53 protein-coding genes, 10 tRNA genes, 1 other RNA gene and 1 pseudogene (2 of these 65 cut by a window edge) are annotated in these 55,828 nt (G+C 70.5%); 23 read left to right on the forward strand and 42 right to left on the reverse strand.

Annotated features, from left to right (window positions below; all coding sequences use genetic code 11):
• The 3 genes from ACWV17_RS19425 to ACWV17_RS19435 form a co-directional block, all read right to left on the reverse strand.
• A protein-coding gene (locus tag ACWV17_RS19425; RefSeq protein ID WP_455360735.1) for a PP2C family protein-serine/threonine phosphatase crosses the window boundary here: on the reverse strand, window positions 1-164 show its 5' end (the start). 1,006 nt of this gene lie to the left of the window's left edge; the window shows 164 of its 1,170 coding nt (coding positions 1-164); it begins with the start codon at window positions 162-164; the stop codon falls past the left edge of the window.
• 82 nt (window positions 165-246) lie between these two features.
• Complete coding sequence (locus ACWV17_RS19430; RefSeq protein WP_455353145.1) at window positions 247-996, reverse strand: MerR family transcriptional regulator; 750 nt, start codon at window positions 994-996, stop codon at window positions 247-249.
• A 127-nt stretch (window positions 997-1,123) separates the two neighbouring features.
• Window positions 1,124-1,197: transfer RNA gene (locus ACWV17_RS19435), tRNA-Met, on the reverse strand.
• Between the two features lie 167 nt (window positions 1,198-1,364).
• Between ACWV17_RS19435 and ACWV17_RS19440 the strand changes: the two genes are divergently transcribed.
• The 3 genes from ACWV17_RS19440 to ACWV17_RS19450 all read left to right on the forward strand — a co-directional run bounded on the left by ACWV17_RS19440 (window position 1,365) and on the right by ACWV17_RS19450 (window position 2,362).
• Entirely contained in the window at window positions 1,365-1,580 is a 216-nt protein-coding gene (locus tag ACWV17_RS19440) for an antitoxin (protein ID WP_455360736.1), read from the forward strand.
• 415 nt (window positions 1,581-1,995) lie between these two features.
• Window positions 1,996-2,211, forward strand: a complete 216-nt coding sequence (locus ACWV17_RS19445) for a hypothetical protein (protein ID WP_455360737.1) — start codon at window positions 1,996-1,998, stop codon at window positions 2,209-2,211.
• 22 nt (window positions 2,212-2,233) lie between these two features.
• Window positions 2,234-2,362, forward strand: a complete 129-nt coding sequence (locus tag ACWV17_RS19450) for a hypothetical protein (RefSeq protein ID WP_455360738.1) — start codon at window positions 2,234-2,236, stop codon at window positions 2,360-2,362.
• 148 nt (window positions 2,363-2,510) lie between these two features.
• Here the strand turns inward: ACWV17_RS19450 and ACWV17_RS19455 are convergent.
• From ACWV17_RS19455 to ACWV17_RS19495, 9 genes are all read right to left on the reverse strand, one after another.
• A tRNA-Lys gene (locus ACWV17_RS19455) sits at window positions 2,511-2,583 on the reverse strand.
• A gap of 104 nt (window positions 2,584-2,687) precedes the next feature.
• Window positions 2,688-4,388, reverse strand: coding sequence for an FG-GAP-like repeat-containing protein (locus tag ACWV17_RS19460; RefSeq protein WP_455360739.1), 1,701 nt, complete (start codon window positions 4,386-4,388; stop codon window positions 2,688-2,690).
• Window positions 4,385-5,554 carry a hypothetical protein gene (locus ACWV17_RS19465; protein ID WP_455360740.1) on the reverse strand — a complete coding sequence of 390 codons (1,170 nt, stop codon included), beginning with the start codon at window positions 5,552-5,554 and terminating at the stop codon, window positions 4,385-4,387. Before ACWV17_RS19465 ends, ACWV17_RS19460 begins: the two co-directional genes overlap by 4 nt.
• 27 nt (window positions 5,555-5,581) lie before the next feature.
• Window positions 5,582-7,135 carry an FG-GAP-like repeat-containing protein gene (locus tag ACWV17_RS19470; RefSeq protein ID WP_455353136.1) on the reverse strand — a complete coding sequence of 518 codons (1,554 nt, stop codon included), beginning with the start codon at window positions 7,133-7,135 and terminating at the stop codon, window positions 5,582-5,584.
• Between the two features lie 238 nt (window positions 7,136-7,373).
• Entirely contained in the window at window positions 7,374-9,569 is a 2,196-nt protein-coding gene (locus ACWV17_RS19475; RefSeq protein ID WP_455360741.1) for a DEAD/DEAH box helicase, read from the reverse strand.
• 196 nt (window positions 9,570-9,765) lie between these two features.
• Entirely contained in the window at window positions 9,766-10,305 is a 540-nt protein-coding gene (locus tag ACWV17_RS19480) for a hypothetical protein (protein ID WP_455360742.1), read from the reverse strand.
• A gap of 121 nt (window positions 10,306-10,426) precedes the next feature.
• A complete protein-coding gene (crcB, locus tag ACWV17_RS19485) occupies window positions 10,427-10,789 on the reverse strand; it encodes a fluoride efflux transporter CrcB (RefSeq protein WP_455360743.1) in 363 nt (120 codons plus the stop codon).
• Window positions 10,786-11,280 (reverse strand): fluoride efflux transporter CrcB, encoded by a 495-nt coding sequence (gene crcB / locus ACWV17_RS19490; protein WP_455360744.1) that lies wholly within the window; start codon window positions 11,278-11,280, stop codon window positions 10,786-10,788. The genes crcB (ACWV17_RS19485) and crcB (ACWV17_RS19490) overlap by 4 nt, the downstream gene beginning before the upstream one ends.
• Window positions 11,277-11,627, reverse strand: coding sequence for a metallopeptidase family protein (locus ACWV17_RS19495; RefSeq protein ID WP_455353131.1), 351 nt, complete (start codon window positions 11,625-11,627; stop codon window positions 11,277-11,279). Before ACWV17_RS19495 ends, crcB (ACWV17_RS19490) begins: the two co-directional genes overlap by 4 nt.
• A gap of 74 nt (window positions 11,628-11,701) precedes the next feature.
• On the opposite strand from ACWV17_RS19495, the gene ACWV17_RS19500 reads away from it, so the two are divergent.
• The 7 genes from ACWV17_RS19500 (at window position 11,702) to ACWV17_RS19530 (ending at window position 18,282) form a co-directional block, all read left to right on the forward strand.
• The gene (locus ACWV17_RS19500; RefSeq protein ID WP_455360745.1) at window positions 11,702-13,219 is read left to right on the forward strand and encodes a metallophosphoesterase family protein; all 1,518 of its coding nucleotides are present in this window, start codon (window positions 11,702-11,704) and stop codon (window positions 13,217-13,219) included.
• 96 nt (window positions 13,220-13,315) lie between these two features.
• Window positions 13,316-13,388 (forward strand) — tRNA-Glu (locus ACWV17_RS19505).
• A gap of 39 nt (window positions 13,389-13,427) precedes the next feature.
• Window positions 13,428-13,502 (forward strand) — tRNA-Asp (locus ACWV17_RS19510).
• 22 nt (window positions 13,503-13,524) lie between these two features.
• Window positions 13,525-13,598 (forward strand) — tRNA-Phe (locus tag ACWV17_RS19515).
• Between the two features lie 108 nt (window positions 13,599-13,706).
• Window positions 13,707-17,627: an ATP-dependent RNA helicase HrpA gene (gene hrpA / locus ACWV17_RS19520; protein WP_455360746.1), complete on the forward strand. Its 3,921-nt coding sequence runs from the start codon at window positions 13,707-13,709 to the stop codon at window positions 17,625-17,627.
• Between the two features lie 94 nt (window positions 17,628-17,721).
• Window positions 17,722-17,796, forward strand: a tRNA-Asp gene (locus tag ACWV17_RS19525).
• Window positions 17,797-18,060: 264 nt separating this feature from the next.
• A complete protein-coding gene (locus tag ACWV17_RS19530; protein WP_455353128.1) occupies window positions 18,061-18,282 on the forward strand; it encodes a DUF6274 family protein in 222 nt (73 codons plus the stop codon).
• 324 nt (window positions 18,283-18,606) lie between these two features.
• Here ACWV17_RS19530 and bldC read toward each other — a convergent pair whose 3' ends face one another.
• The gene (gene bldC / locus ACWV17_RS19535) at window positions 18,607-18,813 is read right to left on the reverse strand and encodes a developmental transcriptional regulator BldC (protein WP_003949541.1); all 207 of its coding nucleotides are present in this window, start codon (window positions 18,811-18,813) and stop codon (window positions 18,607-18,609) included.
• 467 nt (window positions 18,814-19,280) lie between these two features.
• Complete coding sequence (locus tag ACWV17_RS19540) at window positions 19,281-20,156, reverse strand: hypothetical protein (RefSeq protein WP_455360747.1); 876 nt, start codon at window positions 20,154-20,156, stop codon at window positions 19,281-19,283.
• A gap of 162 nt (window positions 20,157-20,318) precedes the next feature.
• On the opposite strand from ACWV17_RS19540, the gene ACWV17_RS19545 reads away from it, so the two are divergent.
• A complete protein-coding gene (locus tag ACWV17_RS19545; protein WP_455353126.1) occupies window positions 20,319-21,413 on the forward strand; it encodes a Leu/Phe/Val dehydrogenase in 1,095 nt (364 codons plus the stop codon).
• 297 nt (window positions 21,414-21,710) lie between these two features.
• Complete coding sequence (locus ACWV17_RS19550; RefSeq protein WP_455353125.1) at window positions 21,711-21,962, forward strand: DUF3073 domain-containing protein; 252 nt, start codon at window positions 21,711-21,713, stop codon at window positions 21,960-21,962.
• Window positions 21,963-22,050: 88 nt separating this feature from the next.
• On the opposite strand, the gene purM is transcribed toward ACWV17_RS19550, so the two are convergent.
• From purM to purS, 8 genes are all read right to left on the reverse strand, one after another.
• Window positions 22,051-23,115, reverse strand: coding sequence for a phosphoribosylformylglycinamidine cyclo-ligase (gene purM, locus ACWV17_RS19555; protein ID WP_455353124.1), 1,065 nt, complete (start codon window positions 23,113-23,115; stop codon window positions 22,051-22,053).
• Window positions 23,116-23,154: 39 nt separating this feature from the next.
• Window positions 23,155-24,669 (reverse strand): amidophosphoribosyltransferase, encoded by a 1,515-nt coding sequence (gene purF / locus ACWV17_RS19560; RefSeq protein WP_455360748.1) that lies wholly within the window; start codon window positions 24,667-24,669, stop codon window positions 23,155-23,157.
• Window positions 24,670-24,755: 86 nt separating this feature from the next.
• The gene (locus ACWV17_RS19565) at window positions 24,756-25,601 is read right to left on the reverse strand and encodes an META domain-containing protein (RefSeq protein ID WP_455360749.1); all 846 of its coding nucleotides are present in this window, start codon (window positions 25,599-25,601) and stop codon (window positions 24,756-24,758) included.
• Between the two features lie 60 nt (window positions 25,602-25,661).
• Window positions 25,662-26,444 (reverse strand): sterol carrier family protein, encoded by a 783-nt coding sequence (locus ACWV17_RS19570; RefSeq protein ID WP_455360750.1) that lies wholly within the window; start codon window positions 26,442-26,444, stop codon window positions 25,662-25,664.
• A 17-nt stretch (window positions 26,445-26,461) separates the two neighbouring features.
• Window positions 26,462-27,688 carry a hypothetical protein gene (locus ACWV17_RS19575; RefSeq protein ID WP_455360751.1) on the reverse strand — a complete coding sequence of 409 codons (1,227 nt, stop codon included), beginning with the start codon at window positions 27,686-27,688 and terminating at the stop codon, window positions 26,462-26,464.
• Window positions 27,689-27,770: 82 nt separating this feature from the next.
• Window positions 27,771-30,020, reverse strand: a complete 2,250-nt coding sequence (gene purL / locus ACWV17_RS19580; protein WP_455360752.1) for a phosphoribosylformylglycinamidine synthase subunit PurL — start codon at window positions 30,018-30,020, stop codon at window positions 27,771-27,773.
• The gene (purQ, locus tag ACWV17_RS19585) at window positions 30,017-30,697 is read right to left on the reverse strand and encodes a phosphoribosylformylglycinamidine synthase subunit PurQ (protein ID WP_455353118.1); all 681 of its coding nucleotides are present in this window, start codon (window positions 30,695-30,697) and stop codon (window positions 30,017-30,019) included. The genes purL and purQ overlap by 4 nt, the downstream gene beginning before the upstream one ends.
• Window positions 30,694-30,939 carry a phosphoribosylformylglycinamidine synthase subunit PurS gene (gene purS / locus ACWV17_RS19590; RefSeq protein ID WP_254370817.1) on the reverse strand — a complete coding sequence of 82 codons (246 nt, stop codon included), beginning with the start codon at window positions 30,937-30,939 and terminating at the stop codon, window positions 30,694-30,696. The genes purQ and purS overlap by 4 nt, the downstream gene beginning before the upstream one ends.
• A gap of 271 nt (window positions 30,940-31,210) precedes the next feature.
• On the opposite strand from purS, the gene ACWV17_RS19595 reads away from it, so the two are divergent.
• From ACWV17_RS19595 to ACWV17_RS19630, 8 genes are all read left to right on the forward strand, one after another.
• The gene (locus ACWV17_RS19595; RefSeq protein WP_455353117.1) at window positions 31,211-31,528 is read left to right on the forward strand and encodes a histone-like nucleoid-structuring protein Lsr2; all 318 of its coding nucleotides are present in this window, start codon (window positions 31,211-31,213) and stop codon (window positions 31,526-31,528) included.
• 90 nt (window positions 31,529-31,618) lie between these two features.
• Window positions 31,619-31,690: transfer RNA gene (locus ACWV17_RS19600), tRNA-Gly, on the forward strand.
• Window positions 31,691-31,769: 79 nt separating this feature from the next.
• A tRNA-Gly gene (locus ACWV17_RS19605) sits at window positions 31,770-31,842 on the forward strand.
• Window positions 31,843-32,001: 159 nt separating this feature from the next.
• Window positions 32,002-32,979 (forward strand): ABC transporter ATP-binding protein, encoded by a 978-nt coding sequence (locus ACWV17_RS19610; protein ID WP_455360753.1) that lies wholly within the window; start codon window positions 32,002-32,004, stop codon window positions 32,977-32,979.
• Entirely contained in the window at window positions 32,976-33,791 is an 816-nt protein-coding gene (locus ACWV17_RS19615) for an ABC transporter permease (protein ID WP_455360754.1), read from the forward strand. The genes ACWV17_RS19610 and ACWV17_RS19615 overlap by 4 nt, the downstream gene beginning before the upstream one ends.
• 34 nt (window positions 33,792-33,825) lie before the next feature.
• Window positions 33,826-35,064 carry a sensor histidine kinase gene (locus ACWV17_RS19620; protein ID WP_455360755.1) on the forward strand — a complete coding sequence of 413 codons (1,239 nt, stop codon included), beginning with the start codon at window positions 33,826-33,828 and terminating at the stop codon, window positions 35,062-35,064.
• Window positions 35,061-35,696, forward strand: a complete 636-nt coding sequence (locus ACWV17_RS19625; RefSeq protein WP_455353113.1) for a response regulator — start codon at window positions 35,061-35,063, stop codon at window positions 35,694-35,696. Before ACWV17_RS19620 ends, ACWV17_RS19625 begins: the two co-directional genes overlap by 4 nt.
• Before the next feature lie 22 nt (window positions 35,697-35,718).
• A tRNA-Gly gene (locus ACWV17_RS19630) sits at window positions 35,719-35,791 on the forward strand.
• Between the two features lie 89 nt (window positions 35,792-35,880).
• Here ACWV17_RS19630 and ACWV17_RS19635 read toward each other — a convergent pair.
• From ACWV17_RS19635 to ffs, 6 genes are all read right to left on the reverse strand, one after another.
• Entirely contained in the window at window positions 35,881-36,780 is a 900-nt protein-coding gene (locus tag ACWV17_RS19635) for a phosphoribosylaminoimidazolesuccinocarboxamide synthase (protein ID WP_455360756.1), read from the reverse strand.
• Window positions 36,781-36,893: 113 nt separating this feature from the next.
• Window positions 36,894-38,402, reverse strand: coding sequence for a N,N-dimethylformamidase beta subunit family domain-containing protein (locus ACWV17_RS19640; RefSeq protein ID WP_455360757.1), 1,509 nt, complete (start codon window positions 38,400-38,402; stop codon window positions 36,894-36,896).
• A gap of 184 nt (window positions 38,403-38,586) precedes the next feature.
• Window positions 38,587-40,266: a hypothetical protein gene (locus tag ACWV17_RS19645; protein WP_455360787.1), complete on the reverse strand. Its 1,680-nt coding sequence runs from the start codon at window positions 40,264-40,266 to the stop codon at window positions 38,587-38,589.
• A gap of 221 nt (window positions 40,267-40,487) precedes the next feature.
• Window positions 40,488-41,741: a phosphoribosylamine--glycine ligase gene (gene purD / locus ACWV17_RS19650; RefSeq protein ID WP_455360758.1), complete on the reverse strand. Its 1,254-nt coding sequence runs from the start codon at window positions 41,739-41,741 to the stop codon at window positions 40,488-40,490.
• Window positions 41,742-41,801: 60 nt separating this feature from the next.
• A complete protein-coding gene (locus ACWV17_RS19655) occupies window positions 41,802-44,228 on the reverse strand; it encodes a DNA polymerase III subunit gamma and tau (RefSeq protein ID WP_455360759.1) in 2,427 nt (808 codons plus the stop codon).
• Window positions 44,229-44,285: 57 nt separating this feature from the next.
• Window positions 44,286-44,380, reverse strand: an RNA gene (ffs, locus tag ACWV17_RS19660) — signal recognition particle sRNA small type.
• 74 nt (window positions 44,381-44,454) lie between these two features.
• On the opposite strand from ffs, the gene ACWV17_RS19665 reads away from it, so the two are divergent.
• Window positions 44,455-44,542 (forward strand) — tRNA-Ser (locus ACWV17_RS19665).
• 79 nt (window positions 44,543-44,621) lie between these two features.
• Here ACWV17_RS19665 and ACWV17_RS19670 read toward each other — a convergent pair.
• From ACWV17_RS19670 to ACWV17_RS19730, 13 genes are all read right to left on the reverse strand, one after another.
• Window positions 44,622-45,860, reverse strand: a complete 1,239-nt coding sequence (locus ACWV17_RS19670; RefSeq protein ID WP_455360760.1) for a tyrosine-type recombinase/integrase — start codon at window positions 45,858-45,860, stop codon at window positions 44,622-44,624.
• A 10-nt stretch (window positions 45,861-45,870) separates the two neighbouring features.
• Complete coding sequence (locus ACWV17_RS19675; RefSeq protein ID WP_455360761.1) at window positions 45,871-46,098, reverse strand: excisionase family DNA-binding protein; 228 nt, start codon at window positions 46,096-46,098, stop codon at window positions 45,871-45,873.
• Entirely contained in the window at window positions 46,091-47,413 is a 1,323-nt protein-coding gene (locus ACWV17_RS19680; RefSeq protein ID WP_455360762.1) for a replication initiator, read from the reverse strand. Before ACWV17_RS19680 ends, ACWV17_RS19675 begins: the two co-directional genes overlap by 8 nt.
• Window positions 47,414-47,565: 152 nt before the next feature.
• On the reverse strand, window positions 47,566-47,868 hold the full coding sequence (locus tag ACWV17_RS19685; RefSeq protein WP_455360763.1) for a SpdD protein: 303 nt from the start codon (window positions 47,866-47,868) through the stop codon (window positions 47,566-47,568).
• A gap of 13 nt (window positions 47,869-47,881) precedes the next feature.
• Window positions 47,882-48,076, reverse strand: coding sequence for a hypothetical protein (locus ACWV17_RS19690; protein WP_455360764.1), 195 nt, complete (start codon window positions 48,074-48,076; stop codon window positions 47,882-47,884).
• 9 nt (window positions 48,077-48,085) lie between these two features.
• Window positions 48,086-48,277: a mobile element transfer protein gene (locus ACWV17_RS19695; RefSeq protein ID WP_455360765.1), complete on the reverse strand. Its 192-nt coding sequence runs from the start codon at window positions 48,275-48,277 to the stop codon at window positions 48,086-48,088.
• Window positions 48,277-48,462: a hypothetical protein gene (locus tag ACWV17_RS19700; RefSeq protein ID WP_455360766.1), complete on the reverse strand. Its 186-nt coding sequence runs from the start codon at window positions 48,460-48,462 to the stop codon at window positions 48,277-48,279. Before ACWV17_RS19700 ends, ACWV17_RS19695 begins: the two co-directional genes overlap by 1 nt.
• A gap of 17 nt (window positions 48,463-48,479) precedes the next feature.
• A complete protein-coding gene (locus ACWV17_RS19705; RefSeq protein WP_455360767.1) occupies window positions 48,480-49,166 on the reverse strand; it encodes a DUF2637 domain-containing protein in 687 nt (228 codons plus the stop codon).
• Window positions 49,167-49,220: 54 nt separating this feature from the next.
• Window positions 49,221-50,597, reverse strand: a complete 1,377-nt coding sequence (locus ACWV17_RS19710) for an FtsK/SpoIIIE domain-containing protein (protein WP_455360768.1) — start codon at window positions 50,595-50,597, stop codon at window positions 49,221-49,223.
• 3 nt (window positions 50,598-50,600) lie between these two features.
• Window positions 50,601-50,951: an SCO3933 family regulatory protein gene (locus ACWV17_RS19715; protein WP_455360769.1), complete on the reverse strand. Its 351-nt coding sequence runs from the start codon at window positions 50,949-50,951 to the stop codon at window positions 50,601-50,603.
• A gap of 131 nt (window positions 50,952-51,082) precedes the next feature.
• Window positions 51,083-51,811, reverse strand: coding sequence for a GntR family transcriptional regulator (locus ACWV17_RS19720; protein ID WP_455360770.1), 729 nt, complete (start codon window positions 51,809-51,811; stop codon window positions 51,083-51,085).
• Window positions 51,812-51,909: 98 nt separating this feature from the next.
• Complete coding sequence (locus ACWV17_RS19725; protein ID WP_455360771.1) at window positions 51,910-52,353, reverse strand: ATP-binding protein; 444 nt, start codon at window positions 52,351-52,353, stop codon at window positions 51,910-51,912.
• A 284-nt stretch (window positions 52,354-52,637) separates the two neighbouring features.
• Window positions 52,638-53,378, reverse strand: a complete 741-nt coding sequence (locus ACWV17_RS19730; protein WP_455360772.1) for a GntR family transcriptional regulator — start codon at window positions 53,376-53,378, stop codon at window positions 52,638-52,640.
• Window positions 53,379-53,513: 135 nt separating this feature from the next.
• On the opposite strand from ACWV17_RS19730, the gene ACWV17_RS19735 reads away from it, so the two are divergent.
• Together ACWV17_RS19735 and ACWV17_RS19740 are read left to right on the forward strand one after the other, a co-directional pair.
• Window positions 53,514-54,554, forward strand: a complete 1,041-nt coding sequence (locus ACWV17_RS19735) for a DUF1152 domain-containing protein (RefSeq protein ID WP_455360788.1) — start codon at window positions 53,514-53,516, stop codon at window positions 54,552-54,554.
• A 394-nt stretch (window positions 54,555-54,948) separates the two neighbouring features.
• Window positions 54,949-55,101 (forward strand): annotated as a pseudogene (locus ACWV17_RS19740) (GNAT family N-acetyltransferase); the annotation flags it as partial.
• Window positions 55,102-55,195: 94 nt separating this feature from the next.
• Here the strand turns inward: ACWV17_RS19740 and ACWV17_RS19745 are convergent.
• Window positions 55,196-55,828: the 3' portion of a DNA cytosine methyltransferase gene (locus ACWV17_RS19745; protein WP_455360773.1), read on the reverse strand. 570 nt of this gene lie beyond the right edge of the window; only the last 633 of its 1,203 coding nucleotides appear in the window; its start codon lies off the right edge, out of view — the gene reads right to left on this strand; it ends in the stop codon at window positions 55,196-55,198.

A 55,828-nucleotide genomic window follows, 5' to 3' on the forward strand; every position in this document is an offset into this window, starting at 1 on the left:
GAGAAGAAGGGCGACCCCGTGAACCTCGGCGGGGTGGAGAGGTCGAAGACCAGCCCGACGACGATCAGCAGCGCGGGCAGCGCACGGACGAACCGGCGCGCGGCCCTGCTCCCGATGCCTTCGTCCGGGTCCTGGTCCTCGATGTGCCCTCCTTCGTGCCCCACTCACCCAGCCTGTCCGCAGGCCACGGGGGCGGCGACCGGGCAACGGCCAACCGGGCGAGCGGGACGCGGCCGCGGCCCGGAGCTACTCGTCGGACAGGTGCCGCTCGCCGTAGATCCTCATCGCGTCGCGGACGAACGCCGCCGTACCGGCTCCGTGCTGGTCATACGTGGCGGTGAAGCGCGGGTCGGAGACGTACATCTCGCCGAGCCCGATGAAGTACGAGCGGGTCGGGGTGACCGTCCCCGACAGCCACTCGTAGTGCCGCCGCGTGATGGCCTGCACCTCGTCACTGCCGGCGGCCTTCCCCTCCTGGAGCGCCCGCGCGAAGGCCTGGGCGATGGAGACCTGCCGCTCCATGAACTCCCGCTTCTGCTCCGGGGTGAGCGAGCGCCACCAGCGGTCGCCCTCCTCATACGCCTGCCGGCCCCAGCGCTCGGTCACCTCAGGCTCGTACTGCGTGTGATCGAAGCCGTCCAGCATTTCCTCAGCCATGAGCTGTTCCCCTCTCTCGGTCTTGTGGAGAGTGGTCCGCACCGAGGCGATCTGCCGCCCGATGCGCTCGCGCTCCTGCTCCAGCAGGTCCAGGTGCGTCCGCAGGGCCGCCGCGGTGTCCCGCTGCCCCGCGAGCACCTCCGCGATGGCGGGCAGGCCGAGCCCCAGCTCACGCAGCAGCAGGATGCGCTGCAGGCGTACGAGCGCGTCCTGCCCGTAGTAGCGGTAGCCGTTGCTGCCGATACGGCTGGGCTCGAGCAGCCCGAGATCGCCGTAGTGCCGCAGCGTCCGGCTGGTGGTCCCGGCGCGCCGGGCGATTTCCTGGATCGACCACTCCATGCCCTGAACGCTAAATCTTGACGTTGCGTAAAGGTCAAGCGCTGGGGCGGGCGGGCCCGCGAACACGACTAAGCCCGGATATGACAAAGGCCCGGATCCATCAGGATCCGGGCCTCTGCCTCTTCAGTAGCGGGGACAGGATTTGAACCTGCGACCTCTGGGTTATGAGCCCAGCGAGCTACCGAGCTGCTCCACCCCGCGTCGGTAAACACAACCCTACGCCATCCGGGACGGCGCCATGACCAATTAGGCCCCGAGCGGGGATCCGGCCGCCGCCGAGGGCGGTCCGGCGCCGGGACGCGGGAATGCGGGATCGGGCGGGCGCGTCCATCCTGGGAGTCAGTGACCCCCACCAGGGAGGACGAGCCATGTCGATGCTCGACAAGCTCAAAGGCCTGATCAAGGGCCATGAGGACACTGCCAGCCAAGGCGTCGAGAAGGGCGGCGACGCCATCGACGCGAGGACGCAGGGCAGGCACCGCCGCCACGTCGACACCGCCCAGCAGAAGATGAACGACCAGCTGGGCACCACCCGCGAACCCCCCACCCCGGGCGACGACCGCCCGCCGCCGCCCCGCCCCTGACCCCGCCCCCCGCGCGCCCCGACCGGAGACCCCCGGCCGGGGCGCCGGCACGGGGTGGCCCCGGCCGGGGTGCGCGGCAACACCGGCGTACAGGGACGGCCTCCGGCAACCGGGCTGGCGCCGAGACGGCGCGCGACACCTACGCGTACGACTCCGACGGCATCACGGGGCTTCAGCCGGCGACACCGCGAAGGCCCGCGACTACTCGGGGACGGCGTACAACCCGTTCGCCTGACCGCGCGGCCGGCACAGCCAGGTCGAATCCAGGCAGTGCCGACGCGCAAAGGCCCGTGACGACGCAGCGTCAGATCCGCGTCCTTACCCGCGGCCGGGAGAGCCGACTAAGTGACCGCGATGATGCGGGTCACCGCCGGTCGTGTCAGCTCACGATCGTGGGGACTGCCGTCCAGGGTCGGTGCAGGGTCAGCCCCTCGATCAGTGCGTCAAGGACCCTGGTCGGCACGACTCGACGGTCCTGGACCGCACCGTGGACGCGATCCGGGTGGCCGGATACGAGGTGGACACCGCCCTGTGGGCCGGTCCCAATGACGAGCTGGTTGCGGTCGCCGCCTCGTGCTCGCATGCCCCGAACTGCACCATCCGGCCGATGCCGAAGCCGGAGTGGCCCTAGCCTGTGGGCAGGAGGTAAGGCCATGGCGGAATGGATTGACCCGCGCTACGCGGAACTGGTCGCGGCGTGGAATCGGACGCAGACCCCGGACTCGCGCGACCCTGAGCCCAGGCCCGTGAGGGGATTCCTCATCCCCACGCCGAAGGACTGAGCTCCCACCCGAGCCCCGGCCGCCAGCACCACGCGGCCGGGGCTTCTTCGTTCCGTGATCATTTACCCCTCGGGCCAGCAGACGCCCACTTTGTCCTCGAAAACAAGATCAGCCCCAGGCCAGAGTGATCTGACCTGGGGCTGAGCGGTAGGCCGTGTGGGACTCGAACCCACAACCAACGGATTAAAAGTCCGCTGCTCTGCCAATTGAGCTAACGGCCCTCGGCACAACACCCCAGAGCATAGCCGGACAGCTCCCCGCAGCCGATCGGGTATCCGGGGGTGTGCCCCCGGCGAGGTGCTCGCCGGGGGCACACCGGGGCGTATCAGAAGATACTCTTGTAGCTCTGCCAGTTGGTTCCGAGCAGCTTCGAGCCGCCGAACGAACCTGCCCCGTTGCCGTTGTTGCGCCACAGGTTGCCCGCCGTGTCGCGGGACACCAGGTCGGCCTTGCCATCACCGGAAAGGTCTCCGATGCCGATCACGGTGTCGCGGTTGGCGCCCCAGTCGCTGAACACCAGCACCCGGCTCCGGAACGTGCCGTTGTCACGCCCGTCGAGGCGCCAGAGCTCGTTCGAGCCGTCCTGCAGGAGCAGGTCGCCGTTGCCGTCGCCGTTGAGGTCGCCGACGCCGACGACCTTCTTGTACGCGGACCACGCAGAACTGATCTTCACGCCGGACTGCAGCCGCCCGTCAGCCCTGCTCGCGTACAGCCAGATGTCCCCGGTGCTCGCGGCCCGGCCGATCAGGTCCGGCAGCCCGTCGCCGGTGATGTCGCCGGGCGAGGTGATCACGTTGTGCACGTTCCAGCCGGCGCCGAGCGGAATGTAGGCGGAGTCGCTCTGGAGGCTGATCATTTCGCACCCGCCGTCGTAGCGGCGCAGCTCGCCGGCCGTGGTGCGCATCAGGACGTCGTTGCAGCCGTCGTCCGTCGGGTCGCCGAACGCCACGTGGGCGTTGATGCCGTTCCAGCCCCCGGACTGCTCCGCGCTCTGCCGGACCGTGCCGTCGGCCTGTCCCGCGCGCTGGTACAGGAATCCGGCGTCGCTCGTGGCGAACAGGTCGGGAATGCCGTCGGGCCCGAAGTCGTGGCGCTGGGCCGTGCCCGCAGAGACGCCCAGCTCCCCGGTCCCGACGAAGTCCCCGCCGAGGCCGTTCAACGGTACGGCACGCATGGTCCAGGTGTACGTGCCGGACGGGACGGGCCGACCCGAGGCGTTCTTCCCGTCCCAGTGCACTCCGACGCCCCGGAGCGACGCGCCGCCCTTGACCGTGGCGTGCAGCTGCCCCGTCACCTTGTTGCGGAACTCGACGCTCCAGGACGCCACGGGTCCCGCGAACTCCCACCGGGTGTCCCAGCCCTCGTTCTTCCGCGGCCAGACACCGTTCGAGTCGACGGACCGGGCCCGCGCCGTCTCCAGGGCGGTCGCGACACCGGTCGCCACGATGTGCGTGGCCCCCTCCGCGTCCGTGTAAGCGACATGCCCGCGGTACTTGTCCACGGTCCAGTTCACCCGCCGGTCCGTCGCGGCCTTGCCCTGCGGCAGCTCGGCGAGCGTGCGGGTCTGCGCGGCTCCCGAGTGCACCTCGGTCAGCCGCAGTTCGCCGCCCGCGTGGCGGACGGTGAAGCCGTCACCGAGCAGGACGTCGCCGCCCTCCACGGGGACGCTCCTCCTCGCCGTACGGTCGTACACACCGGCCGCGCCGTCCTGGCCGCAGGACCAGTACAGCCAGCGGCCGAGTGCCTGGATCTCCGTCGGCACACAGGGCGCGCCGGTGTTGACGGTCTCCAGCGGCTTGGACTCGCGGAGGTCGTACGCGGCGAGGGTGCCGGCGGTGGCGGCTGCGGTCCACAGCACGTCTTCGGAGAGGGCGGCGGCCCCCGGCGCGAGCGCGCGTCCCGTCTCGACGACGTACTGCTTGCCGTCCGTACCGCTCTTGTAGATCGTGTAGTCGTGCGAGGCGTCGACGATCCGCCCGTCGCGGCCGTTGACGATCTTCCGGGAGGCGCCGGACGTCGCGATCACGTCGTTGCTCTCCCCGGGGACCACCCACTGCGCCGCGGATTCGGAGGTCTCGAAGACAGCTTGCCCCGGCTGAGCGACAGCCCGTACCGCACGGGACGGTTGGTGCCGATCTTGAAGAACTCGGCCGGCGCGGACGCGCCGGGAGCGATGCGGCGCGCGGCCCAGTCGGAGATCCCGGCGCCGCCGACGACCAGGACCCCGCCGTCCGGCGCTCCGAAGAGCGAGGACACCTCGGGCAGGACGGTCCTCGCGTCACCGCCGCCGACCGGCACCGCGTACAGCGGGTCGTCGATCCCGTCCGTCGGCTTGGCACCGAGACGGGCGGCGAGGACGGAGTCGGCGGTGAGCGCGATGCGGTAACTGCCGTCGCTCACAGGCAGGGCCGGGAGAGCGACCGTGTGCCCGGCGGCGGGGTCGGTGCGCGAGACCACCTGGACCGCTCCGCCCTCGTACAGCGCGAAGTACTGGTCGTTGACGGCGGTGGCGGCGGGCCGGGCGGTTGCGCTGGGCCAGGACTTGGACCAGGTGGCCTGGCCCGAGGCGAAGTCGATCCAGGCGTACCGGTAGTCGGCACCGACGTGGAAAGCCAGCAGCCCGCCCTTGGCGTCCGCCGCCTGGAGCATCGGATTGAGCGCACCCGCGGGCAGTCCCTGGACCTCCCGCACGCTCCAGTTGCCGCCGGTACCGGTCAGCAGACCGACACGTCCGTCATACCCGGTCACGGTGAGCAGTCCGTCCGCGGTGCCCACGGCGCGCACGAACCGGTGTCCCTCCGGCAGGGTGTGAGCCGTGGTCCGGCCCGTGCCCGTGTCGAAGACCTGGAGTGTGTCCCGCTGGTTCAAGAGCGTGTGCGCGACCACCTCGCTGCCGTCGGGCAGCACGGCGGCCCTGCCGAGAAGCGGGCTCTGCGGGAGGGGCCACGTGGTCTTCCCGTCGTACGAGCGCCACTCGTACGCCGTGGCGCCCTCGGCCCGGTAAAGGTGACCGGTCGCGCCGGGCAGGCTGAAGACGTCGTCGTACGGCCGCTCCCCGGAGACCGGCTTGATCACCGCTTCCGGCGGCGTGTCGGCGAGCGCGGGGACCGCGCCCAGCGGCGCGAGGCCGAGAGCGAGTCCGAACGTCGTGGCAACGGCGACACCGCTGCGTATCAGGGCACGTCGGCCCACTGGCTTTCTCCTCATGAGTTGTAGGCGTCAGCCGATGCTGACGTAGCCCTTCCACTGGGTGGTGGCGAGCTGCTTGCGGGTCGGGAACCCGCCCTTGTTGTCCGCGTTGTAGAGGTACGCCGCGCCGGCGGGCGTACGCGCGACGAAGTCCTGGCGGCCGTCGGCGTCCATGTCGCCGCTCGCGACGATCACGTTGAAGGCGTTCCAGCCGGAACTGACCTTCGTGCGAGGCGCGAAGCCGCCCTTGCCGTTGCCGCGGTACAGCCACAGCACACCGGCGGCGTCACGGGCGATCAGATCCGAGCGTCCGTCGCCGGACAGATCACCGCGGCCGGTGAGCGCGGTGAACGACCCCCAGCCCGTGCCGGACTTGGTGCGCGCCGCGAGCTTGCCGTCGGCAGTACCGCGGTACAGCCACAGCACGCCCGAACCGTCACGGGCCAGGATGTCGGGGTAGCCGTCACCGGAGATGTCGCGGGCGGGCACGATCCGGTTGTAGATGTTCCAGCCGCTGCCGAGCTGGACCTTTGCGGCGCGGTCCAGACGGCCTTCGTTCTCGGGCTGTACGAAACGGTGGAGCCGGCCGTCCTTGGCACGGCCCAGCAGGTCGCCCTGTCCGTCGCCGCTGGAGTCACCCAGCTGGGACAGGTAGTTGAACTCGTTGTTCCAGTCGTTGAACAGACCGATGCTGTCGGCGCCGCAGTCACGCCGACCGTCGACGTCCGTTCCGCAGACGTCCACGAGCCCGTTGCCTTCCCGGGCGATGACCGTTCCGCTCTGCCCCCATGTGCTGCTCACCTCGACGTCACGGGCTCCCTCGATCACCTGCGGCCGGTAGGTCCGCAGGTTCGTGTAGAGCCGGACGCCCTCCGCGGCACAGCCGTTGACTCGCGTGGCCGAGATCGCGATGAGTTTGCCGCCCGCCACCAGCGCACCGCCGGCGTCGCCCACACAGCGCTCGTCGGCCGGAGCGGGTGCCGTGCCGGCCGCCGGGGACGTGCAGAGCATTCCGGCGGGGAGGGTACGGCCGAGCAGCGCGGCACAGTCGGCGGCGGAGCGCACGACAGCCCGCTCCGCGTGCCTGGCGCGCTCGGAATCGGCAGTGGCACCCGTCCACGAGTAGAACGTCGCCGGGACGCCCGGAGCGTAGAGAGACGCATCGCCCGCTGACGCCAGGCTGGGCCGGGCCGATGCGGGAGTGTTCATCCCGTGCTGGGTCACCGCGATTCCCGCGGCTCCCGTCGCGTAGTCGTACCGCGGGTGTACCCGGTAGCGGGGCCCGCCGACACCGCTGTTCAGGGCGCCCGTCGCAAGGGTGTACTCCCATGCGGTGTCCTCACCGCTGCGCCCGGTGAAGCAGTCGGGCGCGGCGAGTGCCCGCGAGGCACTCAGCACGATGCCGGTGCACGCCCGATGCCGCCCGTCGTCACTGAACGACAGCGGTACCAGCCACGCCGGCACCGTCGCATCCACCGCCTGCGCCGGGGCCGCTCCCCCGGTCAGACCGGCCAGGACCGCGCCGGCCACTGCCGTGGCGGTGGCCAGGCGGCCGAATCTCTGGACACGTCGACGTTGAGCCAACAGGGGTCCCTCCCCAGGGTGCCGGGGCACGGGGACGGCAGGCGCCTGTCAGCAGGCGCGCGAACGTAAGAAATGCCCCCCGGCACTACCCCCATGCGAGTGCTCAGACATTAACAGCAGTCTCAGAGGCAACGGAAGGTTCATTTCGAACGCGTTCAAGCAGTCAAGCAGGCAGGGCCTGTACCCCACCGAGGTGGGGTACAGGCCCTGCCCTGTGTGCTGTCAGACGCGGCGCGTGTCAGCCGTTGCGCTTCCAGCGCGGCTTGTCGTCGCGGCGGCCGAAGGTGCCGGTGTTCGTGCCGGTGCCGGTGCCACCGCGGTGGTCGTCACGACGACCGTACGGGCGGTCGTTGCCACCCGTGCGGTGGCCGCCCGCGGGGCGGTCGTCGCGGCGGTCGCGGTTGAACGGGCGGTCGCTGCCGCGGTGGCCGCCGGAGGGGCGGTCGTCACGACGGTCGAACGAACGGCCACCCGAGGGACGGTCGTCGCGGCGGTCGAAGGAACGGCCACCGGACGGGCGGTCGTCACGACGGTCGAACGAACGGCCACCCGTGGGGCGGTCGTCACGGCGGAAGCCACCCGACGGGCGGTCGTCGCGGCGGAAACCACCGGACGGACGGTCATCGCGGCGGAAGCCACCGGACGGGCGGTCGTCACGGCGGAAACCGCCCGACGGACGGTCGTCGCGGCGGTCGCGGTTGAAGCCACCGCGGTCGTCGCGGCGCTCGAACGAACGGCCACCGGACGGGCGGTCTTCACGACGGTCACGGTTGAAGCCGCCCCGGTCGCCCCGGTCGCCGCCCCGGTCACCGCGGTCGTAGCCACCGCGGTCATTGCCACGACGCTCGAAGTTGCCCCGCTCGTCCCGGCGGTCGGCCGTCGCCTGCTCCGGCACGGAAGCCGCGGCAGCGGCCGCGACCTCGGCCTCGGCGGCCTCCGTCACCTCGGCGACAGCGGCCTCCGGGTCCTCGCCACGCTCGCGCGCGGCACGGGCGACCAGGCGGTCGGCCTCCTCGCGGAGTTCGACCGCGCGGCGCTGGATGCGCTCGAGCTGCTTGGTGAGGTCCTGGACCTCGCGCTCGGCCTGCTTGGCGGCGTTGTTCGCGGAGTCGGCCTGGACCTCGGTCAGCGAACGGGCGCCGGTGATCTCGGCGACCTCGGGGTCGAACGCGCCGGCCCCGCCGACGATGTGGCGCGAGGCGTCGACGCCCGCGTCCTCCATCAGCCGGAAGATCTGACGGCGCTGGTGCGGCAGCGACAGCGAGACGACGACACCGGACTTGCCGGCGCGGGCGGTACGGCCCGAGCGGTGCAGGTAGTCCTTGTGGTCACCGGCCGGGTCCACGTTCAGCACCAGGTCGATGCCGTCGACGTGGATACCGCGGGCGGCGACGTCGGTGGCGACGAGCGCGTTGACGTACCCGTCCTTGAAGTCGGCCAGCGTGCGGGTCCGCGCGCCCTGGGTCATACCGCCGTGCAGCGCGTCGGCCTTCACGCCCGACTCGCGCAGCTGCTCCGCGATACGGTCCGCGCCCAGCTGGGTGCGGACGAAGATGATCGTGCGGCCCTTGCGCGCGGCGATGGCGGCGGTGACCGGCGCCTTGTCCTTCGGCTTCACGACGAGGACGTGGTGCGACATCGTCGAGACGTTGCCCTGCGCGCTGTCGACCTCGTGGCTGACCGGGTCGACGAGGTAGCGGCGGACCAGGGTGCTGATCTCGTTCTCCATGGTGGCGGAGAAGAGCATGCGCTGGCCGCCGGCCGGCACCTGGTCGAGCAGCTCGGTGACCTCGGGCAGGAAGCCCAGGTCGGACATCTGGTCGGCCTCGTCGAGGACCGCGACCTGGACGTTCTCCAGGGAGCAGGCGCCACGGTTGATGACGTCGCGCAGGCGGCCCGGGGTGGCGACGAGGACGTCGACGCCACGCTCCAGGGCGTAGATCTGGTTGCCCATCGACGTACCGCCGCAGACGACCTTGATCTTCAGGCCGAGGACGTCGCCGTACGGCTGGAGGGCGTCGGCGACCTGCATCGCCAGTTCGCGGGTCGGGGTGAGGATGACCGCGCGGGGCTTCTTCTTCTCGGTGTGGCCGCCGGCCAGCAGGGCGAGCGTCGGCAGACCGAAGGAGAGGGTCTTGCCGGAGCCGGTGCGGCCGCGGCCGAGGATGTCCTTGCCGGCCAGGGCGTCCGGGATGGTCGCGGCCTGGATCGGGAAGGGGGTGGTCACACCGTTCTGCGCGAGCTTGCGGACGATGCCCTCGGGCAGCCCCAGGTCGCCGAAGGTGATCTGCGGGGTCTCGGGGCTCTCGGGGCCATCGGGGGTCGTCTCGGCCGTCTCCGCCGCTTCGGCCGTCTCGACGGACGCGACGATGTCTACGCCCTCGACGGACTCGTTCTCGGGCATGACGGTGTGGTCAGTACTGGAAATGGACATGCGAAATGCGAAACCTTCCGGAGTCTCGGCACGCGCCCAAACTCCGTGAATCGCAAATGCGACCGCCTCAATGCGGTCAGCCACGGCAAGGGAGAGTACGCGCCACGCGGCGCGCTTCTGTTTACGGCGCCGGGCAATGGGATCAAACGATCTATAACCATACGCACCCTCCCCCCTGTCTGGCAAACCGGCCCCCCTACATCGGTCCCACCTGCGGCGATGCCTGCGGCTCGCGCTGCGCCGCGGCCCGGTCGGAGCTCGCCTCCGGCTGCGTCGACGGGGTGGTGGAGGGCTCCGGTTCGGGGTCCGGAGTCGGCGTCACCGCCGGCGGCTCACTCACGGGCGGTTCCGGGTCGGGTGTACGGGTGGGCGTGTCCTCGCCCGTCGGCTCGGGGGCGTGCGGCCCCGGGTCCGGCCGGCCGGGCTCGGGGGTCGGACCGCCCGGGGCGCCGGCCGATCCGCTCGGGCTCGGCGACGCGTCGTCGGCACCGCCGTCACCGTCCCGGCCGTGCTTGCCGCCCTTGCCCCCCTTGCCGTTGTGGTCCCCGTGGCCGTTCGTACGGACGCGGCCGTCCGGACCCAGCACCCCGCCGTCGGGTTCGGCGGCGCCCTGCCGGCCCGCCGGGGCGGAGGGCGCGGGCTTCCCCGAGTCGTCGCTCACACTCATGCAGCCCGCGGACGCCGCGACCGCGAGTGCGGAGACGGCCAGTCGGACGGGAACGGGAAACTGACGCACGGGCGGCACCTCCGGGGCGCGGGCGAGCGGGGTCAATGTGCCCAACTCCCTTTGCCCCGTAAGGGACACGCGCGGGCCGTAACGGACTGGGCGCAAGGCATCCGCCAGGTCCTGTCCGGACCTAACTCAGCAGTCCTTCGCCGAGCGCCTCGCCCAGAACCACGGCGCCGAGCCCCACCAGCACGGACGTGGCCACATTCGCCACCGCGAAGAACTTCCGGCCGAGCTCGGCCAGTCGCAGCGTCTCGTACGAGAAGGTCGAGTACGTCGTCAGCGCCCCGCACAGGCCGGTGCCAAGCAGCGCGTACACCTCCGAGGAGACCGCCGCCCCCAACAGCACCCCCAGCACCAGGCTGCCCGCGGCGTTCACCACCAGCGTCCCCCAGGGGAACACCCCATCGTGCCGCGCCTGCACCGCACGGTCCGTCAGATACCGCAGCGGAGCCCCCACGGCGGCGCCCACCACCACCAGCAGCCAGTTCACCGGACCACCGCCCGGGTCGCCGAGGCCCCCAGCCACACCGCCGCCAGCGCCGCCAGCGCCGTGCCGCCCGCGTACGCCAGCGCCGTGCCGGTCTCCCCGCGCTCCAGCAGGTCCCTGAAGTCCACGGCGTACGTCGAGAAGGTCGTGAACCCGCCGAGCACGCCCACCCCCAGGAACGGCCGCACGAGCGGATGCGCCGACCGGCCGTGCTCGCCGATCAGCGCCATCAGCACCCCGATCAGCGCGCAGCCCAGCACATTGACCCAGAAGACCGCCCACGGAAAGGCGCCCTGTGGGGTGGGCCACAGCAGCGAGGCCCCGTAGCGCGCCGACGCCCCCGCCGCCCCGCCCACCGAGATCGCCGACAGCACCCACCACTTCCCATGGCCGACGGTCTCCGCGCGCTGGGCGGGCGCACGCAGATCGACGTCCGGATCGATCGGCTCGCCGGATCCGGACCCCGGCCCAGCCCGGTCCGGGGGCGAACTCATCCGTACCCCAGCGCGTGCAGCCGCGCGTCGTCGATGCCGAAGTGATGGGCGATCTCATGCACGACCGTGATCTCGGTCTCCGTCACCACGTCCTCCCGCGACTCGCACATCCGCAGCGTCGGCCCCCGGTAGATGGTGATCCGGTCCGGCAGCACACCCGCGTACCACTCCCCGCGGTCGGTCAGCGGAGTCCCCTCGTACAGACCGAGCAGCTCGGGGTCGTCCGTCGGGGGCTCGTCCTCCACGAACACCGCGACGTTGTCCATCAGTCGCGTCAGTTCGGGCGGGATGCGGTCCAGGGCCTCGGCGACAAGCTCCTCGAACTCCTCACGCGTCATTTCCAGCACCCGGCCATTGTCACGCATTCCACCGAACGAACCGGTGCCGCATGTCCGCGCCGCTACGCGGGCATACGGCACCAATGCCCCTCCCCCCGCACCGCCGGCTCCGTGCCTGGTTCGAGCGCGCGACCGACCGCTCGGCCGACCGCGCGCCCGGCCGCGCGCGCCGTGCGCCGACCGCCGTCCTGACCCGCTCCCCGCACCCCGTCGCCCGGGCCACGGGCATGGTGGCCGTCGTGGTGCTCGGCGCGTGGCTGGGCCTGCTGATCGTCGGCAGCGTCCGTACGCCCGTGGGTCCCGTCGATACCAACATGACCCTGCGGCCGTCCCTCTCCGGGGGCACCAAGATCAACGTGTCACCGCTGGGCGCGCTCGAACTGAGCTCCCATGTCGCCCCGCTCCGGCTCGACGTGGACGTCGACCGGCTCGACCCGGCCCGTTCGGCGGCCCTGGTCGAGCACCCCGAACGGATCTCCGGTCTGGAGGACGAGATCGTCCGCGACGTCGGCCGCGGCACGGTCGACCTGGCCGTACGGTCCTGTGTCGCCGTCGTCTCGGGAGCGACCGCGCTGGGGCTGGCCGTCTACCGCCGCCCGCGCCCCGCGCTCGCCGCCGGCGGCCTCGCCCTCGCGCTGCTGGCGGCGTCCGGCGCGACCGCGTTCGCCACCTGGAACCCGAAGTCGGTCCTGGAGCCCAAGTTCTCCGGGCTGCTGGCCGGCGCCCCGTCCGTCGTCGGCAACGCGCGCAGCATCGTCACCGAATTCGATGTGTACCAGCAGGAATTGGCCCGGCTGGTGACGAACGTGACCAAGCTGTACGAAGCGACGTCGACCCTCCCCGCGTACCAGCCGGACCCGGCCACGATGCGTGTCCTGCACGTCTCCGACATCCACCTCAACCCCGCCGCCTGGCACATCATCGGCTCGCTCGTCGAGCAGTACGACATCGACGTGATCATCGACTCCGGCGACACCATGGACCACGGCAGCACCGCCGAGAACGCCTTCCTCGACCCGATCCCCGACCTCGGCGCGCCCTATGTCTGGGTCCGCGGCAACCACGACTCGCGCGCGACTCAGGCGTACCTCTCCAAGCTCAAGAACGTGCACGTCCTCGACGACAACCGGGCCGTCACGGTCGCCGGACTGCGGGTGGCCGGCACCGGCGACCCGCAGTTCACGCCGGACCGCACGGTCAGGGCCCAGGGCGACCCGGCCGAGCGGATGGCCGGCCTGCGCCTCGCCTCCGCACTGCGCGACCAGGCGGCGGCCGGGACCCCGGTGGACATCGCGGTCGCGCACAACCCGGTCGCGGCGCGCGAGACCGACGGCGCGGTCCCGCTCGTACTCGCCGGACATGTGCACCACCGGGTGAACGAGGTCATGCGGTTCGGCACCCGGCTGAAGATCGAGGGCTCGACGGGCGGCGGCGGCCTGCGCGCGCTCCAGAACAAGGAACCGGAGAAGGTCCGGACCTCGGTGCTCTACCTGGACCGCACCACCAAACGGCTGCAGGCCTGGGACGAGATCACGCTGGGCGGCCTGGGCCTGACAACAGCCGAGGTCAGCCGCCACCTCCCGGCCCCACCGCGCCCCTAGGGCTGGCCGGGCGGAAACCGTTTTGGCGATAGCTCCCCGCATCCCATATGCTTCACACGTCCCCGACGCGCTGCGAAGCGCCCAGGTGGGCCCTTAGCCCTCATCGTCTAGTGGCCCAGGACGCCGCCCTTTCAAGGCGGTAGCACGGGTTCGAATCCCGTTGGGGGCACGCAACACCATGTGCGAGACTTGTTCTCGCACATTGCTTGGTCCTGTGGAGCAGTTTGGAGTGCTCGCCACCCTGTCAAGGTGGAGGCCGCGGGTTCAAATCCCGTCAGGACCGCTGCGGCTCGCAAGAGCTGCGTGGCTGGGTAGCTCAGTTGGTACGAGCGATCGCCTGAAAAGCGATAGGTCGCCGGTTCGACCCCGGCCCCAGCCACTGGTCGAAAGGCCCCCGTCCGAGGACGGGGGCCTTTCGCGTGTCCCGGGCCACGCCCCGTAAATGGGTTCGCCACCCGGTTCCGGCGGGTGAGATCCTGAATCAGGTATGTCTACTTCCTTCGCAGCCCTGCAGACCGTCCTCGAAGAGCTGTCGCTCCGCGACGCCCACCGGCTCGGCCGCCGCCTCGAGGGCGCCCGCCGCATCCGCAAGCCCGAGGCCCGCCAGGCGGTGCTCGACGAGATCGCCGCCGAGGCGGACAAGTCCGCGCAGCGGGTCGCCCTGCGGGCTGCCCGTAGGCCGGCGGTCACGTACCCCGAGTCGCTGCCGGTCAGCCAGCGGAAGGACGACATCGCCGACGCGATACGGGACCACCAGGTCGTGATCGTCGCGGGCGAGACCGGCTCGGGCAAGACGACCCAGATCCCCAAGATCTGTATGGAGCTGGGCCGCGGTGTGAAGGGCATGATCGGGCACACCCAGCCCCGCCGGATCGCCGCGCGCACGGTCGCCGAGCGGATCGCGGACGAGCTGCGGACCCCGCTGGGCGAGGCGGTCGGCTGGAAGGTCCGGTTCACCGACCAGGTCGACCAGGACTCCACCTTCGTCAAGCTGATGACGGACGGCATCCTCCTCGCGGAGATCCAGACCGACCGCGAGCTGCGCGCGTACGACACGATCATCATCGACGAGGCCCACGAGCGGTCCCTCAACATCGACTTCCTGCTGGGCTATCTGGCGCAGCTGCTGCCCAGGCGCCCCGACCTCAAGGTCGTGATCACCTCCGCGACGATCGACCCGGAGCGCTTCTCCCGCCACTTCGGCGACGCACCCATCGTCGAGGTCAGCGGCCGTACGTATCCGGTGGAGGTCCGCTACCGCCCGCTCCTGGAGGACGACAGCGAGGAGTCCGACCGCGACCAGATCACCGCGATCTGCGACGCCGTCGACGAGCTCCAGTCCGCCGGCCCGGGCGACGTCCTGGTCTTCCTGTCCGGCGAGCGGGAGATCCGCGACACGGCGGACGCGCTGAACAAGAAGAACCTCCGGTTCACGGAAGTCCTCCCGCTGTATGCGCGGCTTTCGCACGCCGAGCAGCACCGGGTGTTCCAGCAACACACCGGCCGCCGGATCGTCCTCGCGACGAACGTCGCCGAGACCTCCCTCACCGTCCCGGGCATCAAGTACGTGATCGACCCGGGCACCGCGCGGATCTCCCGCTACAGCCACCGCACCAAGGTCCAGCGGCTGCCCATCGAGCGGATCTCGCAGGCCAGCGCCAACCAGCGCAAGGGCCGCTGCGGCCGTACGTCCGACGGCATCTGCATCCGGCTGTACTCCGAGGACGACTTCCTGACCCGCCCGGAGTTCACGGACGCGGAGATCCTCCGGACGAACCTGGCGTCCGTCATCCTCCAGATGACCGCGGCCGGCCTCGGCGAGATCGAGAAGTTCCCCTTCATCGACCCGCCGGACCACCGCAACATCCGCGACGGCGTGCAGCTGCTCCAGGAGCTGGGGGCGCTCGACCCGACGGAGAAGGATCCGAAGAAGCGTCTGACGCCGATGGGCCGCAAGCTCTCCCAGCTCCCCGTCGACCCGCGGCTGGCCCGTATGGTCGTCGAGGCGGACCGGAACAACTGCGTGCGCGAGGTCATGGTCATCGCGGCCGCGCTCTCGATCCAGGACCCGCGCGAGCGCCCGTCCGACAAGCAGCAGCAGGCGGACCAGCAGCACGCCCGCTTCAAGGACGAGACCAGCGACTTCCTGGCCTTCCTCAATCTGTGGCGGTACATCCGCGAGCAGCAGAAGGAGCGGGGCTCGTCGTCGTTCCGCCGGATGTGCAAGCAGGAGTACCTCAACTTCCTGCGCATCCGCGAATGGCAGGACATCTACGCGCAGCTGCGCTCGGTCGCCAAGACGATGGGCATCCACCTCTCCGAGCAGGACGCGTCCGAACAGGCCGTCCACACCTCGCTCCTCGCCGGGCTGTTGTCGCACATCGGCCTGAAGGACACCGACAAGAACGAGTACCTGGGCGCGCGCAGCGCGAAGTTCGCCGTCTTCCCGGGGTCCGCGCTCTTCAAGAAGCAGCCGCGCTTCCTCATGTCGGCGGAGCTCGTCGAGACGTCCCGCCTGTGGGCCCGGGTCAACGCGAAGATCGAGCCGGAGTGGGTCGAGCCGGTCGCGCAGCATCTGATCAAGCGCACGTACAGCGAACCGCACTGGGAGAAGGACCAGGCGGCCGTGATGGCGTACGAGAAGGTCACGCTGTACGGCGTACCGATCGTCGCGCAGCGCAAGATCAACTACGGCCGGATCGACGCCGAGACGAGCCGTGACCTTTTCATCCGCAACGCGCTGGTCGAGGGCGACTGGCGTACCCACCACAAGTTCTTCGCCGACAACCGCAAACTCCTGACCGAGGTCGAGGAGTTGGAGCACCGGGCCCGGCGCCGCGACATCCTGGTGGACGACGAGACACTCTTCGACTTCTACGACCAGCGCATTCCCGAACACGTCGTGTCCGGCGCGCACTTCGACTCGTGGTGGAAGCAGAAGAAGCGCGACGAGCCGGAGTTGCTCGACTTCGAGCGCTCCATGCTCATCAACGAGTCGGCCGAGGCCGTCACGAAGGACGACTACCCCGACTCCTGGCGGCAGGGCACGCTCAAGTTCCGGGTGACGTACCAGTTCGAGCCGGGCGCGGACGCCGACGGTGTGACCGTCCACATCCCGCTCCAGGTGCTGAACCAGGTCACCTCTGAAGGCTTCGACTGGCAGATCCCGGGCCTGCGCGAGGAGGTCGTCACCGAGCTGATCCGCTCGCTGCCCAAGCCGGTCCGCCGGCACTACGTCCCGGCCCCGAACTACGCCAAGGCGTTCCTGGACCGGGCGGTCCCCCTGCAGGAGCCCCTCCCGCTGACTCTGGCGCGCGAGCTGAAGCGGATGGTCGGCGTCCCGGTGACGGCGGAGGACTTCGACCTCTCCCGGGTACCGGACCACCTGAAGATCACCTTCCGGATCATCGACGAGCGCCGTCGCAAGCTGGCCGAGGACAAGGACCTCGAAGCGCTCCGACTGGCTCTCAAGCCCAAGGCCCGCCAGGCCCTCTCCAAGGCCGCCGCGGCCTCCGCCGGCCCCTCGGGCGAGTCCGTCGAGCGCACGGGCCTGACGGACTGGACGATCGGCACGCTGTCACGCACCTTCGAGACCCGCCGGGCGGGCCAGCCGGTCAAGGCCTACCCGGCACTGGTCGACGCCGGCGACACCGTCTCCGTACGGCTCTTCGACACCGAGGCCGAGCAGCAGCAGGCGATGTGGCGGGGCACCCGGAAGCTGATCCTGCTGAACATCCCGGTCAACCCGGCCAAGTTCGCCTCGGACAAGCTGACGAACCAGCAGAAGCTGGCCCTGTCCCGCAATCCGCACGGCTCGATCCAGGCGCTCTTCGACGACTGCGCGACGGCCGCGGCGGACCGGCTGATCGCCGAGCACGGGGGCCCGGCGTGGGACGAGGAATCGTTCCGCAAGCTGTACGACAAGGTGCGCGCCGACCTCGTCGACACGACCGTACGGACGGTGGGCCAGGTCCAGCAGATCCTGGCCGCCTGGCAGTCCTGTGAGCGCCGGCTGAAGGCCGCGTCGAGCCCGGCCCTGCTGGCGAACCTCACCGACGTACGGGACCACCTGGCGCGGCTCGTACCGCCGGGATTCGTGACGGGGACCGGCCTGCGCCGGCTGCCCGACCTGATGCGCTACCTCGTCGCGGTGGACCGCCGGCTCCAGCAGATGCCGACCGGCGTCCAGCGCGACACCACGCGCATGGAGAAGGTCCACGAGATGCAGGACGAGTACGCCTGGCTGCTGGAGCAGATGCCGCAGGGCAGGCCGGTCCCGCAGGAGGTACTGGACATCCGCTGGATGATCGAGGAACTGCGCGTCAGCTACTTCGCGCACGCGCTGGGCACGGCCTTCCCGGTCTCCGACAAGCGCATCGTGAAGGCGATCGACGCCGCCGCGCCATGACACGGCGCGGTACGTGCCCCGGAGTTCGACCGCAGCCCCTGAGCTGCTGTACAGTCTCTCTCGCAGCCAACGCACATCTGAGGCTGTGAAACCTGGTCCTGTGGAGCAGTTTGGAGTGCTCGCCACCCTGTCAAGGTGGAGGCCGCGGGTTCAAATCCCGTCAGGACCGCATGAATGCCAGAGCCCGCATCCCCGCCGGATGCGGGCTCTGGCGCTGTTCGCCCCGGACCGCGCCCCGGAGGCCACGCCACGCGGCGAAGCCGCCATCGGATACAGCAAATCCCGTCAGGACCGCAGAGAAGTACCGCAGTAGACGAAGGCCCGGATCCCCTGGATCCGGGCCTTCGTCGTGTCCGGGCGTGTCCCGTCGTCTTGACGGAGTCACCCGCCCCCGGTACCCAGAAGAGAACGGGGAAGCCGGGAGGTGGCGCGTATGGCGGCGTCGGCAGCGAGGCACGAGACACGCGCACTGCTCCGGGCCCATCTGGCGGCCGCCTCGGGCTACCGGCACTTCACCCGCCACTGCCCGATCTGCCATCAGCTGCTGCGGCTCGCGATGGAGCCCACCGCACCCCGCCGCCCCCGAAGGGCGGCCGAGGCCGCCGTCGACGCCTCCGCCGAGGCCTGTGAGGACGAAACTCCCCCGCCGGCCTGAGCTCCTGGCAAGCAACAGGCCATGTGACGGGTGTCACCTCACGAGTTTTCAGAAGTGGTCAACTTACCCTCCCCTTACACCTCGTCAATTTAATATGTGCAATTGCACCTTGAGGGAGCGCCACCCGCGGGCACAAAAAAGATCGCGCTGGACCCGGCGGAGTCCAGCGCGATCGACGACAACGCACCCGTACAGCGAGGGTGAGGCACCTGTTGGGGCAGGGGCCGGTCGTATGGAGCTAGGTGGGCGGCACCGGATTGGGGGACCCGGAGAATGCCCGGTAAAGCGGGGGTGTAACGGGGTGTTTCAAGGTGTTGCTGTTGTTCAGGCCTCGCTGCGCTGCTGCGGAATTCCCGCAAGCAGTGCGCGGACCTCAGCCTCGCGGTAACGCCGGTGTCCACCCAGCGTGCGGATGGACGTGAGCTTGCCTGCCTTGGCCCAACGGGTCACCGTCTTCGGGTCCACGCGGAACATCGTGGCAACCTCAGCCGGGGTCAGCAGCGGCTCGGCATCAGGGGTGCGAGCGGTCATGAGCGGCCTCCTCGGGAGAACCGAACCATCACGGTTCTTTCCTCTAAATTCTGCACCTTGACCCACGTTGCCCGAAATGGCAGACGCGGGCCGAGTCGGTTATAGGACGAACGGCTTGTCCTCGGCACTACAACTACACCATCCGTCCAGCCACGTCGGCCAAACCGATGGAATTGCCCTCTCAGGTGTTCATCAGCGGCGGAAGCCGATGGACCATGCCATAGCGGACAGTCACACCCCCGTGACGATCAGTCACAGGGAGACCAGGGGTCACAAGACCCCCCATAGAGTGCAATGCCGAGCAATCCCCCCAAAGTTGGGTGGAAGGAGTCCTCCCCCGGACTCCTTGTCCTATTTTGGCACGAGGGTGGGGGAACGGCGCAAGAGACCAGTAAGTGCCGTCCGTCACGCTTGACACAAAGGCCCTGATCCGTGCGGAGTTCCCGGTCCGTCAGGTGTCGTGGGTCTCAGTTCGCGAAGAGACGTTCCCGTACGGCCCGCCAGCGTTCCGAGAGCCGCCCGTACGCCTCGTCCGCGCCGGCCTCGTCCCCGTCCCGCAGGGCGGCGATCCCCTCGGCCAGATCCGCGGCCGACCGGTCCGCCGTGAGCTGGGCCTCCGGGAGGGTGTGCACCAGACCCCCGTAGTCGAGCTCGACCAGTGAGCGGGGGTGGAATTCCTCCAGCCAGGCCCCCACATCTACCAGGCCGTCGATCAGCGGACCCGCCTCGGAGACGTCCCGCAGCGTCTTCAGGGCGCGCGCCACCCGCCGCCTGGCCTGCACCATCGGGGTCCGGTAGCGCAGCCGCTCGCCCTGCTCGTACTCGCGCTCCTCGTCCGAGAAGAGCGCGAACCAGCGCACCGGCACCTGCCACACCGCGCCGCGGATCCACGGGCGCGCGTCGGGGTTCCGCTCCCGCCACCGCTCGTAGTCCGCGGCCGCCTGCCGGCGCACGACCGGCGGCAGCGCCGCGTCCAGCACCGGGGCGGGAAAGTCCTCCACCAGCTCCTCCAGCGCCTGCCAGCCCCGCAGCCTGGTCCGCCAGGGACAGACGACCAGCACCCCGTCCACCGTCGCGGTGAACGCGTCGGCGCTCTCGTGCACCGGTACCGGAACCGGCGGAGTGGGCAGCAAGTCGGCCAGGGAGCGCCGGAGTTCGTCCTGGTACGTGGGCGTGGCCGCACGGGCGGCGTAACGCGTCCAGTGGGTCCGCTCGGGCTCGGGAAAGGCGGCCAGCGGCTCGTACACGCGCAGATAGGACGCGTACGGGACGATCAATGCCGACGCCTTGGTCACGCTCACTCCCTCGCCGGTGCCGCCGGGCCGCCCCGATGCCCTGCCCATGCGGAATGCTGTAAATCGTCCCATGCCCGTACTCCGGGAGGGGGTGATCCGCGACACCGCCTCCCTGGTCCGGCTCCGCAGGACTTACTCTCTTGCCCACCGGCTCTCCCCCACCCACAGGGAGGGCGTCCCCGCCGCTTCTCTTACATGGGAGTCACCACCGTGACCGACGTAACCGACGGCGTCCTGCACACCCTGTTCCGATCGGAGCAGGGGGGCCACGAGCAAGTCGTGCTCTGCCAGGACCGTGCCAGTGGCCTGAAGGCCGTCATCGCCATCCACTCGACCGCCCTGGGCCCCGCCCTCGGCGGCACGCGCTTCCACGCGTACGCCTCCGACGAGGAGGCCGTCCTGGACGCGCTCAACCTCGCCCGCGGCATGTCGTACAAGAACGCCATGGCCGGGCTCGACCACGGTGGTGGCAAGGCCGTGATCATCGGCGACCCGGACACCCTCAAGAGTGAGGCGCTGCTGCTCGCCTACGGCCGGTTCGTGGACTCCCTGGGTGGCCGCTACGTCACCGCGTGCGACGTCGGCACGTACGTCGCGGACATGGACGTCGTCGCCCGCGAGACCCGCTGGGCGACCGGCCGCTCCCCCGAGAACGGCGGCGCCGGCGACTCCTCCGTCCTGACCGCCTTCGGTGTCTTCCAGGGCATGCGCGCGAGCGCCCAGCACCTGTGGGGGGACCCGACGCTGCGCGGCCGCAAGGTCGGCGTCGCGGGCGTCGGCAAGGTCGGTCACCACCTCGTGGAGCACCTGCTGGCGGACGGCGCCGAGGTCGTGATCACGGACGTACGGGCCGAGTCGGTACAGCGGATCCTCGACAGGCACCCGGGCAACCCGGCCGTCATGGCGGTCGCGGACACCGACGCGCTGATCCGGACCGAGGGGCTCGACATCTACGCCCCGTGCGCGCTCGGCGGCGCCCTGAACGACGCCAGCGTCCCGGCGCTCACCGCCACGGTGGTCTGCGGCGCGGCCAACAACCAGCTCGCCCACCCGGGCGTGGAGAAGGACCTCGCGGACCGCGGGATCCTCTACGCGCCGGACTACGTGGTGAACGCCGGCGGTGTGATCCAGGTCGCGGACGAGCTGCACGGCTTCGACTTCGACCGGTGCAAGGCGAAGGCCTCGAAGATCTTCGACACCACCCTGGCCATATTCGCTCGTGCGAAGACGGACGGCATTCCGCCGGCCGCGGCGGCCGACCGGATCGCCGAACAGCGCATGGCCGAGGCCCGCGCCACGCGCTGACGCACCACCTGATCAGGGCCTGGTGGGAGGACCCGGCGGAGGGCGGCGAGAGATGGCTCACTGCCCTTCGGCGGGTCGACCCCCGAGAAGAGGTTAAAATCGCAGCTGACCAGCGAGTACGGGGCGTCTCGCTGGTCCTGCACCGAGGCACGTCATGCGGGCGGCGTACCGTATGGCCGCGGAAGCAGGTACCGTTGAAGCCCTACGGACCGGTCTCTCCCCGAGAGTCCGTTCCGACTCATGAACGCGTGTCAAGACTCTGGGGCCGTCGAGCCCCGTCACCGAGGGGGTCGAGCCATGGGGCGCGGCCGGGCCAAGGCCAAGCAGACAAAGGTCGCCCGCCAGCTGAAGTACAACAGCGGCGGGACTGACCTCTCGCGTCTGGCCAACGAGCTGGGCGCTTCGACTTCGAACCAGCCGCCTAACGGCGAGCCGTTCGAGGACGACGACGAGGAAGACGACCCGTACGCCCAGTACGCGGATCTGTACAACGATGACGACGACGAGGACGAAGAGTCCGGTCCGTCATCGCAGCGTCGCGGCGCTTGACTCTGCATATCTTCATCACCTGACCCGGTCCGGGGGCTCGCCCCGGACCGGGTTCTGTGCTGCCTCGGGGGCCTACTTCGCGGCGCCTTTAATTTGAGTACGTGCCGGTGAGAGCCGCGCCCGAGGCGTGCTCGCCGCGCTCGGTGATCTCACCGGCCACCCAGGCGTCGACGCCGCGGTCGGCCAGTGTGGCGAGCGCCACGTCCACCGACTGCTCGGGGACGACGGCGATCATGCCCACGCCCATGTTGAGCGTCTTCTCCAGCTCCAGCCGCTCGACCTGACCCGCCTTGCCGACCAGGTCGAAGACCGCGCCCGGAGTCCACGTGGAACGGTCCACAGTGGCGTGCAGGTGGTCCGGGATCACCCGGGCCAGGTTGTTGGCCAGACCGCCGCCGGTGACGTGCGAGAAGGCGTGCACCTCGGTCGTACGGGTGAGCGCCAGGCAGTCCAGCGAGTAGATCTTGGTGGGCTCCAGCAGCTCCTCGCCGAGGGTGCGGCCGAACTCCTCGACCTCGCGGTCGAGCGCCCAGCCGGCCCGGTCGAAGACCACATGCCTGACCAGCGAGTACCCGTTCGAGTGAAGACCGGAGGACGCCATCGCGATCACCGCGTCACCCGTACGGATACGGTCCGCGCCGAGCAGCTGGTCGGCCTCCACCACGCCCGTACCGGCGCCGGCCACATCGAAGTCGTCCGGGCCCAGCAGGCCCGGGTGCTCGGCGGTCTCGCCGCCGACCAGGGCGCAGCCGGCCAGTACACAGCCCTCGGCGATGCCCTTCACGATCGCGGCGACACGCTCGGGGTGGACCTTGCCGACGCAGATGTAGTCGGTCATGAACAGCGGCTCGGCACCGCAGACCACCAGGTCGTCGACGACCATGCCGACGAGGTCGTGGCCGATGGAGTCGTACACGCCCATCTTGCGGGCGAGGTCGACCTTCGTGCCGACGCCGTCGGTGGCGGAGGCGAGCAGCGGACGCTCGTAGCGCTTGAGGGCGGAGGCGTCGAAGAGGCCGGCGAAGCCGCCCAGGCCGCCGAGAACCTCGGGGCGCTGCGTCTTCTTCACCCACTCCTTCATGAGCTCGACGGCGCGGTCGCCCGCCTCGATGTCGACGCCCGCGGCCGCGTAGGACGCACCAGTCTCAGACATTGTCCGGGATCTTTCGGATTGGTTGGACGGGGCCTTGGGTCACGGACGACGGAGCGCGTCGGCGGCGTCCGTGCCGCCCAGCAGCTCGGTCTCCAGAAGCTGCTTGCCCAGCAGCTCGGGGTCGGGCAGCTCCATCGGGTACTCGCCGTCGAAGCAGGCGCGGCACAGGTTCGGCTTGGCGATGGTGGTCGCCTCGATCATGCCGTCGATGGAGATGTACGAGAGGGAGTCGGCGCCCAGCGACCTGGCGATCTCGTCGACGGTCATGCCGTTGGCGATCAGCTCGGCGCGGGTGGCGAAGTCGATACCGAAGAAGCAGGGCCACTTCACCGGCGGGGACGAGATCCGGATGTGGACCTCGGCCGCGCCCGCCTCGCGGAGCATCTTGACCAGGGCGCGCTGGGTGTTGCCGCGGACGATCGAGTCGTCGACGACCACCAGGCGCTTGCCGCGGATGACTTCCTTGAGCGGGTTGAGCTTGAGGCGGATGCCGAGCTGGCGGATCGTCTGCGAGGGCTGGATGAAGGTCCGGCCGACGTAGGCGTTCTTGACCAGTCCGACGCCGTACGGAATGCCGCTGGCCTCCGCGTAGCCGACGGCCGCGGGCGTGCCGGACTCCGGCGTGGCTATCACCAGATCGGCGTCGGCCGGGGCTTCCTTGGCCAGTCGGCAGCCCATCTCCACGCGGGAGAGGTACACGTTCCGGCCGGCGATGTCGGTGTCCGGGCGCGCCAGGTAGACGTACTCGAAGACACAGCCCTTGGGCTTCGCTTCCGCGAATCGGGAGGTGCGAAGTCCGTTCTCGTCGATGGCGATCAGCTCGCCCGGTTCGACCTCGCGGACAAAGCTGGCACCGCAGATGTCGAGGGCGGCGGACTCACTCGCGACCACCCAGCCGCGCTCCAGCCGGCCGAGGACCAGCGGGCGGATGCCCTGCGGGTCACGGGCGGCGTACAGCGTGCCCTCGTCCATGAAGACGAGGGAGAAGGCGCCCTTGACCTCGGGGAGGACCTTGGTGGCCGCTTCCTCGATGGTGAGCGGCTTGCCGTCGGCGTCGACCTGGCCCGCGAGGAGCGCGGTCACCAGATCGGTGTCGTTGGTCGCCGCGACCTGGGTGGCCCGGCCGTCCTGGCGGGGCAGGTCGGCGACCATCTCCGCCAGCTCGGCGGTGTTGACCAGGTTGCCGTTGTGCCCCAGGGCGATCGAGCCGTGGGCGGTCGCGCGGAAGGTGGGCTGCGCGTTCTCCCACACCGAGGCACCGGTGGTGGAGTAGCGGGCATGACCGACCGCGATGTGGCCCTGGAGGGAGCCGAGGGAAGTTTCGTCGAAGACCTGTGAGACCAGGCCCATGTCCTTGAAAACCAGGATCTGGGACCCGTTGCTCACTGCGATGCCCGCGGACTCCTGTCCACGGTGCTGCAGGGCATACAGTCCGAAATAGGTGAGCTTGGCGACCTCTTCGCCGGGAGCCCAGACACCGAAGACGCCGCAAGCGTCCTGGGGGCCTTTCTCGCCGGGGAGCAGGTCGTGGTTGAGTCGTCCATCGCCACGCACGCCACCGAGTGTAGGCGAGATCGACCACTGGTCCGAATTTGGCCCCTGTCGGTACGCACGGTCCCCGCTCCTCCTACGGAGGGTGATTACTTCCGCGGCCTCGGCTCCGCCTCGATCGCGGTCGCCCGCAGCCCCGTGCCGTCGGCGGCGGTCAGGGTCAGGGTGCTGCCGTCGATCGTGTACGTCACCTTGCCCTTCAGGACGTTCTGAAGGGCCCGCTCGGTCTCCATGACCGGGCCGGGGCACATCTTCCGGGTGCTCGCGAGCCTGCCGAAGGTAAGGGTCGAACCGTCGACGGTCGCCTTGCCCGAGACCCGGTTGCAGCCGAGGCTGCCGCCGACGGTCCCGTCCTTGCCGAAGGTGAGCTGCGCCTTGCCCGCGACGTCGGCCGGCAGGGAGGAGACGGTTCCGCCGTCGAGGAGGGAATCGACGGCCCACTCGGGGCCGATCAGCTGCACGGGCTTCTCCGGCTTCTCGGACTTGTCGGGCTTCGAGGTCAGCGCGATCGTGTCGCCCCGCTGGGTCGTCAGCGTGAGCCTGTCGCCCGCGAGCTTCGCCTTCAGCTCCCCGGAGAAGGCACGCGTCAGCGCCGTCTCGAACTGCTGCAGATCCTTCTCGCAGCCGATCTCCGTGGACTGGGCGGGGCCGACCGTGATCGCGTCGCCCTTGACCGTGACGTCGGCGCCGAACCGGTTGCAGCCGAAGTTGCCCGAGGCACGGCCCTTGGCGTCGATCTCGACATGGGCGCCGGCGGGGGCCTCGGCCGGCTTGCCGTTCACGGTCAGGGTGTCGACGGTCCACCTGACCCCGGTGACGGGCAGGGCCGTGTCGACGGAGGAGCCCCCTCCGGCACCGGAACCGGAACCGGCCCCTGACCCGGTTTCCGTGCCACAGGCGGCGAGCGTGAGGAGGGCCAGGACGGTGGTGGTCATTCGGAGCTTCTGCATGGCCCTGGGACGGTGCGGGTGGGGTTTCTGGTTCCATCCCGCCGGTCAGGCCAGGATCGGCAGCAGCCCGGACAGGTCGGCGCGTTCGCCGCTCGCGCGGACGGCGGCGGCCTCCACCGCCTCCCGCCACTCCGTACGCCCCGTCGCGAGCCGCACCCAGGTGAGCGCGTCGGTCTCGATGACATTGGGCGGGGTCCCGCGCGTGTGCCGCGGCCCCTCCACGCACTGCACCACGGCGTACGGCGGGACGCGCACCTCGACCGACGCGCCGGGCGCCTTCAGCGCCAGGGCGTCCGCGAGGAGCCGGGTGCACGCGGCCAGGGCCTGCCGGTCGAAGGGGATCTCCAGCCCGGTGGCCCGGTTCAAGTCGTCGGTGTGTACGACGAGTTCGACGGTACGGGTGACCATGAAGTCGGCCAGTGTCATCGCTCCCACGCGCAGCGACAGCGGACGCGTCGCAGGAGTCTGCGCGAGAGCCGGCGCGAGCCGGGCCGCCACCCGTTCGTACTGCGCGGCCACGGGCTCGTCGAGGGCACGCTCCTTGGCGGCCTCGGAGATCCGCCGCGCCAGCCGGGCCGTCTCGAAGGGCCACTCCACCGCGGTGATCCCGGCCTTGGCGGGCGCGGGCCGCTCGATTGCGTCGGCGAGGGAATCGACCACCCAGGCGATGTGCGCGGCCAGATCCCGTACCGTCCAGTCCCCCAGGTGGGCCGGCAGCGCGAGCTGACCGGGTGTGAGCGAGACTGCCGCGTCCCGTACATGGCCGAACTGGGCGAGCACGGCGGCGCGGATCTTCGCGGAGTCGTACCGCCTGGTCTTGGGTGCCATGCGGCGAGTCTGCCCGATCAATCACCGCCCCCGCAGCCGCCCCCACAACTGCTGCAACTGCTGCTGGAGCCACAGCCGGAACTGCCGGAGGACCCGTCGGAGCGGCGGGCCTCCTCCTCGCGGCACCGCACGCGGTAGGACGTGCCGGCCGGGCTCCACGCGCGGAGCCTGCCGCACCGGGCCGGGAGCAGCGGTGCGGCCGTGACGTTGGATTCGAGGGTGCCGCCGCTGCCGGAGAAGACGGCGAACTCCAGGACGACCTCGGCGCCTTCGCAGGGCACGCCGTACAGGATCGCCTCGAAGGGCTCGCTGTACTGGTTGATGTCGTGATGCTCGGTGCGCAGCCGCTCCTCCGGTCCGCCCAGGAGCGTCCTGCCCCGGTACGCGGTGTCCTCGTACCGGTCGCGGTAGGCGATCAGGGGCGGCGCGGAGGGGGTGCGGGCGTCCGCGTACAGCCAGTGGAGGGAGTCCCGGCCCCGGATGCCGACGCGCAGCACCGGCTGCGGCCCGGTGTGCAGCCGCCGGGCGGCCCGGCGTGCGGCGATGCCCCGGCCGAGCAGGGTGGTACCGGGGACGAGCAGCAGCATGGCGACGACCTGCTGGCCCATGGCGTCGTACGGGGTGGGGCCGTGATTCGCCCTCAGGTCCTGGACCAGGCCCCAGACGAGCAGCCCGGCGGCGGCGAGACACAGCGCGGCCCCGGCGAGGATCAACCGGAGGCCACGGCGGCGGTGGGCCTCGGGCAGCTTCTCCGGCAGCGGGCCGCGGGTCTTGCCGGCCGCCGCGAGAGCCAGTTCGCGCTGACGGCGGCGGGCCCTCAGGCGCAGCAGCGCGCCGGTGAAGGCCCCTGCGGACAGGGCGAGGACCAGCCCATTGCCCGCCCGGCCCGCGGTGTCGGCGGCGTCGAGGCCGGTCAGCGCGAGGACCGCTTCCAGCACGATCACGGGTACGGAGAACAGGACCGCGGCCGGCAGGAAGCGGAACCAGAGGGGCAGCGTGAGCAGGAGGACCGCGGCGGGATAGCCGTCCCATGAGGTGCCGCGAGGCACGACCTCGGGTTCGTTCCAGCCCAGCAGGACGACCGCGACGAGGACCAGGGGCGCGAGAGCCCAGCCGCCGGCGACCGGCGCCAAGAACGCGGGGGTGCGGGCCTTGCGCCAGCGCTCGGCGTCCGCGACGGACCAGGCCGGGGCGCCCCCCGCGGGTACCGCGGCTTCGGGAAGGTACTTGACGATGTCGGTCACGGCATCAGTATGCGGACGTGCCCCCGCAGTCCAGGAACTGCGGGGGCACGGAATCGCTACAACCGCTTGTGACGCGGAGGCCCTATGCGAGCAGGGCCGGGATCGTCCCCTCGTGGGCCGTGCGGAGTTCGTCCAGCGGGATGCTGAACGCGCCCTGGACGTCGATCTCCTCGCCGTCCACGACACCGATCCGCGTCGCGGGCAGACCGCGCGCACCGCACATGTCGGTGAAGCGGAGCTCCTCGCTGCGCGGGACGGCGACGACCGCCCGGCCCGCCGACTCGGAGAAGAGGAACACGAACGGGTCCAGGCCGTCCGGGGTCAGCAGGCGCGCGCCCTTGCCACCGCGCAGGCAGGACTCGGTCACCGCCTGGATCACGCCACCGTCCGACAGGTCGTGTGCCGCGTCGATCATGCCGTCGCGGGAGGCCGAGATCAGGATCTCGGCGAGCAGCTTCTCGCGGCCCAGGTCCACCTTCGGCGGCAGCCCGCCGAGGTGGTTGTGCACGACCTGGGACCAGGCCGAGCCGCCGAACTCCTCGTACGTGTCACCGAGGAGGTACAGCAGCTGGCCCTCCTCCGCGAACGCGATCGGCGTACGCCGGCTGATGTCGTCGATCACACCGAGCACCGCCACGACCGGGGTCGGGTGGATCGCCGTCTCACCGGTCTGGTTGTACAGCGAGACATTGCCGCCGGTGACCGGCGTGCCCAGCTCCAGGCAGCCGTCCGCGAGACCGCGGGTGGCCTCGGCGAACTGCCACATGACATCCGGGTCCTCGGGCGAGCCGAAGTTGAGGCAGTTGGAGATGGCGAGCGGCTTGGCGCCGGAGGCGGCGACGTTGCGGTACGACTCGGCGAGTGCGAGCTGCGCGCCGGCGTACGGGTCGAGCTTGGCGTACCGGCCGTTGCCGTCGGTCGCCATGGCCACGCCGAGGTTGGTCTCCTCGTCGATCCGGATCATGCCCGCGTCCTCGGGCTGGGCGAGCACCGTGTTGCCCTGGACGAAGCGGTCGTACTGGTCCGTCACCCACGCCTTGGAGGCCTGGTTCGGGGAGCTGACCAGCGCCAGGACCTGCTCGCGCAGCTCGGCGGAGGTCGCCGGGCGCGGCAGCTTGCCCGCGTCGTCGGCCTGCAGCGCGTCCTGCCAGTCGGGACGGGCGTACGGACGGTGGTACACCGGGCCCTCGTGGGCGACGGTCCGCGGCGGTACGTCCACGATCTGCTCGCCGTGCCAGAAGATCTCCAGGCGCTCGCCGTCGGTCACCTCACCGATGACGGTGGCGATGACGTCCCACTTCTCGCAGATCTCCAGGAAGCGGCCGACCTTGGCCGGCTCGACGATCGCGCACATGCGTTCCTGCGACTCGCTCATGAGGATTTCCTCGGGCGAGAGGGTCGCGTCGCGCAGCGGAACGGTGTCGAGCTCGACGCGCATACCGCCCGAACCGGCGGAAGCCAGCTCGGAAGTGGCGCAGGACAGGCCCGCGCCGCCCAGGTCCTGGATGCCGTCGACCAGGTCTTCCTTGAAGATCTCCAGGGTGCACTCGATGAGGAGCTTCTCCTGGAACGGGTCGCCGACCTGGACCGCCGGGCGCTTGGCAGGACCGGTGGAGTCGAAGGTCTCCGAGGCCAGCACCGAGACACCGCCGATGCCGTCGCCGCCGGTACGGGCGCCGTAAAGGATGACCTTGTTCCCGGCACCCGAGGCCTTGGCCAGGTGGATGTCCTCGTGCTTCATCACGCCGATGCAGCCGGCGTTGACCAGCGGGTTGCCCTGGTAGCACTCGTCGAAGACGACCTCGCCGCCGATGTTCGGCAGGCCCAGGCAGTTGCCGTACCCGCCGATGCCCGCGACGACGCCCGGCAGGACACGCTTGGTGTCGGGGTGGTCGGCCGCGCCGAAGCGCAGCGGGTCGACGACGGCGACCGGACGGGCACCCATGGCGAGGATGTCGCGGACGATGCCGCCGACGCCGGTGGCCGCGCCCTGGTAGGGCTCGATGTACGAGGGGTGGTTGTGCGACTCCACCTTGAAGGTGACCGCGTATCCCTGGCCGACGTCGACGACACCGGCGTTCTCGCCGATGCCGACGAGCAGCGCGTCGTTGGCGGGGGCCTTGTCACCGAACTGCTTGAGGTGGACCTTGCTGCTCTTGTACGAGCAGTGCTCGGACCACATCACGGAGTACATGGCGAGCTCGGCGCCGGTCGGGCGGCGGCCGAGGATCTCCCGGATGCGCGTGTACTCGTCCTCCTTGAGGCCGAGCTCGGACCAGGGCTGCTCGACGTCGGGCGTCTCGCCCGCGTGCTTGACGGTGTCCAGAGTCATGCGGAGACCAGCTTCTTCAGGATCGAGGTGAAGAATCCGAGCCCGTCGGTACGGCCCGTACCGACCGCCGGGTCGACGGCGTGCTCGGGGTGCGGCATGAGGCCGACGACGTTGCCCGCCGCGTTGGTGATGCCGGCGATGTCGCGCAGCGAGCCGTTGGGGTTGCCGTCCAGGTAGCGGAAGGCAACCCGGCCCTCGGCCTCGAGCTCGTCGAGGACGCGCTCGTCGGCGACGTACCGGCCGTCGATGTTCTTGAGCGGTACGGAGATCTCCTGGCCGGCCGTGTAGTCGGCGGTCCAGGCGGTTCCGGCCGTCTCCACCCGCAGCTTCTGGTCGCGGCAGATGAAGTGCAGGTGGTTGTTGCGGAGCATCGCGCCGGGCAGCAGGTGCGACTCGGTCAGCACCTGGAAGCCGTTGCAGATACCGAGGACCGGCAGGCCGGCCTTCGCCTGCTCGATGATCGTCTCCATCACCGGCGAGAACCGGGAGATGGCACCGGCGCGCAGGTAGTCGCCGTAGCTGAAGCCACCGGCCAGGACGACCGCGTCGACCTGCTTGAGGTCCTTGTCGCGGTGCCACAGCGAGACGGGCTCGGCGCCGGCGACGCGGACGGCCCGCAGGCTGTCCCGGTCGTCGAGCGTGCCGGGGAAGGTGACGACGCCGATGCGCGCTGTCACGACTCCACCTTGACGACGAAGTCCTCGATGACGGTGTTGGCGAGGAACGTTTCGGCCATCTCGTGGATGCGGGCGAGAGCGGTCTCGTCGACCGGCCCCTCGACCTCGAGCTCGAAACGCTTCCCCTGACGGACGTCGGCGATCCCCTCGAAGCCCAGACGCGGCAGTGCACGCTGCACCGCCTGGCCCTGGGGGTCGAGGATCTCCGGCTTGAGCATGACGTCGACTACGACGCGTGCCACTGGCACTCCCGTGGTGGTTTGGTGCGAAGGCGGTTCCTTCAGAGTACCCGGCCCGAAATTCTACGCGGGTAGATATGTTGGCAAGCGTCGGGAAAAATTCACCCGGCCCCGATTGCGGGGGGACACGCTGGCGTAATTAAATGGGCTTCACCAGGCAATGGCTTTAGCTGTACAAAGGAATCCGCAGAAAAGACGGATTGATCCGAAACAGCCATACAGTCGACATCGCCGCACGTCAGCGCGGCGGGGTCGCACGAAGGGACCGATATCCGTGGCGCAGCGCGTAGTAGTCACGCTCTCCGACGACATCGATGGCGGAGAAGCGGCGGAAACGGTTGTCTTCGGCCTCGACGGGAAGTCGTACGAGATCGACCTCAATCCCTCCAATGCAAAGAAACTGCGCAAGAGCCTCGCGCCCTACGTCGAGGCCGGCCGCAGGCAGTCCCGGTCCGGGAAGGCGTACAAGCACACCTCCCTCGCGCCCGACCCGGCGGTGGTCCGCGCCTGGGCCCGTTCGAACCAGTACGACGTGCCCCCGCGCGGCCGCATCCCGAAGGCGGTCTACGAGGCCTACAACGCCGCTCACTGAGAACCGACTTGCGTTGCACCCCCGCTGATCGGCTACAGTCTGGAACACGCCGAGGGGCGAGGCCGAAGGGCCGGACCTCGCGGGAGTCATGCGGGTGTAGTTCAGTAGCAGAACATCCCCCTTCCAGGGGGAAGGCGCAGTGTGCAATTCCTGTCACCCGCTCTGCATCGCTTTACCGTCCACTCACGTGGATCAGGTAGAGTGGTGTTCGCACCGCACAGTGAGAGCTGTCCGGGAGCATGCGGACGTGGCTCAGTTGGTAGAGCATCACCTTGCCAAGGTGAGGGTCGCGAGTTCGAATCTCGTCGTCCGCTCAGAGGGAGAAGGCCCCGGTCATTGCGACCGGGGCCTTCTTCGTATGTACGGGTGCCCGGTGCTCAGGGCGTGGCTCGCGCTCGCGCGATGACATTTGTCATGAGCACTGGTGACAGCTCGCACTGCTCCGCGGCGCGCGGCGGCGGAAGCCTTGAAGCATGACCAACAGCGACGAGTACGTGATCGAGGTCGCGGGGCTCCGGCGCAGCTACGCCGGCGGCTTCGAGGCCGTCCGGGACATCTCCTTCTCGGTGGCGCGCGGCGAGCTGTTCGCCCTGCTCGGGACGAACGGCGCTGGCAAGACCTCCACCGTCGAGCTGCTGGAGGGGCTGGCCCGGCCGAGCGGCGGCACCGTACGGGTGCTCGGCCACGACCCGTACAGCGAACGTGCCCAGGTGCGTCCGCGCATCGGCGTGATGCTCCAGGAGGGCGGCTTCCCGTCCGAACTGACCGTCGCCGAGACCGTCCGGATGTGGGCCGGCTGTACGAGCGGGGCGCGGCCCACCGGTGAGGCGCTGGAGGCCGTCGGGCTCACCCGGCGGGCCGGCGTACGGATCAAGCAGCTGTCCGGCGGCGAGAAGCGGCGCCTCGACCTCGCGCTCGCCCTGCTCGGCCGCCCCGAGGTGCTCTTCCTGGACGAGCCGACCACCGGCCTGGACGCCGAGGGCCGGCGCGAGACATGGGAGCTGGTGCGCGCGCTGCGGGACGGCGGCACGACGGTGGTGCTGACCACGCACTACCTGGAGGAGGCCGAGGACCTCGCCGACCGGCTGGCGATCATGCACGAGGGGCGGATCGCGACCGAGGGGCGCGTCGCGGATGTCGTGGCCGCCCAGCCCTCGCTGATCTCCTTCGAGCTCCCGGAGGGCTTCTTCCTCGGCGATCTGCCGCCGCTGGACCGCCTCGGCGTCCAGGGGCACGAGACCGCGGGCCGGACCGTACGGCTGCGTACCAAGGAACTGCAGCGGGCCGCGACCGGCCTGCTGGTGTGGGCGGAGCGCGCGGGGGTGGAGCTGGGCGGGCTCGATGTGCGCTCGGCCTCGCTGGAGGAGGCGTTCCTGCACATCGCGCGGGAAGCGACGGAGACGACGACGGTGACGGCGACCGCGCCGGCCGAGGGGGCGGGGGTCCGATGACCACGGGATCTGTGAGCACGGTGGGTACGCAGAGCACGGCACGTCCCGAAGTGACCGCTGCCGGACGGCTTTCCGCCCTGGCCCGGGCCGAACTGACCCTGCTGGGGCGCAGCCGGGCGACGCTGTTCAGCGCCCTCGTCCTGCCGGCGGCGATGACCTTCGCCATGTCCTCGACGGTCAGGGACATGGACCTGAAGGACACCGGGCTCACCGTCGGCACCGTGCTGCTGCCCGGCGCCTTCGGTTTCGCCCTGCTGTTCGCGGTGTACGGCGGCCTGGTCGGGGTCTTCGTCACGCGCCGCGAGGAACTCGTACTCAAGCGGCTGCGCACCGGCGAGGTACGCGACCACGAGATCCTGGCCGGCGCCTCGCTGCCGCTGACTCTCATCGGCCTGGCGCAGTGCGTGCTGCTCGCGGTCGGCTGCTCGGTGACCCTGGACGTGCCGGCTCCGCGCGCACCCCATCTGGTGCTCGCCGGTGTGGTGTTGGGCACCGTGATGCTGATCGCGCTTGCCGGGGCGACCGCGGGCCTGACCAGGTCGGCCGAGGCCGCTCAGCTGACGACCATGCCGCTGCTCGTGGTGTCGATGGCCGGCTCGGGGGTCGTCGTACCGCTCGATCTGCTGCCGGATCGGATCGCCTCGATCTGCGAACTCCTGCCGCTCTCACCGGTGGTGGCACTCGTGCGGAGCGGGTGGACCGGCGAAGTCGGGGCGTACGAGACACTGGGCAGCCTGCTGACGGCGGTCGCCTGGACCGTGCTCGCGGTGTTTGCTGTACGCCGGTGGTTCCGCTGGGAGCCGAGGCGCTGACGCGCGTGACGCGTGACGACGGGGGACGAGGGAGATGTCGATACTCACCGGCTGGTGGGTGAGGAGAAGCAATCCCGCCAAGGTGGAGCTGTACACCCGGTGGTCCTTCCATTCCTTCGCACTGGCCGAGGTCACGGCCATCGGGCTGGCACCGGTGATGCAGGGCGTTCCCCGGCCGACGGCGATCGCGCTCCTGCTGCTGGTCTTCGCGCACGCCGTGCTGTGCGCGGTGCTCTGCTCGCGGGCCCTGGACTGGACGCTCGGCAGACGTGAGCGGCCGGTGCGGCTGCTGGTCGCGGTGGCCGTGGTGTCCGGGGCGGGCACGCTCGCCGTGTTCGTACTGCGCGCGGCGGGCGGACTCCGTGACACCGTCGTCATGGCCAACCTGACCGTCGGGCTCACCGCGTTCGGTATCGGGGCGCTCGTACTCGGCCTGCGCCGCGGACGGCACAGGCTGTACCTCGTCGTCGGTGCCGCGGTGGGCGTCGGCGCCGCAGCTCTCGCTGTCGGGCTGCCCGGCAACGAGGCGGCGGGAAACGCGGTGGGCACGTTCTGCGCGGGCGCCGCCCTCGCCTTCACCTGCGGATTCTCCGCCTGGTTGCTCAATGCCGTCTGGGAGTTGGACGCGGCGCGCGAGCTGCAGGCGCGGCTGGCCGTGGCGGAGGAGCGGCTGCGCTTCGGACGCGATCTGCACGATGTGATGGGCCGTAACCTGGCGGTGATCGCCCTGAAGAGCGAGCTGGCCGTACAGCTGGCGCGGCGCGAACGACCCGAGGCCGTGGAGCAGATGATCGAGGTGCAGCGGATCGCGCACGAGTCGCAGCGGGAAGTACGGGACGTCGTGCGCGGCTATCGCGAGGCCGACCTGCCCGCGGAACTGGACGGCGCGAGCGGGGTGTTGGCGGCTGCCGGGATCGCCTGCGCGGTCGAGGCGGAGGCCGGCAGCGGACTGCCGGCCGGCGTGCAGTCGGCGCTCGGCTGGGTGGTGCGCGAGGCCACCACGAATGTGCTGCGGCACGGGGACGCGCGGCGGTGCACGATCTCGCTGACGACGGCCGGCGGCCCCGCGGTCCTGGTCGTCGAGAACGACGGCGCCCCGGACACGACGGGGACGGCACCCGGCTCCGGCCTGGCCGGACTGCGGGAACGACTGAGCGCGCTGGACGGCACGCTGGACGCGGGGCCGGCCGGTGACGGGGTCTTCCGCCTGACGGCGATGGTCCCACTGCCCCGCGTCCCGGCCCGGCGGGCCGCGAAGGGAGGAGACACGTGACCGAGGACAGGCCCCGGGACAGTGACCCCGTACGGGTGCTGCTCGCCGACGACGAGCACCTCATCCGGGGCGCGCTCGCCGCGCTCCTCGGGCTGGAGGACGATCTGGTGGTGGTCGCCGAGGCCGCCTCCGGGCCCGAGGCGCTCGCGATGGCACGGGCGCACCGGCCGGACGTGGCGGTGCTGGATCTGCAGATGCCCGGCGCCGACGGTGTGAGAGTCGCCACATCGCTGGGGCGCGAACTGCCCGGGTGCCGGTGCATGATCGTCACCGGTCACGGCCGGCCCGGGCATCTGAAGCGGGCGCTCGCCGTGGGGGTGCGGGGATTCGTACCCAAGACCGTGTCCGCGCAGCGGCTGGCCGAGATCATCCGGACCGTGCACGCCGGAGGGCGCTATGTGGACCCGGAGTTGGCGGCCGACGCGATCAGTGCCGGGGACTCGCCGCTGACCGCGCGCGAGGCCGAGGTGCTGGAGCTGGCGGCGGACGGGGCGCCCATCGCGGAGATCGCCGAGCGTGCGGCGCTGTCCCAGGGGACCGTCCGGAACTACCTCTCCTCGGCCGCCTCGAAAGTGGGGGCCGAGAATCGGCACACAGCGGTACGTCTCGCCCGCGAGCGCGGTTGGGTATAGTGGTTGTCGCGCTACGGCGCATGCGGACGTGGCTCAGTTGGTAGAGCATCACCTTGCCAAGGTGAGGGTCGCGAGTTCGAATCTCGTCGTCCGCTCTTGTACGACGAAGCCCCCGGTCGGATCCGACCGGGGGCTTCGTCGTGTCCGCGGGATATCCACGGGTGTCCGCGGCCCCACGGGCGCTTCAGGACCAGGGGAGACCAGTGAGGAGCTCGTACGCCTCCAGGTACTTGGCCCGCGTCGCGTCCACGACCTCCGCCGACAGGGCGGGCGGCGGCTGCTCGCTCCTGCGGTCCCAGCCAGAGGCGGGGGAGGTCAGCCAGTCGCGGACGTACTGCTTGTCGTATGACGGCTGCGCGTGGCCCGGCTCCCAGTCGGCGGCCGGCCAGAAGCGCGAGGAGTCGGGCGTCAGCACCTCGTCGGCGAGGATCAGGTGCTCGCCCTCGAAGCCGAACTCGAACTTCGTGTCCGCGAGGATGATGCCGCGCTCGCGGGCGATGTCCCGGGCCCGGCTGTACACGGCGAGCGTCGTCTGGCGCAGGTGGGCGGCGGTCTCGGCGCCGACCTGGCGGGCCACCTCCTCGTACGGCACGTTCTCGTCGTGGTCGCCGACGGCGGCCTTGGTCGCGGGCGTGAAGATCGGCGCCGGCAGCTCGGAACCGTCCACCAGCCCCTCGGGCAGGGCGAGGCCGCAGACCGTGCGGGTCTCCTGGTACTCCGCGAGTCCGGAGCCGGTGAGATAACCGCGCGCGACGCACTCGACCGGGACCATCCGCAGGGACTTGCAGACCAGCGTGCGGCCGGCCCAGTCGGCGGGGGCCCCGGCGGGCAGCTCGGTGCTGAGGACGTGGTTGGGGACGAGGTCCGCGAGCTGGTCGAACCACCACAGCGAGAGCTGCGTCAGGACCCGGCCCTTGTCGGGGATGGCGGTGGGCAGCACCCAGTCGTACGCGGACATGCGGTCACTGGCGACCATCACGAGGTCGCCCGCCTCGTTCTGGTACAGGTCGCGCACCTTGCCGGTGTGCAGGTGCACCAGGCCCGGTACCTCGATGGGTTCGGGCTTTTCGACGAATCCGGACACGGTTCCTCCCCGTGGTTCTGTCCAATCGCCTCGATTCTCCCGTACGCCCGGATCGGCGGCCCGGTCAGGGTCGGCGCGGCGGCGGCCGTGGCGCCCGGCGTCGCCCGGTCCGCTCAGTCGCGCTTGCAGATGCGGTCGAGGAGGTTCGCGGTCGCGCGCTGGATCCGCTCGTCCACATGGCCCGGCCGGTCCAGCGCCGGAGACCAGGCGAAGGTGCCGGACGCGAACACGAGCGCACCGCTCGGCGACCGGTAGAGCGAGGTCTCCTGGTGCCGGATGGTCCCGTCGCCGTCCTGGTACGGCGAGTGGGCCAGCAGAATCCGGCCCTCGTGCTGGGGCAGCGCGGTGCGCGGGAAGTAGCGGTCGGCCTCGCCCGCCACCAGCCCGTCGATCTCGTCGCCGTCCGCCGCGCCGGTCGCCTCCCAGAGCCAGTGGTCTGCGTTGCGTACGACGAGGGGGTGCGGCTCGGGGACCCGGCCCGCGTACTGGATGCCCATCAGCTGCTGCTCGGGCCGGTCGACCTCGCGCCAGAGGGCTGCCTTCCCCGGGCCGCGCCGCTTGCGGCAGGTGAGGAGGCGGTCGGGCACACCGGAGGGGGACGGGCCCAGCTCGACCTGCCAGTACATGGTGTTGGCGGACAGGAAGACCAGCGACGTGCCGTGGTCGCGGGCGAGCTCCGCGGTGCGGCGCATGGGTGCGGACCAGTACTCGTCGTGGCCCGGGAAGACCAGGCCGCGGTAGCGGGTGGGGTCGACGCGGCCCGCGTGCAGGTCGCGGGTGTCCGCGTACGCCAGGTCGTACCCGTACCGCTCGGCCCAGCGGATGAAGTCGTAGGCGTGGCCGACGTGGAGGGGGAGCCCGGCGCCCGCGTACGGACGGTCGAAGGACACCGTCACCGCCGCGTCCTCCTCGCCGAGCAGCCGCCCTCGCTCGTCCCAGGCGTGGTAGAGGCTCGCGCCCGTGCGGCCGTCCTCCGGGTAGAGGTTGTACGCCTGCCAGGTGACGTCGGGCAGGAGCAGGAGCAGGTCGGCCGGGTGGCTGTCGCGGACGGTGAACGGGATGTGGGAGCGGTAGCCGTCGGCGGTGGTGAGGACCGCGACGTACGCGCCGATGCTCCAGTACGAGGGGATCTGCAGCCGCCAGGAGAGCCACCAGTGGTGGCAGGAGACCGTGCGGTCGGCGGTGAGGGGGGCGGGCTGGACGATGCCGGAGAGGCGCGGGCTGGTGGTGATCTTGGACGCGCCGTCGCCGCCGTAGTGGCCGATGCGATAGATGTCCACGGAGAACTGCTGCGGCGGGTCCACGGTGATGTGGAAGTCGATCGCCTCGCCCGGGGAGGCCGCGCCGGTGGAGGCGAAGCCCTTGATCTGGCGGTGCACGTCGTCGGCGGTACGGGGGCCGGCCCCGGCCGCGCGCGGCTGCGGGATCCTGCGGCCCGCGTGCTCGATGGGGTCGCCCAGCTGCCCGCTCACGTGCTCCGCGTACCAGGGCACGACCTGGCCGGTGTCGTCGAAATAGTGCTCGCTGCCGCGCAGCCAGGGCAGTGGCCCCTGACCGAAGGGGTCGGTGACCGCATGCGCGAGGGCACCTGACTCCCATCGCCGGATCTGTTCCGCGCTCATGACCGCTCCCCTCCCTCGATCGGTGTCCACCCGCGACCGGTCCCAGCACATCACATAACGCACGCACTCCGTCACCGTTCGTCGCGAATTGACGTGAACAGAAATGCTGCTCTCCGCTCTTCGCGCTGGTCAGCGGGGCGTCGACCCGGAGCGGCGCGCTGCCCCGGGGCGGCGCGCACCCGCGTCAGACGAGACGGACCGGCTTCTCCGCCCGTACTCCCAGGGAACGCAGCCACTCGCGAAGCGGTTCGGGGTCGCCTTCCTCCACCAGGACCAGGACGCGGTTGCCCAGGTCTGTGCGGCGTTCGCCGTCGACGAGCAGGGCGGGGCCGTCCAGCCAGTCCAGACCGGGGGCCGCGCCGGCGGTGTCGACAGCGGCGCAGCAGACCATCGCCGTGACGTGGTCGGCGAGCAGCTCCCGCCCGGTGCGGGGCGGCTGGAGGGGGAAGAGCGGGACCGAGCCGGCGCTCCAGGGATCGTCGCCGGAACCGGGGGCGCGCGGCGGCGCGGGGGCCGCAGCCTCCTCCCGGGCCACCTCGGCGGTGACCCCGGCGGCCAGCGGCTCGCAGTTCTCGCTCGTGAGGTGGGCCATCACCCGGTCGAGCGTGGGGCCCGCGACGAGTGCTGCCTCGTGGGCGGAGCGGCGGACTCCCATGGAGTCGAGAACCCGGTGCAGCCGGGCCGCCTCCGTCCGCCACTTCCGGTCGACGACCTCTTCCGGGTACTGCTGCCAGTCCACCGGTGACCAGTCGGGCCCGGTCTCCGCCGGGCCGCCGTGGAAGAGCCGCGCGGCCAGCAGGGACGCGGCCTCGTCGACCGCGCCGGGCTCTTCGAGCAGGTCGCAGGCGGGCCGCTCGCCCAGCCGGGACGCGAAACCCTCGGCGAGGCGGTCGCGGCGGGACAGCTCGGTCAGGGCGGAGACGACGCCCGCGTCGAGCCGGGAGGGCCAGCGGCCCATCCGCCAGGCGGGCAGCGCGACCCGTGTCAGCAGCCGGTCCCAGCCCGCGTACGCGAGGCCGACCTGCTCCTGGGCGACGATCCGCAGTCCGTAGTCCACAGCCTGTGCACGCTCGGACGCGGCGGCGGCGACGCCGCGCTCCATCTCCGTCGCGTGCGTGCGGCACAGGCGCAGCAGCAGCCGGGCCGGCCGGCCGACGACGGAGCGGACGACCACCCGCACCGGCCCCTGCCGGGGTCCCGCCGCGACGCCGACGGCCGCGTCCAGGCCCCGCACGAACCGGCGGGCGGCGGCTATGTCGGGGTTCGCCGACGGCCCGGTGCCGGCGACGACGGGGGCGAGCACGGCGCGCAGCTCGGCTACCCGCATCCACCACAGGAACGGCGAGCCGATCACCAGGACGGGAGCTTCGGGGTCGCCGGGGGCGCCAACGCCGGCCGCGGCGGTCAGGCCCCGGTTTCCGGCCCCGGATACGGCTCCAGTTCCGGTTCCGGATATGCGGTGCGCCGGATGCGTACGGTCCTCGAGCCAGCTGTCACAGTCGGGCGTCAGGGCTATCGCGGAGGGCGCCGGTACCCCCAGGCGCTCGGCGAGGTCCCGGACGAGCCGGTAGAGGTCGGGCGCGGACGCCTCGGCGAGCGGCACAGTCGGGCTGACTGCGGGGCTGGCCCGGACGACCACGGCGGTGAAGACGCCCGCGAGAAGCAGGACGAGCAGGGCGACGGCGCACACCACCCAGCGCGCGGCGTCCCAACTCCCGCCCGTCAGGCGGCCCATGATCCCGCCGGCAAGCAGCACGACGGCGACGGCCGCGGGCAGCAGGGCAACGGCCAGAGCCCGGCTGCGCACACGCAGCACGGCCATGGCACGGGAGCGCGCCACCTGCGCGCCCACTTCCACACCCATGGCGGACACGGCCGGATGTCACCCCCTCTGCCCTGCGACGGCTTTGGTCACTCCCCCACTGTGGCACCCGCCACTGACATCGCAATGCCGGTGGGCCAAGTGCCGGAACGCTTGCGCCGCACCATAGTTGGGGCTCGGGCGACCGTCAGCCGGTTGGCCCATCGGTCACTCGATGGAATGGCTTTGGGCAAAGGTGGCTGGTTACTGCGCCCGGACAGGACCTACGCTCCCGCGGCCGCCTTCGCGGCGATGTCCGTGCGATGCTGACCGCCGTCCAGCCGAATACGGGACACGGCGGCGTACGCCCGTCCGCGGGCCTGCGCCAGGTCGGAACCGGTCGCGGTCACGGACAGCACCCGGCCCCCCGCGCTCACGATCGTGTCCCCGTCCCGCCGGGTTCCGGCGTGCAGGACGTACGCGTGGGGCGCGTCCTGCGCCGCCACCTCGTCCAGGCCCTCGATCGGGTCGCCGGTGCGCGGGGTGCCGGGGTAGTTGTGGGAGGCGACGACCACCGTGACGGCTGCGTCGTCGCGCCACGCCAGCGGCGGGTGGACGTCGAGCGTGCCGTTGGCGGCACCCAGCAACACGCCGGCCAGCGGGGTCTGCAGCCGGGCCAGCACCACCTGGGTCTCCGGGTCGCCGAAGCGCGCGTTGAACTCGATGACGCGTACGCCGCGGCTGGTGATCGCGAGTCCCGCGTACAGCAGCCCGGAGAACGGCGTACCGCGGCGGCGCAGTTCGTCGACGGTCGGCTGCAGGACGGTCTGCATGACCTCGTCGACCAGCTTCGGGTCGGCCCACGGCAGCGGCGAGTACGCGCCCATGCCGCCGGTGTTCGGTCCCTCGTCGTTGTCGAGGGCGCGCTTGAAGTCCTGGGCGGGCTGGAGCGGGAGTACCGTCACGCCGTCGGTGATGGCGAAGAGGGACACCTCGGGACCGTCGAGGAACTCCTCGATGACGACCCTCTCGCAGGCCAGCGCGTGCCGGCGGGCCTGGTCGACGTCATCGGTGACGACGACGCCCTTGCCGGCGGCGAGGCCGTCGTCCTTGACGACATACGGAGCACCGAAGGCGTCCAGCGCCGCGTCGATCTCCTCGGGGGTCGTACAGACGTAGCTGCGGCCGGTCGGGACGTTCGCCGCGGCCATCACGTCCTTGGCGAAGGCCTTGGAGCCCTCCAGCTGAGCGGCCTCCCCGGACGGGCCGAAGCAGGGGATGCCCGCCTCCCGTACGTGGTCGGCGACGCCGGCGACGAGCGGGGCCTCCGGCCCGACGACGACGAGCCCGGCCTCCAGCTCGGTGGCGAGCCGCGCCACGGCGGCACCGTCGAGGGCGTCGACCGGGTGCAGCTCCGCCACCTCGGCGATGCCGGCATTGCCCGGGGCGCAGTACAGCGCGCTGACGTCGGGGTCGAGGGACAGAGAGCGGCACAGGGCGTGTTCGCGGGCGCCGCCGCCGATGACGAGGACCTTCACGCCATGCAGCCTAGCCCGCTGCGGGTGATGCCCCTGTACGGGCTGCCGAAGGACCGCCCGCTACTCGTTCGTATATTCCTCCACGACCGTCGCGCCCAGCTCGCGCACGATCAGGTCGTGGCCGGTCAGTGCCGTGTCGTCGAGATCCGGGTCGTCCTCCTCGGGGACGTCGTCCTCGGGGGCGACCGGCGAGGGCTCCGGTTCGCGGTGGACCGGACGCTGCGGCTCCGGTGCGGCCGCCGCGGCCCGGGGCGCGGGCGTCCCCTGCGGTACGGGCGCGGGGGTTGCGGGCGGCGTGGCCGGTACGGGGCGGGGCGGGGCGGGCGCGCCGCCGCCACCGAAGCCTCCGCCGAAACCACCGGGGCCGCCTGGGGCGGGACCGGGACCCGGTCCTGAGCCTGGGCCGCCGAATCCGCCGCCGCCCGGGCCGCCCGAGGGACCGGAGGTGTCGACGACGGCCTCGATCTTCCACTGCACCTGGAACTGCTCGGCGAGCACCTGCTTCAGCACGTCCTCGCTGCCGCTGCTCGCGAAGTTGTCCCGGGCCCCGGCGTTGGGAAAGCCGAGCTGCAGGGTCGTGCCGTCGAACCCGGTCACCTGCGCGTTCTGGCTGAGCAGGATCCATGTGAAACGCCGCCGGTTCTTGACGGCCTCCAGCACGTTCGGCCACATGCCGCGCACCTGCGCGGCGCCCTGGGCCATGCCGGGCGAGGGTGCGGCACTCGGCACCGCCGCCGGCGCGCTCGGGGTGACGGGCGCGGGCGCGGGTGTGCCCTGGCCGGGCGCGGTCGCGGAGGGCCAGGAACCTGCCGGGGCCCCACCGCCGGAACCACCGGCACCGGGCCAGGCCCCCGGCCGCTGCTGCCCGGAGGCGGGAGGGGAAGCCGCGCCCCCCGCCTGCGCGTCGGCCGTAGGACCGGCTGGCGCGGCACCCGGCCACGCACCGGGACGCTGCGCGGGCGCCTCGGGCGCGGCCTGCCGCTGCCCAGCCGCGGACTCGGGCGCGCCGGCGCCCGGCCAGGCACCGGGCGCCTGGGTCTCGGCGGAGGCGGACGCTTCCGCAGCCGCGGTGGCCCGCCCCGGAGCCACGTCGGCCGGGCCGGAAGGCGCCGGACCCTGCGGCACGGACATCGCCGGAGGCGCGGCCGCGGCCACACCCTCCGCGTCGGCCCCGGGCGCACCTTCCCCCCGCACCGCCGCGCGCGCGGCGGCAGGGCCGGTGCCGGGCTGGATCTGCGGCGCCTGCGGTACGAGGCCATGCGCCTCCGGCCCCGGTACATACCCCATCGCGGGACCCGCGCCGCCACCCGCCACGAACGCCGCCCCGGCGCCCCCGCGCTCCAGCCGGTCGAGACGCGCCTGCACTGAGCGCTCGTCGTCGAACGCGGCCGGCAGCAGCACCCGCGCGCAGATCAGCTCCAGCTGAAGCCGCGGTGAGGTCGCCCCCCGCATTTCCGTCAGCCCGGTGTTGACCAGGTCCGCGGCGCGGCTCAGCTCGGCCGCGCCGAAGACGGACGCCTGCGCCTGCATCCGCTCGACGACGTCGACCGGCGCGTCGATCAGACCCTTCTCACCGGCGTCCGGCACCGCCGCGAGGATCACCAGGTCGCGCAGCCGCTCCAGCAGGTCCGCAACGAAGCGCCGGGGGTCGTTGCCGCCCTCGATCACCCGGTCCACCACCTCGAACGCGGCCGCGCCGTCTCCGGCCGCGAAGGCGTCCACCACCGCGTCCAGCAGCGAGCCGTCCGTATATCCGAGGAGGGAGGTAGCCATGGCGTATGTCACACCGTCCGCGCCGGCGGCGGCGAGGAGCTGGTCCATGACGGACATCGAGTCACGAACCGACCCCGCACCCGCACGCACGACAAGCGGAAGCACCCCGTCCGCGACCGGGATCGCCTCCCGCCCGCACACCTCCGCCAGGTACTCACGCAGGGTGCCGGGCGGCACCAGCCGGAACGGATAGTGGTGCGTACGCGACCGGATCGTGCCGATGACCTTCTCGGGCTCGGTCGTCGCGAAGATGAACTTGAGATGCTCCGGCGGCTCCTCGACCACCTTCAGCAGGGCGTTGAAGCCCGCCGAGGTGACCATGTGCGCCTCGTCGATGATGTAGATCTTGTAACGACTGGAGGCGGGCCCGAAGAACGCCTTCTCGCGAAGATCACGGGCATCGTCCACGCCGCCGTGCGACGCGGCGTCGATCTCGATCACGTCGATCGACCCGCGCCCGTTCCGCGCGAGGTCCTGGCAGGACTGGCACTCACCGCAGGGCGTGGGCGTCGGCCCCTGCTCGCAGTTCAGGCAGCGGGCGAGGATGCGCGCACTGGTCGTCTTGCCACAGCCCCGCGGCCCGCTGAACAGGTACGCGTGATTGACCCGGTTGTTCCGCAGGGCCTGCTGCAGGGGGGCAGTGACATGCTCCTGCCCGATGACCTCGGCGAACGACTCGGGGCGATAGCGGCGGTACAGCGCAAGGGACGACACGCTTACGAGGTTATCGGGGCCCACCGACAACGGGCGCCGCCCACCGCCCCCGGACACAGAAACGCCCCCCACGCACCCGCCAGAGCCCACTTACCCTTGCTGCCTTCCGGCCCTGGGGGAGTTGGGTGAGATAGCGCCACGTGAGGGGCTGACCCCCACCCTAGCCGATCCGAGGGCCTGGGAACGAGTTCGCGAGCACTCCTCAACGTCTTGTATTGTTTGCGGCGGAGGATTCGCCTAGTGGCCTAGGGCGCACGCTTGGAAAGCGTGTTGGGGGCAACCCCTCACGAGTTCGAATCTCGTATCCTCCGCCAGTGCCTCACCGGGCACGATGTCGATGGGCCCCACCGTCCGCGGTGGGGCCCTTCGACGTTCGCCGTCTCAGTTTCCGTCTCAGTTGCCCTTCGGCGGTTCCCAGAGCATGTCGCCGACCTGCTGGGCGACCTTCCGCAGCATGGGCCCGGTGATGTGCATGTATCGGGCGCGCATCCTGGCCGCGCCGCCGGGCTCCCAGCCCATGATCGAGTCGACCACGACGTCCGGGACGCCGAGGAGGAGAAGCACGGTTGCCGCGGTGTGGCGAGCGTCATGCAGCCGCCCGTCCCGTACGCCGGCGTCCCGCAGGAGCCGCTTCCACACGTGGTAGTCGGTGTTCGGGCTCAGCGGCCCGCCTGTGGGTGAAGCGAACACGTACCCCTTGTCCTCCCAGTCACCGCCGGCCGCAGTCCGCTCCGCCGTCTGCTCCTCCTGGTGGTGACGGAGGAGCTTGATCAGCGGATCGGGCAGGCCGACCGTCCGCCGCCCGGCACGGGACTTGGTCGACTTGTGCTCCCTCCGGGTCTGCTCACGCTGAGGGCAGTAGCCGGCCTTCCTGCCGCAAGGGGTGGCTCCGCAACCGTGCCGGTACTTGGGCCGAAGCCGGTTCTTCCGGATACGGACGTATCCCGCGTCCAGGTCGACGTCTTCCCAGTGGAGACCGAGCGCTTCCCCTTGACGTAGGCCGAGTGCCAGGGCGACGACCCACCGCGCGCTGTTGCGGAGCTTGGAGGCTTCGACGAGCAGGCTCTGTACCTCCTCGATCGTGAACGGCTCGATGTCCTCTTCTTCGAGGCGCGGAGCTTTGGCGATCTCAGCAGCGTTGGTGGGGACGTGTCCCCGGCGTACTGCCTCACCCAGAGCGACCCGGATCGTGCGGTGCACGTGATGGGCCGTTCCGGCCGAGCTGCCGGAGCTCTGCATCTTCCGGTAGAAGCGCTCCAGGTGTTCGGGCTCCAGTCGCGCGAGCCGATGTGCCCCCAGGCCGGGCACGAGATGGACGCGTACGTCGACCTCGTAGCCGTCGTAGGTGTTCTCGGAGACGTAGGGCTTGGCGATGTTCTCGACCCAGTGCTCAAGCCAGCTCTGGACCGTCCATGCCTGGCCCGGTTTCTGAAGCTTCTTGTCGTCCCGTGCCCGCTCCATATCGCGGACGGCCTTGGTCACTTCGGCTTTGGTCTTGCGTTCGATGTGCCGACGGTCGGGCTTGCCGTCATCCCGAACTCCGACCGTCACCCGGCCGTGCCACTTCCCGTCCTTGCCGAAGTAGATCGACGAGGCCCCGTTTGGCTGGCGTGTGCGCTTCTGCGCTCCCATGGCCACCCCCTCACGCCGCTTGCAGGGGACGACGGAGCTTGGACACGTACGCCGGCAGCGCGTCGGGCGGTACGCGACGCAGCCGCCCCACGGTCACCGACTCGATCTCACCCGCGAGCACGAGCTTGAAGCAGGTCGTGCGGCCGATACGCAGCCGTCGCGCAGCTTCTTCGACGGTCAGCAGGACCAGCGAAAGGTCGGGGCAGCTCAGGACGTCGTGCGCACCGTGCTCAGTCATGGGTGGGTTCTCCTTCCGTTCCGAGAGCAGGAGCAAGCGAGGCGGACAGCCACTCCTCGCCGCGGGTGAGGCCGAGACCAGCAAACGTCCAGTGCGCGATGACGAAGGTCGTCTCCTCGTCCTGGTCCAGTTCGACCGGGCGCTGATCTTGGGGAAGCGCGGCGAGGGCTTGGGTTCGCCGCCATTCGGCTCGGGCGTCGCGAAGGGCACCGAGGGTGGTCGAGTAGCGGCGCGTCTTGGTGGAGAAGTGGCCGCGGAAGCCGAGCATGTGAGCCCAGGCGCGCAGCCTCAGCTCCGCCAGGTCTTTTCGGCCGCCGAGCTGCCACGCGGCACGGATCATCTGGCGTGCATGGTCGGTGATGCGCGCATGTGCCAGCTCGGCGAGGAACCTGATGGGCCGGTCGAGGGTGCCGGTCGCGGCCTCTGCCCCCTTCGTGGCGTACTTCGCGATGTAGGCCGCAACCGCACGCTCGGTCAGCTCGGCCACGCCGTCGAAGTCCGCCGAGCGGATCGGCCGTACGTCGAGCTGCCGGCCGAAGGTGAAGACGTGCTCGCGGTTATCGACCACGGGACCAGGGACGGCCGCGGCGACAGCAGCGGCGCGAATCGCGTCGGTCAGCAGCTCCGCTGTTGCCCACGCAGGTGGCGAGCTGTGCCCGCCTTCCGGGCCGTCGATACGGATCACGGCATGGAAGTGGACGACGCCACGCTTCTGGTACTCGGCAACCTTGGCGAAGGAGACCCGGGCGAAATCCGGGAAGGCTCGCTGAGTGAGTCCGGCACGCTTGGCGACTTCACGGCGCAGGTAGATGGAGAAACGTCGCCAGAGCATCCCTGCGTGCGCGTTCCAGAGCACTGCAGCCTCGTAGTCGTACGTGGCCGGGTCCAGCGGGGTCCCGAGCGCATCGTCGCCCTGGTCGTGCAGCACGCCGCACTTGCAGGGCCTCACACTGCCGCGTCGATCCGTCGGCCGGTTGTGCACAGCCCCAAAGCCGGGTGCGGTGAAGGTGGCGAACACTCTGGGGTGCCGAGCGACGGATTCAGGATTGCCCTTGCCGCCGCGGAGTCCAGCCGTGATCAGGTGGTAGGTGTCCCGTCGGTAGACCTCGGCACAAGCCTCGCAGCGGGATGAGCGGCGGTTGTTGCAGCGCACGAGGAGATGGCCGGCGGGAAGCTCCGCCGAGTCCAGGTGGTGCAAGACCCGGCCTATCTCTCCGGTCTGCGGATCGAGTTCGTGCTCGGCACGGTGGCCGTCGAGTCGGACAGGCCGAGTACAGCCGCCGAGCCCTCGCAGCTGTTGGACGAGAGCAGGCATGTTGCCCAGTGAGGCGAGCGTCCCCAAGTCCTTGAGCGGTGGCGGGATGAGTCCGGTAGTAATGGCACGGTCCTTTCGACTGGGTTCGGGAGGTCAAGGCCTGCCGGGGCGGCGGGATGCTTGGCGGTATCGAGGCCGCCCCGGCAGGCCGGTCAGCGCTTGTGTGCGCCGTTGAGCAGGGAGCGCAGCACCAGGGCCGCGATGGAGACGGAGACGGCCGTGACCGCGACGGTGGCCAGGAGTGCGGTCAGCACCACACCGACGACGAGCACCGCGGCCACGGCCCCCACGCCGAGGCCGACGTAGGGAGCCACGGGGCGGCCGGCGGACGGTGCCGGGGCGTGCTGGCACCTGCAGACCGCCGGAGCGTGGTGATGCGAGGCGGGTACGGCCGAGGTGATCAGGTGAGCGGTCGGGGCCGGTGCGGCGTCGGGCAGCTTCGGGCGGAGCAGCATGGCGGTTGTCCTCTCAGTCGTTGGTGCCGTTGACGACCTCGACCCCGGATCGCGTACCGGACTCGATCGCCGGGGCGAGGAAGGTGTGGGAGAGCCAGAAGCCGAAGAGGGCGATCACGACGGCCACCCAGAGGCGGATGCCGAGGAACTTGATCGCGGCCCAGGCGACGACGCCCAGGACGAAGACGAGGGGCAGGCTGACGGTCACGGAGGCTCCTCAGCGGGCAGAGCAGCGATGGGTACGGGCGGCCAGCTCGGCGGCAGCGCGGCTGTCGAAGTCGGTCGAGAAGCCGCAGCGCGGTGCGGTACAGGCGGCGGTGTGCTTCTCGCGGCCACGGCCGTCGTAGTGGGTGCCGACCTGGACGGGCCCGACGCGGACCACGCGGCGGAAGCGGCGGTTGGCGGGCATCAGCGGGTCTCCTCTTCTCCGGTGAAGTCGGCGGTGTGCTGCGACAGCCAGACCTTGATTTCGGCGGCTTCCTGGTCGTCCGCGGCGAGGACGACCGGTTCCGCGATCAGCCAGGCGTCAACGAGTCGGTTCTGACGAGTCAGTTCGGCTGCGCGCTTGAGCGTGCGGAGGGTGGACGGGTGCATGAGCGATTCCTTGTCTGTCAGGTAAGGCGGGCGGCGATGGCCTCGGCGAGCGGGGCCGGGACGCCGAGTCGGGCGCGGAGAGTGGCGGTGTCGATGGGGGCTCCTGTACGGGCGTGGTGGTCGGCGGCGACCTTGTGGGCGTGTTCGACGAGGGCGGCCGGAAGCCGGTCAACGGGGCGATCGGCAGGCGGGGCGACCGGCTTGGGTGTGGGGGCGAGCGCGGGCGGTTCGGGCCTCGTCTCGGACTGTGGTTCCGGCTCGGGTGCGGTATTGGCCGGAGCGTCCAGCTCGGCGACCGCTTCCGTACGGTCGGCAACCGCTCCGTGGGCGAGCAGGGTGCCGCCGAGGAAGGCGACGGCCGGCCAACCGGCAACGAGGATGCGGAGCCAGGCCGGGACGTTGTCGAGGTCAAGCAGTCCGGCGGTGGCCACGTTCGCCCCGAGGCTGGCGGCGAGCGCGACCAGGAACCAGGACCATCCGGCCGCCTTGGACTCCCCCGAGCGCAGCCGCTTCCAGGCGGCGACCAACAGCAGGTCGACGCTGACCGGGTAGGCCCAGGCTTTCCAGCCGTCCTGCCCGGCGGCCACGGCCAGGTCGTGCAGGTGCGCGAAGGACAGTGCGGCGGCAATGACCGCTTGGATCAGTACGGCGTCGACACGGACGGGCAGTGGGCGCACGGCTCGGCTCCTCCCGGTTTCGGGCATGGCGGGGTAGGGACTTGGCGCGAGACGGTCACGCCAACCGGGGGAGGGTGCGGTTCAGCCGGTCGCCGGGCGCGGCTTGGCGACGGAAGCCGCGACCGTCACGGGCGGGGCCGGCAGGACGTACGGCCGGAAGGGCTCAAGGGCCGGTACATCAGGGGTGAGATCGGCCGTCTCGCGGCAGGTGGCCGCAGCGTCGGCGAGGGAGAGGTACGGCGTACGGATACGAGTCCAGCCGCCGGACGAGTCACCGACCACGGCGAGGCCGGGCAGCTCGGGCGCAATGGCCGACGCTACGCCGACCGCCTCGGGGGCGATATCGCCGAGCGCCATCTTGGCCGACGCCTCATCGTTGACCCGGTGGCAGACGCGGCCGGTGAGCTGAGCGCGGAGCATGGTCGCTCCCTTGCCCAGCTCAGCCCCGAAGCGCTGCCCGCAGATCTCCAAATAGATCCCCGCCGCCCGGCCGAGCTGGGCGAGCCGGATCAGCTGGGTCACCATCTCGTCGCGCCGCTCCTCGTCCTTGCGCGTGGCGACGAGGAACAGCTCGGCGACCTCGTCCACGAACAACACGATGGGCGCCGGGCGTTCGTCCTCCGGCAGGCCCCACACATCCGAGGTGATCTCCTCGTCCGGGGTGCCGGACCCGATGCCCTGACGGGCCCTTATCAGGTCGTAGCGGTCCTCCATTTCCCTCATGAGCGCGGGCAGCAGCTCCGCGGCTTCACCCGGCTCTGTGGCCAGCGCGGACAGCCGAGGGGCGAACGGCGCCAGCTCCACACCACGCTTGCAGTCGATCCCGACGAGGGCCACCGGCTGAGCCGCCAACCCCGTCAGAAGGTTGCGCATGAACATCGACTTACCCGACAGCGTGGCGCCGAGCACCAGTTGGTGTGGGATAGCCCGGTAGTCGCGGACGAACGCGGTCGCGTCCTCCCGGAGAGCCACCGGCACCGCCAGGAGGTCACTCTCGACCCGGCGGGGCATCTTCACCTTCCGTAGTACGTCGAAGCCGACCAACCGCAGCTCGACCACACCGGGCTTGATGCTTCGGACGTGCACGGCGTGAACGCCCCAGGCGTGCCGCAGCCGCTCGGACGAAGCGGCCACATCTGCCGGCTCCTGCCCAGGGGCGAGCCGAAGCCGGACCCGCAGCCCCGTCGAGGTCGGGCGGATCAGACCCCGCCGAGGAGGCACCGGGCGGACCTCCCGGCGAGTGGTCGCCTTGACCGCCAGGGCCCGCAGCCGGGACGGCTCGACGGTCAGCCCGCAGGCATCCATGACAGAGCCGTACGAGACGAGCAGCCGGGCGGCCGAGAGAGGCATGCCGACTGTGGACCAGTACAGCGCCGGATGCGCGTTACGGGCGTAGGCCACTCCCCCTGCAGCGGATAACGCTCCACCGATCTCGGCGAGCGTCAACAGGTCAGCCATGGATCAGCTCTCCTGCCCGACCGGGAAAGCACCGGGCGCGATGGCCGCCGCGCGGTAGGCGATACCGTGCCGCGCCTGGCCGTTGAAGACGCTCTCCCACGGACGAGCGATGAGACCGGGCAGCGAGACCGGCGAACCCACAGCCAGACCGTCCGTGACGCCGCTCTGTGGGACTGTCACCGAGATCAGGGACGACTCCCCCTCGTCGATGTAGACCACGCCGACGGTCATCAGACCCTCGCCGGTCCTGGCGTCCTTCGCGATCTCTCCGGTCTGCCGGTCGCGGAGCTTCGGGGCCGGCGCCTCCGTCAGCAGGATCGTTGCCGAGGAAGCATCGATACGGATTACACGCACTGGGACTTCTCCTCCTGTGTGAGCACCTGCCAGCACCTGACAGGTTGACTTAGCAAGTTCGAAGTTAGGGATGCCAGGTTGACTTGTCAAGTGATTCAAGTGGGCAGGCTGCCGAGGCGAGTTGAAGAGGATCAGCCGAGCCGGTAGGTGTCTTCAAGCTCCTGCCGGTCCGCCGGCAGGACTACGTCCGTCACCTGCAGTGCCTGCCCAGACGCGTCACAGGCAAGGACAAGCACGCTGAGCACGGGCTCCCCCGCACCCATCTGCAAGAGGTCGCTCTCTTCAGCGCTGGGCAGACGTGCAGAGACGCGCTCTGTCACGTGATCGAAGCGAACCCGCTTCCGCGACTCCAGGTGCCGACGAAGGCCCCCTTGAACAGGCTTGGCACCAGCAAGCTCCGTACCCTCGGCGACAGACGCCGGGAAGTATGACGAAGCCAGCTCGATCGGCTCGCCTTCGTCCTCGATCAGCATCCGTCGCACCAGCACCTTGGCACGCTTGGGAAGACCCAGCAGCGAGGCCACCCGCGGCGGCACAGGCACTTCCTCAACCTGAACAATGCGGCCGGGAGCTTGCGACTCATCGCGCTCCAGGGCTTCACGGCCACGGCGGTCCTTCTGCTCAGCCGCTGCCGGGCGACCGCGCACGATGGTGCCGTAGCCCTGGCGGGATTCGAGCCAGCCGTCACGCTTGAGCAGCTCAAGCGCCCGCACGACGGTCGGCCGGGACATGCCGAATGCCTGCACAAGCTGGTTCTCACTCGGCACGCGAGTGCCCGGCGGATAGGTCCCGTCCTCGATCCGGCCCTGGAGCGTCTGCGCCAACCGCACATACTTCGGTGCAGCCACTTCGTACGCCATAGCCCCGCCCAGCCGGAATCCGCCAAGTCAACTTGTCAACTGAGTCTAGCTACGTCCATCCATGGGCGAAAGGCTTCCACCCACGGGCGGAACGACACTTACGCCTTCCAGGCGCCGTCCATAGAGAAGGTCACCATCGTACCCCCGAGAGGGCTTGGCTCCGCGCTCCACGAGTCGGCGAGCTCATTCACCAGGCAGAGCCCCCGCCCGTGCGCCTCGTCGGCGGCGGGCTGCCGCATGCGGACGTTCGCGGGGAATCCGGGGTTGTGCACATCCACCCGCAGAGACGCGCCCACTCGCCACCACTCGACCCGCACCCGCCAGGCCTCCTCCGCTTCCCCGTAAAGGATCGCGTTGGTGACCAGCTCCGAGATCATCAGCACGCAGTCGTCGAGCGAGCAGGACAGGTCGTAGGGCTCCAGAAACTTCCGAAACCATCGGCGTGCCCGAGCAACCGACTCCGCTTCCGGGTAGAGGGTCATGCGACCGACCGATACGGGCTGGGCCGCCGGCTCATCGCGTCGAGCTTCTGCTCCAGTCATGCGTTCCCTACTCCCTACCGGTGCCGTCACAGTCGAGACAGCGCCGCTTGGACGTAGCGCGAGCACGACCCGCGACCGCAGAGAGACCCAAGGCGGAGCGTGAACTGACACGCTTCCAGCCCCGACCTCGGCATCCACCGCATGACGCATGCGCGATGCGCGGTAACCCTGCGCCTTCTCGGATCACGCCCGTGCCCCCTTCGCTAGTGGCATTGGCCACTTAGTGGATAGTGGCATTGGCCACTTGAGGGCGCAAGCGGTTCGGCGACCAGAGTCGCGACTTTCTACGTGATCGGGTAACCCTGCTCGAAGGCCCAACGCTCAGGCGGATAGGTCGCTTCGGCGAACTCCAGCGGATGATCCTGCAGGTCATAGACCACGTGGTGCACGATCAACACGGCTGATCCGACAGGCAACTTCAGGTCAGCCGCTTCATCGCCGGTGGCGGTACGCGCGCACATGCGGTCCTCGGCGTAACTGCCTTGCCGTCCCGTCATGTTCTCGACGTACATCAGCGTGCCTTCGCGAATGCGGTCCGGCTCCAGGAGCTTCGGCGCCCGTTCCCCGACGTCAGCACCGAACCAGGACGTAGACAGCGTAATCGGTCCCGACTCATTGTTGGTCACGCGCCGGCGATGGACAGCCCTGCGGCCCGGTGCCAGATTCAACGCCTCGGCAACGTGCTCCGGAGCATCCAGCCAGCCCGCGGAAGTGATCACCGCGTACTCACCGGGCGTGTAGATCTTGCCCGTCTGCTTGGCGCGGCCGTACAACTCGCGGGCTCGACGGTTGACTTCCAGGCCACGCACGTAGGTGCCCGACCCTTGCCGCTTCTCCACCAAGCCCTGATGGCTCAGCGCCTCCAGGGACCGCGCCGCCGTCGGCCGCGACACGTTCCAGTCGGCCGCCAGCTGCCTTTCGGACGGAACCTCATCACCCGGCCGCAAGTCACCGCGCAAGATCTGATCGCGGATGTGATGCGCGATCTGCAGGTACTTGGGCTGGGTCTCTTCAATCTTCGGCATCCGAGCCCCTTGCCTAAGTGGCTATTACCTCTAGCCACTATAGGGTGAGTGGCCATGTCCGGAACCCGTACGCTGACGCGGGTGACGCGCTTGATCGTGGCTGCAGGTGGAGGGGGCGACGCTGTCGCCGCCGCAATGCTGGACGCCGCCCTCTACGGCGACGAGAGTCCGGCGGTCGTCCTCACCTACGCGTGGGACAGACTGCTGATCGACCCCGTGCCAGGTCCACGAGGCCCGGCCAGCTTCACAGGCCTGCGCCCCATCACCCGAAGCGTCCAGGCCGTGCCGGCCGACGCGAAGCCAATCGCCCCCGCAGGATCTACGCTTCCTCGTCTCGCCGCAGAACTCCCGCAGACCCTCGCCCTGATCGATCCGCACCATGGTGCCGAGGGCATCACGCGCCAGCTCGAAGAGCTCGTCCAGCACCTGGCCCCTGAGTCCATCGACCTTCTGGACGTCGGCGGAGACATCCTCGCCAAGGGCGACGAGCCCACGCTCCGCAGTCCACTCGCGGACGCCCTCACGCTCGCCGCATGCTGCCAACTCAACGCCCCAGTCCGGCTCCTGGTCGCCGGCCCCGGCCTGGACGGTGAAGTCCCGGCCGAGGATCTGCGCGACCGCATGGGCGCATCTGTCCTGACGCTCACTGCCGAGCACGTCCAGCCGGTCAGCTCCGTACTGGAGTGGCATCCGTCCGAAGCAACAGCGATGCTCGCGGCGACAGCCCGAGGCATCCGCGGCCTGTGCGAAGTCAGGGACGCCGGCCTGCCAGTCCCTCTCACCGACGAAGGGCCCACGGTCCACGAAGCGGACCTGGACGACGCCCTCCAACGGAACGAGCTGGCACGAGCCCTTCTGTCGACGGAATCGCTCGACGAGGCCGAGCAGCACAGCCGCGAGATCTGCGGGTACTCGGAGATCGACTACGAGCGCAACAAGGCCAGTTGGCTGGGCAGCCAGCCTGAGCAAGAGCTCGATCCGGAAGCCACGCTCCGCCGACTCGACCTGTTCGAGGCCGAAGCCCGCTCCCGCGGAGTCAGCCACACGACGTTCCGCCGGATCACAGAGGCCCTTGGCCTCAGCGGCAAGCAACGCGAGGACCTGAGAGCTCTCCTGATCAGCAACCGCCCGGAGCAATACGCAGCCCCACTCTGGCGCATCTCATCTGAGGCCTGAGTAACAACTTTCTTTACGGGTTCAAGGCGGCTCGCTCCGCTCACCGCGCGCGGCCCGGCCCCCGGCCGGGCCTGCGCTCCTGTCTCCGCCCCGCTCCAGCCCGGCCGACGCCCGTACCGCGCTTATGGCGTTCAGCCACCTGACGTCAGAGAAGGGGTACATCGCGGCTGGGGCGGTCGGCTCCACGGCTTTAGGCAGCCCCTTTGGCGCGAGCCTCGAAGATCATGGCCCCAACGTCGTGCCTCACCGGGCAGGTCCACAGACTGCCCGACGCGCCGGAAGCTTACGGGGCCATGATCACTCGCGCCAAAGCAGCTCCAGCCCAAAGCCGCTCCGCCGCCCGCGCTGTACCGTGCACGCCGTATACGAAGAGACCAAGTTCGAACTGAGGTCGCTCACCACACGCGACGAGCCGTACATCACGCTCGTGGTCAACCCGGCGGCTGGCAGCGGGAAGGTCCACGCGCTCTACGAGTTACGGGGGTACCAGGACATAGGGCAGGGTCAGCCGTCACCGGCCTCCCGGGTCCTCACGGTGATGATCCGCATCATTCGTTGCACCCGACACAGCACGTCGTCTAGGCGCGAGCCGAGTGGGCCCTCCTCCGATGAAGGTTCACCTGCAACAGGCTATGGGCAGGTCAACCCTTCGTCGCAAACCGCCGGGGCGAAGGTCCAACCCCCTCGCCTGGATGAGCCTCCTTGGCACCCACCTGCGGTAGGTACGCCTCGGGTATTGGAACGGGCGCGACGGCACGCGGGACCCTCAGTTGACGCACGGGCAACAAAGAAGGCGGTCCCCCCAAGAGGCGAGTCCTGGCTGAAGCCTCGCCCAGTTCAAGGTCTCCTACGATTGTCCGCCCCAACACCTCTGCAAGGAGCGGGGGCGTCGCGTTACCCACCATCCGTCGGCCAGCGCGGAACGGGTGGTCGATGCACCATTCGTCAGGGAAGGTCTGCAAGCGCATCTGCTCCCGAACGGACAGGGGCCGATTGTCCCAGTGGAACGGCCCAGTACTAGGTCCGGGAGACGCCGGCAAGGTCCAGGACGGCCGATCCTTGGCCAGCTTCAGCAGAAACGACCAGTACCGGGTTCGCCAGCCGAAGAGTTCCTCTCCGTCACCACGGGCCGTGAGATGGAGGTAGTTGCCACCTTCGGGGATGGACGGCAACAACGCAGCCCATTGCCCTGTGGCTGGAGGCTTCTCGTTCTCTTCGAGATCCCAGAGCACATCCCAGGCCCGCATCGGGTTGTCCGCGTGGCTGGCCTCCGG

It is taken from the genome of Streptomyces mabaensis (assembly GCF_053763515.1).

Coding starts and splice junctions, on each gene's coding strand:
- purM (WP_455353124.1), bottom strand. CDS start 23,115: ATGTCTGAGACTGGTGCGTCCTACGCGGCCGCGGGCGTCGACATCGAG.
- ACWV17_RS19730 (WP_455360772.1), bottom strand. CDS start 53,378: ATGCCGAAGATTGAAGAGACCCAGCCCAAGTACCTGCAGATCGCGCAT.
- ACWV17_RS19695 (WP_455360765.1), bottom strand. CDS start 48,277: ATGCCCGCCAACCGCCGCTTCCGCCGCGTGGTCCGCGTCGGGCCCGTC.
- ACWV17_RS19675 (WP_455360761.1), bottom strand. CDS start 46,098: ATGACTGAGCACGGTGCGCACGACGTCCTGAGCTGCCCCGACCTTTCG.
- ACWV17_RS19710 (WP_455360768.1), bottom strand. CDS start 50,597: ATGGCTGACCTGTTGACGCTCGCCGAGATCGGTGGAGCGTTATCCGCT.
- ACWV17_RS19500 (WP_455360745.1), top strand. CDS start 11,702: ATGCCCCTCCCCCCGCACCGCCGGCTCCGTGCCTGGTTCGAGCGCGCG.
- ACWV17_RS19475 (WP_455360741.1), bottom strand. CDS start 9,569: ATGTCCATTTCCAGTACTGACCACACCGTCATGCCCGAGAACGAGTCC.
- ACWV17_RS19645 (WP_455360787.1), bottom strand. CDS start 40,266: ATGGGTGTGGAAGTGGGCGCGCAGGTGGCGCGCTCCCGTGCCATGGCC.
- ACWV17_RS19610 (WP_455360753.1), top strand. CDS start 32,002: ATGACCAACAGCGACGAGTACGTGATCGAGGTCGCGGGGCTCCGGCGC.
- ACWV17_RS19620 (WP_455360755.1), top strand. CDS start 33,826: ATGTCGATACTCACCGGCTGGTGGGTGAGGAGAAGCAATCCCGCCAAG.
- hrpA (WP_455360746.1), top strand. CDS start 13,707: ATGTCTACTTCCTTCGCAGCCCTGCAGACCGTCCTCGAAGAGCTGTCG.
- ACWV17_RS19640 (WP_455360757.1), bottom strand. CDS start 38,402: ATGAGCGCGGAACAGATCCGGCGATGGGAGTCAGGTGCCCTCGCGCAT.
- ACWV17_RS19570 (WP_455360750.1), bottom strand. CDS start 26,444: ATGGCACCCAAGACCAGGCGGTACGACTCCGCGAAGATCCGCGCCGCC.
- ACWV17_RS19685 (WP_455360763.1), bottom strand. CDS start 47,868: ATGCTGCTCCGCCCGAAGCTGCCCGACGCCGCACCGGCCCCGACCGCT.
- bldC (WP_003949541.1), bottom strand. CDS start 18,813: ATGACCGCTCGCACCCCTGATGCCGAGCCGCTGCTGACCCCGGCTGAG.
- ACWV17_RS19670 (WP_455360760.1), bottom strand. CDS start 45,860: ATGGGAGCGCAGAAGCGCACACGCCAGCCAAACGGGGCCTCGTCGATC.
- purL (WP_455360752.1), bottom strand. CDS start 30,020: ATGACTCTGGACACCGTCAAGCACGCGGGCGAGACGCCCGACGTCGAG.
- ACWV17_RS19540 (WP_455360747.1), bottom strand. CDS start 20,156: ATGGGCAGGGCATCGGGGCGGCCCGGCGGCACCGGCGAGGGAGTGAGC.
- ACWV17_RS19450 (WP_455360738.1), top strand. CDS start 2,234: ATGGCGGAATGGATTGACCCGCGCTACGCGGAACTGGTCGCGGCGTGG.
- crcB (WP_455360744.1), bottom strand. CDS start 11,280: ATGAGTTCGCCCCCGGACCGGGCTGGGCCGGGGTCCGGATCCGGCGAG.
- ACWV17_RS19735 (WP_455360788.1), top strand. CDS start 53,514: ATGCTGGACGCCGCCCTCTACGGCGACGAGAGTCCGGCGGTCGTCCTC.
- ACWV17_RS19530 (WP_455353128.1), top strand. CDS start 18,061: ATGGCGGCGTCGGCAGCGAGGCACGAGACACGCGCACTGCTCCGGGCC.
- ACWV17_RS19615 (WP_455360754.1), top strand. CDS start 32,976: ATGACCACGGGATCTGTGAGCACGGTGGGTACGCAGAGCACGGCACGT.
- ACWV17_RS19680 (WP_455360762.1), bottom strand. CDS start 47,413: ATGCCTGCTCTCGTCCAACAGCTGCGAGGGCTCGGCGGCTGTACTCGG.
- ACWV17_RS19700 (WP_455360766.1), bottom strand. CDS start 48,462: ATGCACCCGTCCACCCTCCGCACGCTCAAGCGCGCAGCCGAACTGACT.
- ACWV17_RS19720 (WP_455360770.1), bottom strand. CDS start 51,811: ATGGCGTACGAAGTGGCTGCACCGAAGTATGTGCGGTTGGCGCAGACG.
- ACWV17_RS19440 (WP_455360736.1), top strand. CDS start 1,365: ATGTCGATGCTCGACAAGCTCAAAGGCCTGATCAAGGGCCATGAGGAC.
- ACWV17_RS19705 (WP_455360767.1), bottom strand. CDS start 49,166: ATGCCCGAAACCGGGAGGAGCCGAGCCGTGCGCCCACTGCCCGTCCGT.
- ACWV17_RS19565 (WP_455360749.1), bottom strand. CDS start 25,601: ATGACCACCACCGTCCTGGCCCTCCTCACGCTCGCCGCCTGTGGCACG.
- ACWV17_RS19725 (WP_455360771.1), bottom strand. CDS start 52,353: ATGACTGGAGCAGAAGCTCGACGCGATGAGCCGGCGGCCCAGCCCGTA.
- ACWV17_RS19550 (WP_455353125.1), top strand. CDS start 21,711: ATGGGGCGCGGCCGGGCCAAGGCCAAGCAGACAAAGGTCGCCCGCCAG.
- ACWV17_RS19430 (WP_455353145.1), bottom strand. CDS start 996: ATGGAGTGGTCGATCCAGGAAATCGCCCGGCGCGCCGGGACCACCAGC.